Source organism: Bacillus sp. FSL W8-1143, assembly GCF_037965155.1.
Taxonomy (GTDB): domain Bacteria; phylum Bacillota; class Bacilli; order Bacillales; family Bacillaceae; genus Bacillus; species Bacillus pumilus.
This window is the reverse complement of sequence record NZ_CP150182.1, coordinates 346,029-403,699: the sequence shown is the minus strand read 5'-3', so window position 1 is coordinate 403,699 and position 57,671 is coordinate 346,029. Positions and strand designations below refer to the sequence as shown.

The following is a 57,671-nucleotide window of genomic DNA, read 5'->3' as shown; positions in this document are numbered from 1 at the left end:
TTCCGCTTGTTTCTCAAGTGAGGTCAATACGTCTTGCTGCTCCGCACTTAAAGCTTCTCGTGCCTTTCTTCCAAGCAGCACAAGATGCGCGTGATAGGATGTTAGAAGATGTTCACTTAGCATCCGTCCTATTCCGCCAAGCCCGCCCGTCATCACGTAAAGCCCGGATGATTCAAATGGCGGTTTTTTCCTCTTTTGTTCCCTTTCCAGATGAAGCGGCGCTATAAGAGGAATATAACGAACACCTCCGCGATAAGCAGCGACATGCTGACTTGTGCCATGGATGAGCTCTGTCATGATCGCCGATACATGAGAATGACCAACCGATTCTGTGAGAGAAAAATCAAGACATCGCACCTTGATAAACGGCCATTCATGCTGAACAGCTGTCATCAATCCCGCTGTTGTTGCTTTTTCCACATGATGTACTTTGTCTTCTGGCAAATTCATCGCATGAGCGGAGACAAAGGTCATCTCTACAGGTTCCTCATAGGCGGCGATCGCTTTTGTTACATACAATGCACTCATGCTGCCAGCTTTCTGTGCTTCCTTCGCTATTTCCGCCTGTAATGTGTCTTTCTTGTTTGTGTAGTTCCAAAGGTGAATGATTTGTTTCACCGAAACGCCATACGAACGGAGCGTCTCAAAGAGTTGTTCGTAGTCTGACGGCCGATTCGGGTGGATGATGAAGTGAGTGGGTGTGAGTTGTGTGAATGCTTGACCCGGTTCAACCGTGATATAGGTTTGTTCATGGTTTGAGAGGAATTTCAATTGATCTGCCAGCCCTAACTCATCTGCAAAGATCACCATGTCCCCTTCTGTTTGCTTTTCCGTTTCATGAAGCGGAGCGGGTGTCCACTTCTTTTGATAACTCCAATCAGGCAAGGTATGTTCATTTTCAAGTCTGATGTCCAGTTCCTTAATGATTTCGTCGAATTCTCCTTCCTGCCACCTTGTCTTGAGCTGTGCCCTTTCTATTTTTCCAGAGCTTGTTTTCGGAAAGGCATGCTTCTGGACAGGAATAATCCTTGATGCATAAAGACCCATTTTTGTCGCAATATGGGTTTTAATGTGCTGGCTAGCCCTCATGATATAAGCAGGCTCATACAGCTTCGGTGTAAAAAAGAGAACCAGTTCATCGGATGCAGATGCCTCCATTCGCACGGAGCAAGCAGCCACAAAGCTTGTTTCTACGCCGGGTACTTCCTCTGCCATGGCTTCAATTTCATAGTTGTGATAATTTTTCCCGTTGATGATGATCATGTCTTTTTCTCTGCCAGTTAATGTCAGCCTTCCTTCATGCAGAAAACCTAAATCACCCGTGTGGAACCAGCCCTCTGTTTGAAAAACCTCTTCATTCGCTTCGTCATTCTTGTAATAGCCCTTCATTGTCGTCGGCCCTTTGATTTGCACGCTGCCAATATGATCTTCAGGAAGAAGCTCATGCTCATGGTTGACGATACGAATCGTAATACCCGGAATCGGTTTCCCGAGCTCTGTAAAGCTGACGGTTCCAGTTTCGCGTGCCTCTGCTGGTCTTAGCTGCTCTGTCAGCGATGTTTCCTCAAAGGTCAGAACCCCGCTGTTTTCATCTCCCCGCTCAATCGCAAAAGAGAAGACAACGGCTGATGAGATTTCTGACATGCCGAAAGCTGGTCTGATGACGTCTCCTTTTAAGCCGTGCGGTGCGAGCAGGTGTAAAAACCGGTGAATCGTCTTCGGCACAACCGCTTCTGCCCCATTGATCATACAAGTCATAGCAGAAAGATCCCACGATCCCGAAGAGATTTCTTTCTCATAATCATTGATCATCGCAAATGCGAAGTTAGGTGCCCATGTCTTCGTTGCACGATAGCGGTCCATCCAGTCAAGCCAGCGCAGCGGCTGAGCGATGAAGTCATCTGTTCTTGCTCGAATTTGCTCACAGCCTGTGTACACATTGACAAGATGGAACATGACAATGCCGCCAATATGATCTAATGGCATCCAGTCTAACGAGACATCCTCTTGTGTAAACCCATTGGCTGCAACTGTTCCTTTGACATTCGCCAGCACACTTCTATGAGAATGCTCTACGCATTTGGGCATCCCCGTACTTCCAGACGTTAAGATAAAAAAGACGGAATCATCGGGCGTGACTGGGTGTGCTTCTAGATCTCTTTCTAAAGTAAGCATTGGTTCAACGGCTGCCACACGTAATTGATCTGTATGCCACAGTAAAGCCAAGCCTTGCACCTCATCAATCAGCGAGTCATCCGTGAGAATGAGCGGATGCTCCAGCAGGTCCCAAGCGTGATGAAGCTTCTTCACTGAGGCATTCATTTCCCGATAGGTCGGGGCTGCCGACACAAGTGTTGGGACAAATCCGCCTAACACACATGCCCAAAAAGCCGTGACCATCGCATGATTCGATGAAAATTGAAAGAACACAGGATCTCCTGGCTCAAGCCCTAGTGCCCTTAAACCCGTCAACACCCGCTCGGCATCCTCCTTTAACTGCGCGTAGGATTGCGTGAGCTCGTTTTCACTATTGATGATATAAGTCAGCCCATTTGTTGTTTTGGCTGCCTCAGTTAGAGCGTCCTGCAAGGTTTGAGCTCCTGCACGAACATCTATATCCCCTCCATAGGAAATGGCTGGGGGCATGTCCGCTAAAGCAGGTGAAGCCATTTGCGTTTGTATCCATTCAGCTGCGGCCTCCTGCTCCATGTGTTGGTCTAGAAATAAATGAGAGAGGTGATATGGCCGTGGTCGAATGGTTTTTTCACGAGAAAAAACAGCGAAGCGTTCGATTTCGTTGGTTTGTAAAATGGTTTTCTGTACATCTTGTAAAATCGTATCCATTGATTCATGTACATTCGATTGATTAATGGTTGATGGTTTCATATGAGTTCCTTCCCTTTTTTGTCAGGCAGGGCTGCCAATGTGCACCCCTGCCTCATCTAAAGTTCACAAGACTGTTTCTCTATTTTTATGATGGACTATTTCTTTAATTAGCTGTGCATTTCGGGCGGCACATTCTTTGTTTTTGAACATGTCGGCGTGCTGACCATAGCCTTGATATTGTCGATAAGCGCCGGTCGTCGCAGTTTCCCAATGTTCCATCCATTCTGGTATCGCAATGTTTTCTTCGGATTGGATGAAATCAATGTTTGCTTGTATCTCTCCTTGGTTCACCCCCTTAACAAAAGTTTCATAGTAAGCCCTCGTTTTTTGAGCAAGCGCGTCTTGAATGAGCTCCGCTTGGGCAAGTTCACTTTGCTTCGACTGATGGACGATCGCTGCAATATCGTCATCAATGGATCGTCCTTCTAAATCACTTTCTCCTATTTTCTTATAGGAATCGATCATGATGACTTTTTCGACGGTCCGCCCTGCTTGTTCGAGCGATTGAACAAGCTCAAAGGCTAGGTAGCACCCGCCAGAGTAACCCATCAAAGTCAGCGGTCCTTCAGGCTGAAGGTGCTGGATATGCTGAACGTATTGCGTGATTCGGTGATCAGCTTCAATAAAGTCAAAGGCGATCAAACGAACACCATCGAGCGTTTTTGCGGCTTCCTGATAGATAAAGCCATAGCCTGGTAATGGGGGTAGAGCAAAGACTGTTGGCGTTTGAGATTCATTGAATACAAGATAGCCGGCTGCTTCCTGATCCTGCTGTTGAATATAACGGCTGATTGCTTCAATGGTAGGCGTCTCAAACAGCAAGTGAATAGGCACCTGAACATCGAATTCCTTCGACATCTTGGATAAAAGCGACATCGCTTTTAATGAATGCCCGCCAAGCTCAAAGAAATGGTCATCTGTGCTGATATCTTCTCGTTCAAGCACTTCCCGCCACATCACAAGTAGCTTTTGTTCTACCTCATTTACCGGAAGCTTCACATGACGGTTTCCTTGAGGCACCTCTGGCTTTGGCAGCTGACGTTTATCAACCTTTCCATTTGGCGTAAGTGGTATTTTCTCAAGTCTGATCAGGTCATGAGGCTGCATGTAAGCCGGAAGTTTTTCCTTCAGCCCTGATTTGATCACATCCAGTTTATCCTTCCACTCCTCCTCACACGTCATGTAGGCGAGCAGCCTTGTATGCTGCGTGTTATGCTGATCAGCTATAAGAGCCGCTTGTTTTACACCTGGATGCATGAGAAGGTGGGCTTCAATTTCTGTCAGCTCAATTCGGTGACCGCGAATTTTCACCTGATCATCCACTCTGCCTGCATACTCAATCAAACCGTCCGTTCGAAAATAAGCCAAGTCTCCTGTACGATACAGCCTTTCTCCCGCAGCAAATGGATGCGCGATAAAGGCTTGTTTTGTCAGATCAGGACGATTCAAATACCCCTTCGCAAGCCCTTTGCCGCTCAGACAAAGCTCTCCGACCATTCCAATCGGCTGAAGCTGCCTGTGCTGACTCAATATATAAGCACCCGTCTGGTTGAGCGGCTTTCCGATTGGAATCGAACGCGCTTCCATCGGCAGAGCCTCATCGACTGGATAATAAGTGGCGAATACTGTTGATTCGGTTGGGCCGTAGACATTGATGAGTCTGCCTTTCCCCATGACAGCAAAAGCTTTCCTCACATGCTGTACCGATGCCCGCTCTCCTCCGAATAGCACCTTGCGCACACTACGCATCCAGTCGGTTTCTTCATCAACAAGGAGATTAAATAATGCCGTTGGAACAAACATGACAGAAATGTTTTCCCTTTTAATCAATCCCGTCAGCTCGCCCATGTTTAAAATGGTCTCTTTTTTCGGCAAGACAAGCTTCGCTCCGTTTAAAAGTGCGCCATACACATCAAATGTAAAGCCATCAAATACGCTGTTGGATAATGACAGCAGTGTATCTGTTTCTGAAATGGTTAAGTAGTTTGTATTTTTGACCACCCGGGCAATATTGGAATGGGTCGTCATGATGCCTTTTGGCTGACCTGTTGTACCAGACGTATACATGATGTAAGCCGTATCGTGTAAGCCTGCTTCAAGCGGCAGATTCTCTGAGCTCATCAGTGAAATTTCTTGATCATCTGCAAACAGATACTTTCCATCAAACGCAAGTCCCTTCACTTGACCGATAAAGGATGAGTGAGTCAGTAGATGCGTTGCTCCGCTGTCTTTAAGCATGTATTGAATGCGGCTTTCTGGATAATCGGGATCAATTGGCACATAGATTGCACCTGCTTTTAAGACAGCAAGTAGACTGACAATCAGTTCAGGCGTGCGGCCCGCTAAAATGGCGATGACCGTTTGATGCGTGACCCCATTTTTTTGCAAATGTCTTGCCAATCGGTTAGCTTGTTCATTCAGCTCCGCATATGTCATCGTGTGCTCACCTGCTGATAATGCGACCGCATTCGGTTGTTTGCGGACATTATGCTCAAACCATTTCGACAAATATAGCTGGTCATGCTCAAGCTCGGGCGCATTCCATTCCTCAAGAATCAGCTGCTTTTCCTGTTTCGTGACAAGTGTAAGTGTATGAACCGATTGATCAGGATGCTTGATCGCCTCGCTCATCAATAAACTCAGCTGCTCCTTTAACCGTTGAACAAATTGAGGATCAAATGCTTTTTTGTTAAAGGCCAGCTTCAATTGCAATTGTTCTCCTGGTGATGCCAGCAAATTGAGATCATAGTTCGATTTTTCATACACATTCATGTTTTCCACAGTAAATCCTAACCGCGCCTCTTGCTCGTCCTTCTTTGCGGCTGGGACATTTTCAAACACGACAATATGATCAATGAGTGGCTGATGACCTGTCTTTGCCTGAATATCATAAATCGGAATATATTGATGCGGCTCGGCTGCAAGAGACTGCTGCTGCGTTTCTGACAGAAGAGAACGGAATGTCATGTCATCTGTCAGCTGAATTCTTCTTGGGATGACATTGATGAACAAGCCAACCATTCTGTCAACACCAGCCAAATCTGCCGGACGTCCCGACACAACCGTGCCAAACAGCACATCATTTGACCGCTGATATCTGCTCAGCAGAATTGACCAGACCGATTGCAGCACACTGCTTAACGTCGCATTTTGCTGGAACGCTAACTCTGATAAAGCAGCTGTTTCTCCCTTGCTCATCGACCATTCCAATTCGCCTAATTCATGTTCATTCGTTTGCTTTCTCTGTTCTTTAAAGGTAGATTGTCCATCAAACCCGGCTAATGATTGCTGCCAATATTGAAGTGATGCTTGTTTATCTTGTTTTTCAAGCCATTGAATATATTCTTTGTACGGTTTAACCGGTTCCAGTTTGTAAGGGATGTCATGTAAAAGGGCATGATAAATCGTAAATAACTCCTGCACCACAAGCCCAAAGCACCAGCCATCAAGAAGGATATGATGATAGCTCCATATCCAGCGATAGCTGGCAGGGCCCGTTTGGAAAACTGTTGCCCGCATGAGAGCATCCTTCGAAAGGTCAAATCCTCTCAGGCGATCCTGTTGTTTAAATGTCTCAAGACGTACAAGCTGTTCGTCTTCAGAAAGATTCTGCATGTCCACCACATCAAGCGTAAAAGGACGTTTCTTCAGCACAACTTGGACAGGGCGCTTCACTTTTTCGTGGAGAAATACGGTACGAAAAATATCGTACCGCTCCACGATGACATTCATGCTTTTCTCAAGTAAGTCATGACGCAGTGTGCCCTTTACGTTCATATCCATTTGCTCTACATAAAAGCCCTTTTCTTGGTGATGGAGGGTATGAAACAGCATGCCTTCTTGCATCGGTGACAGATAATACATGTCTTGAACTTGATCCCTTTTAAATGAACTCATCTATTTCATCCTCCCTTCCCGTTTTTATGACTGATCTCATGTTGTTAGGTCAATTTCTCCTCAAGCATGTCAAATATATCGTCCATTTCATCCATTTCAAGGTCACCAGCAGAGAAATCACTTGGCGTAAATTCTCGTTCGTGCTGTGCTAAACAATGAGTCATGATGGATTGGATTTTTTCTTTTAGCAATGCCATGAACTGCTGTATCGTCTGTTCTTCATATTCATCTGTACAATAGGAACACGACAACATGAATCGATTGTGTTGAACAAGACCACTGAGATTCAGCTTATAGACAGCTTCTGAATCAGAGCTTGCTTGTCGTCCCATATCATAGGCGGACGGTCTAAAGAGTTCTGTCGTCACTTCCTGATCAATCTGCCCCAGATAGTTCAAGCTGATTTCAGGCTGTACATGCTGTCCTGACGATTCAGTGGCTGTGAGGTATTTTAAAATCCCGTAGCCGATCCCTTTATTCGGGACACGCCGCAGCATCTCTTTCGTTCCTTTAATAGCCTCAGCTACGGTCTGATCCGGCTTTGCTTTCAGTACGACTGGGTACATACTCGTAAACCATCCAACCGTGCGGGAGACATCCAGCCCTGATAAAATATCCTCTCTTCCATGACCTTCAAGCTGCACATGTACATGGGATTCACCTGTCCACTCCTGAACGGCAAGACCGAGCGCACATAGAAGAATATCGTTCATTTCCGTTGTGTACGGTAGATGAATGTCTGTTAAAAGATGCTCGGTTTCAGACTCTGAAAGCTGCATCTGTACTGCTTTTGTTTGAGCAACTTTTCTTTTCGTTACTTCATGATCAACAGGTAAAGTGGTCATTGGGGTCCTGTCAATCTCATTCCAGTACTCACTTTGGCTTTTTAACGGCTTAGACTGTGCGTATCGTTCGATCGCCTCTGCCCATTCTTTAAAGGAGTGGGTTTTAGGCGGTAGGACGAGCGTTTGTCCTTGGGCAGCCTGTTGATAAAGAGACATAAAGTCCTCTAGTAAAATTCGGCATGAGACACCATCAATAACAAGATGGTGTGTCACGATAAGTAAGTGATCGCCATCTTTTGCACGGAAACAGATCACTTTCATGAGCGGACCTGTTTCGAGGTTCAGCTGACGCTGATACTCGTTGGCATAGGTGGAAATGGCTTTTTTCACGTCGTGCTCTTTAGAGACATCATGAGAAATAACCGCAATCGGTTCAGTGAGCTCCCGCTGATTGTATTGCAGGATGCCGCCATCCTCTTGCCTGTATACCATGCGCAGTGCATCATGATGTGAAAGTAATTTCTGCATCACTTGTTCTGTCATCAAAAGGTCAAATCCATTTGGCGCATGAAGCATCATCGAGAGATTCCAATGATGCTGGTCAGTGAATGTTCGTTCAAAGAACCAGCGTTGAATTGGAGTCAACATGACTTCCCCTTCAACCGATGATTGGTTGGCTGTCAGTTGATCAGCTTCTTCGATATATGGGCGCAGCTCGGCAATGGTTGGGTACTGGAATAATAGCTTCATATCAAGCTTCCAGCCCGCTTGTGTGAGCCTGCTTGCCATTTGAATGCCTTTAATCGAATCTCCGCCAAGGAAGAAGAAGTGATCGTGAATGCCGACTTGGCTGACGCCAAGCACGTCTTCCCAAATGCCGCATAGTAGTGTTTCCACTTCGTCTCTTGGCGCTTCGTATGCTGTTTGGTTCGCTTCCATATCAGGTGCTGGCAATGCTTTCAGATCGACCTTGCCATTTGCCGTCATCGGCAGTTGGTCAAGCTTAATGATCCATGAAGGCACCATATAGTCTGGCAACGTGCGTTTTAAGCTTTCTTTTAAGTCTTCTGTTTCATTCTCCGTGATGACATATGCGGCAAGGGCATCCTGTTCACTGGCATCTTTGACCGTTGTCACGACTGCTTCTTTGACTGAATTCAGTTCAAGAAGCTGAGCTTCAATTTCTGACAGCTCAATCCGGAAGCCGCGGATGTTGACCTGATGGTCTTTTCTGCCGAGATAGATTAGCTCGCCATCCTCTGTCCATTTCACTAAGTCGCCTGTCAGGTACATACGCTCACCTGGATAAAATGGATCTGGGACAAAGCTTTTCTCTGTTTCCTCCGGAAGATTCCAGTACCCTCTTGCCAGTCCTTTTCCTGCGATCACAAGCTCACCCGGTACGCCTGGCGGCGAGAGGTCATATAACGAACCCATAATGTAAAAACGGGTATTGGCAATCGCTGTTCCGATCGGAAGCGTGCCTTGATCTGGATCGATGATCCCGCTTGTCGCCACGACGGTGTTTTCTGTCGGACCGTAGTTATTCACGAGTTGATATGGAACTGGTTTTACCTGTTTCAGCTTGTCTCCTCCTGTTAGTAAGTAACGCAAGGAGTGATTGTCCATCGACATAAACTGCTCGCATAGCTGAGTTGGCAGGAATGCAATGGTGATATTTTCGTCATTGAAATACGCATTGAGCTTGATCATATCGAGACGAATCGCTTCATCAATGATGTGCAGCTCTGCGCCGGCGATCCATGTCGGGAACATTTCCCAAATGGAAGCGTCAAAGCCAAAGCCGGCATATTTGGCGGTTCGGTCCGCGTTTGTCACTTGGAAGGCATCATTGTGCCAGAACGCAAGATTGACAAGAGAATGGTGCTCAACCATGACACCCTTCGGCTGTCCTGTCGTTCCAGATGTGTAAATCATATAGGCGAGATCTGTTGGTTTGACATGAACCTGAATTTCTTGTGCTTCGCCTTCTACGGCATCTTCTATCAACAGGACATGACCTGCAAAGGAAGTTGGTGCAGTTAATCCTTTTTGCATGAGAAGCACCTCTGCCCCGCAGTCTTCCAGCATGTAGGCAATACGCTGATCCGGATAATCCGCATCAATTGGAACGAATGTCGCACCTGACTTCAGGACGCCAAGGACGGCTGCCGTCATGTCAAGGGACGGACGGGTGAGAATGCCGACGCGGTCTCCTCTTTTTATGCCGTTTGAGATGAGCCTTGAAGCGACTGTATTTGCCCGATTGTTCAGTTCCTCATACGTCCAGCTCGTTCCGCGGAAGGTCGCCGCTTTTTGATGAGGTGTCTGGTATGCCTTAGCCTCAATCAGTGCATGAACCGTTTGATCTGACGGTACATGTAGCACAGGGCCTGACCATTCATTGATCAGTTCTTGTTTTTCCTCTTCATTTAAGATCGAAAGCGATGAAATTGGTTCATTTAGCTTCGCCAGCATCTCGTCTATGATTTGTTCATAATATCGACTCCAACGCTGAATGGTCTTCTTTTTAAACAGCGCCGTTGCATATTCAAAGCGTAAGCCCACTTTGTTCTTTTCTTCGAATATACCGAGCGTTACATCAAATTTTGCATGAACTGTCTCTTGCTGTTTTTGCGAAAGCTTGAATCCATTTAGTTTCGGTAACGTCATATCACGGTCATCCGTTGTCAGCATGACACTAAACAATGGGTTGCGGCTAGTGTCTTTCGGAAGATCTAACTGTGCTACCAATTCCTCAAACGGAAATTCTTGATGTTCATAGGCTGATAGACTTCGATCTTTCATTTTTTCAAGCAATTGTGCTGTCGTTTCCTCGAGCTGCACTTCATGTCGAAGAGCCAGTGTATTCACAAACATGCCTGGAACCCGTTCGATTGAAGCATGTGTACGTCCTGCTGTGACAGCGCCTATAACGATATCTGTCTGCCCAGTTAATTTGGAAAGGAAAATAGCAAATGCCGTTTGCATGACCATGTTCATGCTTACACCTTTTTCAGCCATGAGTGCTTTAATGGTCTGCACCTTCTCAGGAGATAACCATCTATCGACTCGGTCTCCTTCAAATGACTGGACATGAGGGCGCGGAAAATCAAGTGGCAGTGCCAAATCTTCAGGTGGCTCTGCGTATTGCTCCAGCCAATATTGACGCTGTTTCTGGAGCAGCGCTTGCTGCTTTTCTTCCTGCTGCCACACCGCATAATCCTTGTAGTGCAGCTGAACTGGCGGTAACGTCTTTTTCTCATACAGCTCTGCCAATTCTTGAATGAGCAGACTGCGTGTGACACCATCTGCGATGATATGGTGCATATCCATCATGAACACATATTTTTCTTCAGAAAACTTCGCCACCTTTGCCCTCATTAATGGTGCTTGATGTAATGAGAATGGGGTGATGAATGCGTCTATGACAGGTTGCTCATGACCTTTCTCTACTTCAACAACCTCTAACGTAAACGGCACTCGGCGATACACTTTTTGAACGGGTACGCCGTCAATTTCTACAAAGGCTGTCCGCAATGATTCATGTCGTTCGATCAAGGCTTGCAGCGCTTCTTCTAGCTGCTTTACATCTAGACTGCCTTCCATCATCAATACGGCAGGCATATGGTAAGTCACTGCTTCTGGATGCAGCTGCTGCAACACATACATCCGCTTTTGAGCAGAAGAGACAGGATAGAAATCTTGCTTCTCCGCCGGCTGAATGGATGTCATGTCCGAGGAACCCACTTCTTCTAAATAAGCTGCCATAGCGCGTATCGTTGGCTTTTCAAAAAGGACTTTGAGCGGCACATGCTTGTTCAGCTTGGCTTGCATTTTTGAAATGAGCACCATGCCTTTGAGGGAATGACCTCCCAATTCAAAGAAGTGATCATGCACACCTATTTGTTCAACCGCAAGTACTTCTGACCAAATATCGCAAAGCGTCTGCTCAAGTGCCGTTTTTGGTGCTACATGCACCGCGCGATTCATATGCACCTCGTGCGGAAGCGGCAGAGACTTCGCATCTACCTTTCCGTTTTGCGCGAGCGGGATGTGGTCGACTTTGACAAAGTACGTTGGGATCATATAATCCGGCAGTGTCTCCGCAAGCTTTTCTCTAAACGTCAGTGTTCCAATCGGTTCAGGCGACGTGTAATAGAGTGCAAGCTCTGGTAAACGGGACATATGAAGTACTTTGACATACACCTCTTGAATGGATAATCGTGCACGTGCGGCATGCTCAATTTCCTGCTTCTCAATACGATAGCCGCGGATTTTCACCTGATCATCTATTCTTCCGAGAAATTCAATGTCTCCATTTGCATGCTGTCTGACCAAATCTCCTGTACGATACATCCGTTCTTCAGAAAAATACGGATTTTCTAGAAAACGCTCTGTCGTTAATTCAGGCTGATTCAAATACCCTCTCGATACGCCTTCCCCTGATATATAAAGCTCTCCAGGTGCGCCATAAGGGACGAGGCGCTGCTGACGATTGAGTACGAGCGCTCTTGTATGAGCAATTGGCTGCCCGATCACAGAGCGATCCTTGAGTGTGCCTTGCTCTTGCTTTGTGATCAGCTTGGTCACAGTTCCAATGGTTGTCTCTGTCGGGCCGTAGTGGTTCATCACAGCCACACATGGATGCTGCTCCATAAATGTCTCAACGTCCTCAGAGACAATCGATTCTCCTCCAAGTATGACAAGGCGTAAAGCGTTAAATGCATGATCCTTCGAATCTGCCATCATATGAAATAAGGATGGTGTCATTTTGATATAAGTCAGCTCTTGTTCATCAATTAAACGCATGAGTCGTACCGGGTCTGTATACACATCTTCACGAGGCACATACAGGGTTCCTCCTGCCTTTAAGACAGGGAAAATGCTTGTGTAACCAAGATCATATGCATAAGAAGAAAGAAGTGCCGTCCGATCGCATTCTTGCAATGTCACCTCATTTGTCAGCCAGTTAACGTAGTGTGATAGATTACGATGCGTGAGCTGAACACCCTTCGGTTTTCCTGTTGTCCCAGATGTGTAAATCACATACGAAAGTTGATTGGCTGATGCTTCCGGTAAATCTAACATGCGGCTTTGAAGTACTGCTTTTTCAACCTGCACGACCTGAATCGACTTGTGATGTTGATAGGACCCTGCAAGAGACTCATTTGTTACGATCACTTGTGCACCTGAATCTTCTAACGTGTAATTGATACGTTCCGCAGGGAAGGCCGGATCAATTGGCACAAATGCACCTCCTGCTTTCATCACACCAAGCATTGAAACGATGACATAGACAGAGCGATCAAGAATCAGCGCTACAGTCTTTTCTTTCTCGACGCCACGTATCTTCAGTTCACTGCCAAGCGCATTTGACATGTCTTCCAGCTCGCCGTAAGTGAGCTTCCGTTGATCATCCATCACCGCAATGGCATCTGGTGTTTCCTTTGCCTGACGTGAAAATTGGACGTGGAAAGGCTCATGATGATTTGTTTGCACTTCGTCTTTTTTCTCCAACCGCTCTATTTGCTCATGCTGTTCAAGAATAGGGAGCAAGCCGATCTGTTCCTCCGGGTGTTGGACCGCTTCATGAATAATCGCCAGAAGATGCGTTCCGAATCTGCGGACCGTCTCTTCTTTAAATAACGCCGCTGCATAGTCAAAGCTCAGCTTTAATGCTCCCTCTCGTTCAAATGCTTCTAGAGACAAATCAAATTTGACTGAGTGATGCTGTATGGCATAAGGCGAAATGTGCAGGTCGCCGAGCTTTAGCGCGGGAACCTCCATGTTCTGCATGTTAAATGACACGCTAAAGAGCGGGCTTCGGGTTGTATCACGATCTAACGGAAGAAGTGCAATTAACTCTTCAAGCGGATAGCTTTGATGAGCAAAAGCATCAACACTCGTTTCTTTTATTTCTTCAAGCAGCTGTAAAAATGTCTTTGTTTGCTCTGGTTTTCCGCGCATCGCAACGGTGTTGATAAACATCCCCGGCATGTCCTGTATATCAGGATGTGTCCGTCCTGCAACAGGGGAACCAACGATGATATCTTCCTGACCGCTATAGGTGGCAAGCAGCACCTGAAAAGCAGATAACAAGAACATGTACATGGTCGTATCTGTTTTCTGAAGCAGGTCATGAATCCGCTGAGTCGTCGCTTGATCACAGCCAAACATGAATCGTTCTCCTGAAAAATCACGTTCCGCTGGACGCGAGAAATCAGTTGGCAGCTCTAATACTGGCAAGTCTCCTTCGAATTGCTTCAGCCAATAGGCTTCATGCTCCTTCTGTTTCTCCGTCTCTTCTTCACTTAACTGCCAGACAGCGTAATCTTTATAATGAATGGCTCTTTCTGCAAGAGCTTCGCCATCATAGGCCTTCGCCAAATCTTGTATGAACGTCTTCATGGAGCTGCCATCTGTAATGAGATGATGTGCTTCCAAGACGAGAAGATGACGGTTTTCACTGACCTTCAACAACTGGGCTCGTAATAAAGGCGCAGCTGTTAAATCAAATGGTGATTGATGTTCAGAAAGAAATGCCTCCGCCTCTTCTTCCTTGATATCATGAACAGGAAGGTCAAATCCCGTCCATTCATTCACTCTTTGAACAATGTCTTCTCCATTCATATGAAAACTCGTTCTTAGGATTTCATGCGTTTGGATCAACTGATCGAACGCTGATTTGAGCCGCTGATATTCGAGTGTTCCTTCAAGCGTTAAGACGATTGGAATATGATAATTCGTACTCTCTGGTTCGAGTGTCTGCAAAATGTATAAACGGCGCTGAGCTGGTGATACCGGATACTCGTCCGCCTGCTCTGCTGGTAAAATCGGATGCCCCATTTCTTCTTGACCATCCTGATCGATATATGCCGCTAATGAACGAATCGTCGGCTTCTCAAAAATCACTTGAATCGGCATTTCCTTTTGAAGCACCTCTTGAATCTTCGCGGACATCATCATCGCTTTAAGAGAGTGCCCGCCAGCCATGAAGAAATGTTCATCTACTCCTACCGTTTTTCCAAGAAGCTCCTCCCAAATTTGAGCGAGTGCCTTTTCTGTCTCTGTCTCAGGCTGAATGATTTCCTTTTTCTCCTGATACGCTTCGTCCGGCTTTGGTAAAGCTTTTCGATCTACCTTGCCGTTCGATGTGAGCATAAAAGCATCCAGCTTCATCACATGGTGCGGCACCATATAAGCTGGGAGCTCTTGATTAAATAAATCTCGCACTTCTTCTTCTGTCATTGTCCCTGTGAAGTAAGCAGTGATTTCCTTTTCATCTGAGGAAAACGAATGGACAAGCACAACCGCATCATCTATGCCCGCTTTTTGTTGAAGCACTGATTCAATTTCACCAAGCTCAATACGGAAGCCTCGAATTTTCACCTGATCATCTGTCCGGCCGAGGAATTCGATTTGGCCATCCGCGCCATACCGAGCCAAATCACCTGTTCGATACAAACGGCCTGACGGCTTAAAAGGATCTGCCATGAATACTTGATTGGTCAAATCTGGACGATGGAGATATCCTCTTGCGACACCATCCCCGCCAACATACAGCTCTCCTGGCGCTCCAATTGGCTGCAATCGTTGATCACCATCTAAAATATAAGCCGACGAATGGTTAATCGGCTGGCCAATTGGAATTGGACCCGTTTCATCTCCTCTTACTTCGTAAATGGTCGAGATGGTTGTATTTTCTGTTGGACCATAGGCATTCAGCAAGACAAGTGCTGGATGATGCTGTTTCACAAGCTCCGCACTCTTCACATTGATCACGTCACCGCCTGTAATTAATGTGGTTAATCCTTTGAACATTTGTGGCCGCTGCTGAGCGAGCTGATTAAATAATCCAGTCGTTAAAAAGAGCGTCGTGATCTGATGTGTTTGGATAAATTGTTCAAATCGATGAATATCCAATAAAGTATCGCGGTCAACAGGATACAGCGTCGCCCCACCCAGCAGCGTGGTAAAGATTTCAAAGGTAATGGCGTCAAAGCTGACGGCCCCTGTATGAGCCATACGATCCGACTTATTCAAGCCTAATTTCTCCTGAGAGCAAGCCAATCTCACAATATGCTGATGCTCAATTTGAACCCCTTTTGGCTGTCCAGTTGATCCCGATGTATACATGATATACGCCAAGTGAGATGGAGACGTCCTGACTGATACATCCATGTGTGAGTGATGAGGCTGACTCGTCACATGTACAGCCTTGATCTGTTCATCAACTGGCGGCGGACTATCAGCATGAAGCAAAATGGATGCGCCACTGTCCTCAAGCATAAATCGGATTCTTTCTTCAGGCTGCGAAGGATCAATCGGCACATAAGCTGCCCCTGCGTGCAGAACTGCTAAAATGGCAATCACCGCATCAGCTGATCGGTTCATATACACTGCAACAGCATCTCCTGGCTGTACGCCTTTCTCAATAAGACTGCCAGCTAAACGACTGATTTCTTGTCCGAGCTCCTCGTACGTGAATGTTTGATCGCCTTCAACTAATGCCAGATGGTCAGGCTGCGCCTTCACACGTTCATTGAGCAGCTCAGGAATAGACAGATGCTTCGGATAATCTCGCTCCGTCTGATTCCACGCTTTGATCTGCTGCTTCTCCTCTTCCGTGATACACGTCACGTCCTGAAGGCGTACTTCAGGGTTTTGGATGATTTGCTTCATGAGATTGGTTAGATGTTTCGATATGTTTTCAATGATCTTTTCTTCAAAAGCTATGGCGTTGTATTTGATTTTCAATGTCCATGTTTCACCTGGATACACAAGGATATTTAGGTCAAAATTCGTTTGTTCAAATCCGTCCTTTACATCAATGGAAAAACCAAGACGTGCAGACATGGTGTCACCAGACAGCTCCTGATCTAAAGGATAGTTCTCAAACCCAACCAAATGATCAAAAAGCTGCCCTCCAGCAGCTGTCTTCTGCTGAATGTCATAAAGCGGCATAAAATCATAGTTTTCCGCTTCCAGTGCGTGCTGCTGAACCTTTTGAAACAGCTGTTTAAACGTCTGTTTCTGATCCAATGTCACTCGAACGGGTATCGTATTGATAAACAGCCCTGCCATGCGCTCAATTCCAGATACACTTGGAGGTCTGCCCGATACAACGGTGCCGAATGTGACGTCATCAGCTGCATGATAGGTGCCTAAAAGAACAGACCAGACAGCCTGAAACAGGTTCGGGGCTGTCACTTGGCATTGTCTTGCTACATTTTGAATGGCTTGTACCGTTTGAGCATCCCATGTAAACGTCCATTCCTGATGGTCGTATTGTCCGTTCGCTTCTTTTTGCTGCAGCAGCCCTTGATGCTGAACCGCTCCATCTAGACGCTCCTGCCAATAGCTTTCCGCTTCTTGTTTATTTTGCTTTCCAAGCCACTGGATATAATCTGCATAAGGCTTACCCTGTGAGCGATCCGGCGTTCGACCGTTCCGAAAAGATTCATAGTAATGAAACAGTTTTTTCATTAAAACACCCATGGACCAACCATCCATGATGATGTGATGGTTGCTCCAAATTAGATGCCAATTTGTTTCATTTAGTTGAAAAACAGCGACCTTCAATAACAGATCATTTGTTAAATGAAATCCTTGCTTTCTCACTTGTTTTTTATATTGATCCAATACCTTTTGCTGCTCTTGATGATTCAGATGTGATAGATCCTCTCGATACACATCGAGATGACGTTCAGCAAGTACAACCTGACGAGGCTTTTGTAATTGTTGATAAACAAAGGCTGTACGGAGAATGTCATATGTCCGTATGAGCTCATTGAGACTTTTTTCAAAAAGAGCGTGATCAAATTCTCCGCTTATTCCAAGCTCAAGCTGTGTGAAATAAGAGGAGGAATTAGGGTCTAGCATGGCATGATACAGCATGCCCTCCTGCATGGGTGTTAAAGGATATACCTTTTGAATCTTCTGCTTGCTCATATGTCCACCTCTTCGTTTGCTTAAAATATATCCATTAGCTTTTCAAGTTCATCCATCGTGAGATCTTCATCCCCTACATCACTAGGTGTCATCTGGGTTTCCTCCTGTGATACGCAATGTGAGATCAGCGCCTTCACATTCTTTTCAAGAAGGTCCTTGAATTGTTCCATCGTACGTTCTTCAAATTCAAGATGATGATAAGAAATCGTCACATGGAGCATGGCTTGTTCGACGAAACCAACAATATCAATTGCATGAGGTTTCTCTGATTCAGGACTCAGCGATTGTCCTGGATGCCACGTTGAGCGGCTTAACTCACCGCTGATCTGTTCATCAAACTGACCAAGATAGTTAAAGCTGATATGTGGCGCGAGCTCAAATGAGATATCGTCCTTCATCTTGTCAGGGGTTAAATATTTTAATATGCCATAGCCGACTCCCTTGTTCGGAATGTGCCTGAGTTCCTCTTTTAAATGCTTGATCTGATAAGAAAGATCGTCTGCATGCGACATATCCAGTAACACAGGATACATACTTGTAAACCAGCCAATCGTCCGTGATACATTGACCGCAGGGAGAATGTTCTCTCTTCCGTGTCCTTCAAGATGAATAAAGTGTCTGTCTTCACCAGTCCACTCTTTCATGGACAATCCGAGTGCTGTCAGCAAAATATCATTGATGTCTGTTTGATATGCTTCATGTACATCTGTCAGCAGACTGCGCGTTTCCTCCTCAGACAATGTAAAACGGATTGTCTGTGTATGAAGCATCCGCTGATCCTCCGTCACATGATCCTTTTGAAGCGGTGTAACAGAATGCGCAAGTACCTTTTTCCAATAAGCTCTTTCCGACAGCAACTCATCTGACATCGCGTATTCCGTCAGCTTCTGGGCATATTCTTGGAAAGAGTGTGTTTTTTCAGGAAGTGTCAGGATTTCCCCGCGCTTCGACTGTTCATAAAGAGCCATAAAATCTTCAAGGAAAATACGCCATGACACACCATCGATGACAAGATGATGTACAGCGAGCAGTAAATGATCCCCTTGATCCGTTCGGAAAATGGCTGGCTTTACTAAAGGTCCTTCCGCTAGCGATATACTCGCCTGCACTTCATTTGCCAGGTTTTCTACCTGCTGGATTTGCTGCGACAGTTCCCCTTGTACTTCTACCACATCAACAGCCACCAAATTTTCTTCGATTTTTCGATGACGCTGGATTACGCGTCCTTCTTCAAGCGGATACACCATTCGCAAGGCATCATGATGGATCATGAGCTGCTCCAACACTTGCTGAACGATGGTTTCATCCAAGCCATTTGGAGCTTGGAGCATAACTGATTGGTTCCAATGGTGCTGACTCGTAAAGTTTCGTTCGAAGAACCAGCGCTGAATCGGTGTGAAAATAACTTCTCCTTCGACAGGTGATTGGTCGGCTGTCAGTTGATCAGCTTCTTCGATATATGGGCGCAGCTCCGCAATCGTTGGATACTGGAATAATAGCTTCATATCAAGCTTCCAGCCCGCTTGTGTGAGCCTGCTTGCCATTTGAATGCCTTTAATCGAATCTCCGCCAAGGAAGAAGAAGTGATCGTGAATGCCGACTTGGCTGACGCCAAGCACGTCTTTCCAAATGCCGCATAGAAGTGTTTCCACTTCGTCTCTTGGGGCTTCGTATGCTGTTTGGTTCGCTTCCATATCAGGTGCTGGCAATGCTTTCAGATCGACTTTGCCATTTGCCGTCATCGGCAGTTGGTCTAGCTTGATGATCCATGAAGGCACCACATAGTCTGGCAACGTTCGTTTTAGACTTTCTTTTAGGTCGGTCGTTTCTTCATCTGTGATGACGTAAGCGGCAAGGGCATCCTGTTCACTGGCATCTTTGACCGTTGTCACAACTGCTTCTTTGACTTCTGCCAGCGCAAGGAGCTGCGCCTCAATTTCTGACAGCTCAATTCGGAAGCCGCGGATGTTGACCTGATGGTCTTTTCTGCCGAGATAGATTAGCTCGCCATCCTCTGTCCATTTCACTAAGTCGCCTGTCAGGTACATACGCTCACCTGGATAAAATGGATCTGGGACAAAGCTTTTCTCTGTTTCCTCCGGAAGATTCCAGTACCCTCTTGCCAGTCCTTTTCCTGCGATCACAAGCTCACCCGGTACGCCTGGCGGCGAGAGGTCATATAACGAACCCATAATGTAAAAACGGGTATTGGCAATCGCTGTTCCGATCGGAAGCGTGCCTTGATCTGGATCGATGATCCCGCTTGTCGCCACGACGGTGTTTTCTGTCGGACCGTAGTTATTCACGAGTTGATATGGAACTGGTTTTACCTGTTTCAGCTTGTCTCCTCCTGTTAGTAAGTAACGCAAGGAGTGATTGTCCATCGACATAAACTGCTCGCATAGCTGAGTTGGCAGGAATGCAATGGTGATATTTTCGTCATTGAAATACGCATTGAGCTTGATCATATCGAGACGAATCGCTTCATCAATGATGTGCAGCTCTGCGCCGGCAATCCATGTCGGGAACATTTCCCAAATAGAGGCATCAAAGCCAAAGCCGGCATATTTGGCGGTTCGATCCGCATTTGTCACTTGAAAGGCATCATTGTGCCAGAACGCAAGATTCACAAGAGAATGGTGCTCGACCATGACACCCTTCGGCTGTCCTGTCGTTCCCGATGTGTAAATCATATAGGCGAGATCTGTTGGTTTGACATGAACCTGAATTTCTTGTGCTTCGCCTTCTACGGCATCTTCTATCAACAGGACATGACCTGCAAAGGAAGTTGGTGCAGTTAATCCTTTTTGCATGAGAAGAACCTCTGCCCCGCAGTCTTCCAGCATGTAGGCAATACGCTGATCCGGATAATCCGCATCAATTGGAACGAATGTCGCACCTGTCTTGAGGACGCCAAGGACGGCTGCCGTCATATCAAGCGATGGGCGAGTCAGAATACCGACACGATCTCCTCGTTTTATGCCCCTTGAGATAAGTCTTGAAGCGACTCTATTCGCCCGATTGTTCAGCTCTTCATACGTCCAGCTCGTTCCGCAGAAGGTCGCCGCTTTTTGATGAGGTGCTTCAAATGCCTTAGCCTCGATCAGTTCATGAACCGTTTGATCTGACGGTACGTCTAGGACAGGACCTGACCATTCGTTGAGCATTTTTTGCTGCTGCTTCGATGATAATAGCTGCATTTGATCTAGCGATTGATCTGGCGCTGATACCATTTGTTCCAATAAATGAAGGAAAAACTCCTTCCACTTTTCAATCGACGACTGTTGAAAGATAGAAGAATTAAAATCGAACACAAGCTCAATGTGATCAGCCGATTCGTTTCCAGTTAAGGTCAAATCAAATTTGGCGATATTCTCTTCGAATGGCTCCGGAACAATATGAAGTCCATCCATCGTTAAATTACGGATATCCGCATTTTCCATCGAGAACACCACATCAAAGATTGGATGACGGCTAGTGTCTCGAACCGCTTGTACTCGGTCTACCAATTCTTCAAATGGATACAACTGATGCTCATTTGCCTCTAACACAAGCTGATGAACATTTGACGCAAATTCTGCGGCTGTCAGATGTCCTGCTGGCTTTGTTCTAAGTGCCAGCGTGTTCACAAACATACCAATGACAGATTGAATATCAGGATGAGTTCTGCCTACAATCGGCGAACCGATGATGATATCTTCTTGTCTCGAAAGCTTGCTTAAAAGGGTACTGTAGCAAGTGAGCAGCACTGTATACGTCGTACTGTTGAGTGCTCTGACCAGCTCATCCAATTTCGCTTTAAGCGGCCCATTGATTGTAAATGAGACACGATCTCCTGCGAATGTTTGCACTTTTGGTCTTGGCAAATCTTCTGGGAGTGCCAGTACAGGCAGTTCTCCTTCTAATTGCTCCAGCCAAAACGCCTCTTCAGCTCTTTTTTGTGCAGCAAACGTCTCGCTTTTTGACCAAACCGCATAATCCTTATATTGAACAGGTAATTCCTCTAGCTTGTCTCCTCGATACAAGGCTGAAAGCTCTTCAATTAAAATGCCCACAGATGCACCATCTGAAATGATATGATGCATATCAATCAGTAAATAATGGACATTTACGGAAGCAGAAACTAGACCTACTCTGAGTAGAGGCGCCTTTTCTATATCAAAAGGACGGATAAAATCAGTCATCAATTCCTGTATGTCTCTTCCGTTCCCTTCGATTGTCTCAATGTCTACGGAGATGTTTGGTTCAATCCGTTGAACAGGTTCATTCTCAACAAAATCAAAGCTCGTTCGGAATGCTTCATGACGATGGACAAGCTGTTCAATCGCTTTTTTAAATCGTTTTTCATCAAAAGCACCTTCTAGCTTTAAAGCAGCCGGCATATGATAGCTTTGCTCCGCATCGGTCATTTTCTCCAATACAAACAGTCTTTTCTGAGCAGATGTCACTGGATAATAGGCCGCTTCTTCTGCGATCTCCACTCGCTTGATCTCCGTTTGATCCGCTTGATCAACCGCCAAGGCAAACGCCTCTAATGTTGGTGATTCAAATAAAGACTTCAAAGTGAGCTCCACATGCATCTCTTCATACAGCTTGTTCAGCATTTTCATGCCGCGTAGCGAATGGCCGCCGCATTCAAAGAAATGATCGTTCCTGCCGATTCGCGGCACTTCAAGAACTTCCTCCCAAATGCGCGCTACGTGATGCTCTGTTTCGGTTTGAGGAGGGAAATACTCATTTATCCCCTGCTCACTTAGGTCAGGCACCGGCAACGCCCGCCTATCTACCTTGCCGTTATTCGTCAACGGAAACTCGTCTAATTGCATGAAGAATGACGGCATCATATACACAGGCAGTTCACGTCCTGCTTGCTCGCGCAAATCAGTTAATGAGACGGATCCTTCGGCTGTAAAATATGCACATAATGTGTCATTTGGGGCTGCAATGACGACGGCTTCCTTTAATTGCGGATGGCGCAGCAGCTGATGCTCAATTTCTCCAAGTTCAATACGCTGACCACGAATCTTCACTTGATGATCGATTCGTCCAATGAATTCAATCTCTCCATTTGACAGCCAGCGGGCAAGATCACCCGTTTTATACATGACCTCACCAGGGCGGAAAGGATTTTCCACGAATTTTTCACTTGTGAGTTTTGGCTGCCCATAATATCCTTTTACCAGTCCATCACCAGCGACACATAGCTCTCCTGCTACACCTGGCGGTTGCAGCTGTCCAAATTCATCTACAATATAAACAGCCGTTTGACTCACTGGCTTTCCGATTGGAATGGATAACGCCTGCTCCTCAATGTGATTCACTGGATAATACGTAGTGAAAATCGTACTTTCAGAAGGACCGTACATATGAACAAGCTTGCCTTCCCCTACCGTTTCAAGTGCAGTCATGACATGAGGTACGGAAGCACGTTCTCCGCCAAATAGAACTTTTCTGACGTTCTTTAGGCTGTCTTTTTTCATATCGATAAGTAAGTGAAAAAGAGCTGTCGTGATCATTAAAATACTGACTTTCTCCTTCTCAATCGCTCCAGAAAGCTCATTCATGTTTAAGATATGATCCTTTGGCAGAACAATCAGTTTCGCACCGTTTAATAAAGCACCAAACACATCGAACATAAAAGCATCAAATACATAGTTTGATAGGCTCATCACCGTGTCTTCATGATGAATGGCAAGATAATTTGATTGCTTCACTGTTCTCAAAATGTTTCGGTGTGTCACCATATTTCCTTTAGGTTTTCCAGTTGTACCAGATGTATAGGTCAAATTCGCCAAATCCTCTGGCAATACCCGAATGTCTATATTGCTGTCTGATTGCTGAACAATTCCACGATCTTCTGTTTCGATGATGGTTCCCTCGAAAGAAGCAAGCACCGAACGATGGCGCAGCACTTGATGTGTCAGTAAGAATTGCGCACCGCTGTCTGTTAAAAAGTGCTTCACGCGTTCATCAGGGAAATCAGGATCAATTGGTACATAGACGCCGCCCGCCTTAAGTACAGCTAGAACAGAGAGTACCATCTCATTAGACCGTTCAAAGAATAAGGCTGCTTTCATCCCTCTTTCAAACCCATGTTCACGTAAATAATGAGCCAGCTGATTCACACGGTCATTTAGTTCTTGGTAAGAAAGAATCACACCTTCACATTGGAGGGCAGACTTATGACCGTGCGCCTGCACCTGTGCTTCAAACTGCGTCACAATGGTTTCTTCTGACGGATAAGGCGTCGGTAACGGATTCCACAGATTCAGTTGAGCTTCTGCTTCTTGTTCAGAGAGTAATCGATAAGATCGAATCGCCTCCTCCGGCGCTTGAACCATCTGCTTCAGCAAATACATATAATGATGAAGCATCTGCTCGGCTGTACTTCGTTTAAATAGCGCCGTACTGTAATCGAGGACAAAGGATAACCCTTGATCTGACTCCATCGCTTGCAGCGTTAAATCGAACTTTGCAATATGGAAATTGGTTTCTTCGATTTCAACTTGCATTTCTCCTATATGCTGGGCTGATTCATGATCTGGCATGAGTGTAAAAACGGTATCGAATAATGGATGACGGCTAAAATCCCTTGGCACATTCAGTTTTTCAAGCAGTCGTTCAAATGGATATTGCTGATGCTCAAATGCATGCATCGTCTTTTCCTTCACTTGCTCGATCAACTGCGACATGGTTCCATTCGGATCAACCTCGGACCGCAAAGCAAGTGTCTGGACAAACATGCCAATCATGTCATCCAAGTCTGCATGCACACGCCCCGCCGCCGGTGTTCCAACCACGAATTCCTTTTGACCCGTGTACTTCGCAAGCAATGTATAGTAAGCAGAAAGCAGAACCGTATACAGTGTCGTATGGTGTTTTGCCGCTAGCTCCTGTAATTGCCGCTTTAACGTTTCATTGATTTCTTTGATCACACGATCCCCTGCAAACGACTGGACCGCTGGGCGCTGATAATCGGTCAGCAGCTGTAAAGCAGGAAGATCACCCGAAAATTCCTGCAGCCAGAATGCTTCTTCTTTTTGAAAATCTTGTTGTTCTTGCCAAACAGCATAGTCCTGATATTGAAGCTTCAATGGGTCTTTGACCGATCCCTCGTAAGCATCTGACAGCTCACGCAGCATCAAATCAATCGAAAGACCATCTGAAATCAGGTGATGCATATCGAAAAAGAGCAGGTGCTCCTGATCATCTAATGACTTCAGGCCAATGCGAAGAAGTGGTGCACACCCAAGGTCAAAGGGTCTGACAAATTGATGCATATTTTCTTCCATCGTACCGCCTGTTAGCTGCTCTATTTGAAAAGGCACGGATGGAGCTACCCGTTGACGCGGAACACCTTTCAACGTATGAAAAGACGTACGCAGCATATCATGACGTGTGATGAGTTTTTCAAAGGCTTCCGTCAGCTTCTCTTGATGCAGCGTTCCTTTTAACCTCACAACAGCTGGCATATGATATGCAGTGCTTTGCTCTAATTGACTCACCATATAAACGCGCTGCTGTGGAGGTGACAATGGGTAATGGTCTAAGGCAGGTGCTTTAGGTATCACCGTTTCAGAAGATGTTTCCGCTTGCTCAATGTAGTCAGCCAAAGCGGCAATGGTCTGCTGTTCAAATAAAACGGACAGCGGCACCTCCACCTGAAAATCTCGCTGCACATGTGTGAGTACAGTCATTGCTTTCAGTGAATGCCCCCCTCGTTCGAAGAAGGAATCATATATACCAATCTTCTCTTGACCAAGAATTTCTTCCCACAAACGTACAAGCTTCGTTTCGAGACCGTTTCTAGGCGCAGCATAAACAGCTTGAACGGCTTTATCACCTTTTAAGGCAGCAAGTGCACGACGATCCACTTTGCCGCTGACTGTGAGTGGAAATGCATCGAGCTCTTTGAAATAGAGCGGCATCATGTAAGCTGGTAGCTGATGTTTGATAGCGGCTTGAAGTATGTCAACTGACACATTTTCATGACGAGCTTGATAGTAAGCACTTAACGCCTTTTCCCCGTCCGCTTCTTCGACAACAAGTACGACAGCTTGATCCACTCCATCTACCTGCTCCATCACTGCTTCAATTTCGCCTGTTTCTATGCGGTAACCCCTTATTTTCACTTGATCATCCATTCTGCCAAGATAATCAATTGTGCCATCCGGAAGCCATCTGACTAGATCCCCTGTTCGATACATCCGCTCACCTGGAGAAAATGGATCTGCCGTAAATACTTTCTCCGTCAATTCAGGCTGATTCACATAGCCTCGTCCAACACCTATCCCTGCAACGCACAGTTCTCCAGCAGCCCCCTGTACCTGTAATTGATCATGGTCATTTAAAATGTAAAGACGGTGATGACCGAGCGGCTTTCCGATTGACACATAACGCTGCTGTTCAGAGGATTCGCGCAGCTCACTTAGTTCTAGGCGATGAACCGCCGCATCGACACACGTCTCAGTCGGACCATACACATTCCACAAAGTAAAATCAGGCTCACTCATCCGAACCGCTTCGATAAGAGAATATGCTGCTTTCGCAGGCAATGCTTCTCCCCCAACTAACATATGCCTCAAGGACAGCCCATCTAATTCCGTTGCAAGTAAAAGCTGCACATGCGCCGGTGTTCCGTCCGCTGCCTCAATTTGATGTTTTTTATAATAAGCCGCTAATTGAACACCATTTCTCGTTGATTCTCGCGGGATGATATGAAGCGTATGCCCAAATAATAGCGCAGCAAAAATTTGTTTCACCGATGCATCAAAATGGAATGGTGCAAGAAGCGCCATTTGAAGCTCACTCGCCTCTTCATAAATTTCATGATGCAAGGCATGAACCAAATGATGTAGCTGAAGATGCTCAATCATGACGCCCTTCGGCTTTCCAGTCGTCCCCGATGTATAAATCATATAAGCCAAATCCTCTGGTACCGACTGATCTACAAGCTGAGGCAACAGTTCATCATCTAATGCGATTTGCTGCTGCACGACCATTTTTTCCGAGAGGGCACGGTATGTTGAAACGAACGATTCCTCTGTTAACACAATGGAAGCACCAGAATCCTCCACAATATATTGAATACGCTCCTCAGGTAATGCCGGATCAATCGGTACATACGCCCCGCCAGCCTTTAATATGCCGAAGATCGACACCATAGCCTCTGCCTTCCGATCCATTAAGACAGCAACAGGCACATCACGCGAGACACCTTTCATTTGTAAAAAACGCGCCAGCTTTTCTGCCTTTTGAAACAGTTCTCCATAAGTAAATGCTCCATTTTCTGCTACAACAGCTGTTCGCTTTGCATACTTATTGGCTGTCTCATCAAACAGATGGTGAACCGGCTTTTCAGCTGGCTTTTCAAAAGGTTTTCTCTCAGATAATTGAAGCAGTTCCTTTTGTTCATCTGGTGGAAGTAAAGGGAGTTTCCCGATCAGCTGGTCAGGCTGGGAGACTGCCGCTTCTAGTATGATTAAGAATCGATCAAACATCTTACTGATTTCTTCTTCGGTGAATACATCTGTACGGTAGTCCAAATCAATGGTCAATGTATCAGTATCCCAGCGGTCCTTTACATGAATGGAAATATCATTCATTCCGCTCCCGCTAAAGATCGGTTCAGTAATGAAAGACAGATTCTCTTTTTTCTGCCACTGCATGACCTGGTATTCTAAAGAAATATCAAAAAGGCGTCCTGTAAACCCTTCTCTTTCTCGCAAATCATTCATAAGAAGATTGTAAGGGTACTTTTGGTGACGCAAGATCTTCATTTGATCCGCCATGACCTGTTTGACGAAATCAAGAAATGTTTGCGACCCCTGAACAGATGCACGCATCGGAATCGTGGAAACAAACATACCAATCATCTTTTTTTCTTTGGCGTTTGTTCGGTTGCCCATAAAGGTTCCAAGAACAACATCCCCCATGCCGCTAAAACGATGTAAATATACATAAACAGTGGACATAAACATCGAGAGCATACTGACTTTCTGCTCCTCACAAAACGCACGAAGTTTCTCCTTCAAAGAATCTGGAATATCCCCTGAAAATCGCTCCGCATGTAAACTCATCTCGTATCCCTTATGCGGTTTTAATGAAGCGAAATCTGGAATATTGGCAAATTGCTCATTCCAAAAAGCTTGGTCTTTTTGAAATCGTTTAGAAGTTTCATAGCTTTGCTCACTCATGATGTGGTCAACGAAGGAAATCTCCTCAACCGGTGAGATGTCTACCCCCTGCAGCATGTCCTGGTATAAGTCGATGATGCGATTTCCCATTAAGATAATGGAGATGCCATCCGCCACAATATGATGTGCTTTACAAAACAGCCAGCACTCTTGATCACTGATTTGAAAGACCGTAAATTCAATCAAGGGACTGTCAATCAACGGCATCGGCTCACGGATTTGCTCATTCGCCCAAGCCCTCACTTTTTCTTCACTCCAGCCCTTTTCCATGCGAATCGGCTGTTCTTCATAAGGCTTGATATATTGAACAGGCTCCTCCTGCTCATGTCGATACACCAGCCTCAACCGAAGGGAGTCAGTTTGGCGAATGTACGCTTGAAGCACGTCAACGACCAAAGATGGATCTAAACCTGATACCGATCTCAATCTGGCGAATCCACCCAAATTAGAAATACTTGTACCTGGATAAAATCTTTCCGTGTAGAATACTCGCTTTTGCGCATGTGTTAAGGGGTAATAAACTGTATTCATTTTCATCCTCCGCCTCTTCTATGTTTTTTCCACCAATGTGACACCCAGCACCCTCTATATCAAAAGAACCAAGTCTATTTCATTAAAATAGACAGAATACGGAAAGAAGCCCACCCCGAATAAAACGGAGGGACTCCCATTTTGATTCGGTAACCTGGCGACCTTAGTAAAAAAGCAACATTTACCTTAGGACATGGCTTTGCGTCTCTACGTTTCCATAGATTTGCCTTTTTCTTCTTTTCTTTTTAAATATTTTCTATATTACGTCCACTGTATATGAAATTATTGTTTTTTTCACCGAAAAATGGGTGTAAAGATTCATGCGTTATGCCGAATGAATCACATAATAATTTACGATATTTACCGAAAATAACTAATAATAGTTGCGTTCAACCGAAAAGAATCGACTAAATACCGCAAAAATTTCATGTTTTCCCTTAAATTTTGCAAATATGACCGAAAATGTAGGATAGAGGTCTCCTTCCACCCTCCACAATTTCTTAAATCTTAAGAACTATATTCCCTAAAAAATTGAAAATAATTACCGTAAAAACAACACAAAAAGAGCTGCCATTTCAAATGACAGCTCCCTTGTTTCTTCATTATATTTACATCACCTTAGACAGGCCAATTGTTTTTTCAATAATGAGCAACGCAATGATAGAAATGATAATAAATATGACAGATATCGCATTGACACTCGGATCAAAGGTTTGCTCAATGTAATTAAACGTCCTGACGGGAATCGTAATCGTTTGGGGAGAGGAAACGAACAAACTGATCGATATTTCCCCAAATGACGTCACGGCAGAAAATACCCCACCTGCAATAATTCCTGGCTTTATCAAAGGCAGCGTCACTCGAAAGAATGTGCGAATGGGTCCTGCGCCAAGATTCATTGAAGCTAGCTCAAGCCGCGGATCCAAATTCGAGACACTGACACCTACTGTTCGAACCACATAGGGAAAGCCAATGATGACATGACCTATGACAAGCGCCCACAAAGATCCCGTAAACCCCATAGCCGTAAACAAATAGAGCATGGCAATCCCTAACACTACTTGAGGAATCATAAGAGGTGACAAAATGAAGGCTTGAATCGCCTCTTTTCCCTTAAAGGAAAGCCTTGCTAAAGCATACGAAGCCATCGTGCCTAAAAGAACCGTGAGAGGCGTTACGATGAATAGCAAAATCACACTGATACGCAGAGACTCCATCCATTCTGGATTCGACACGACCTCTTGAAACCAACGAACAGAGAACGAAGTCGGCGGAAATTCAGGAAAGGCATTTGGACTAAAAGCAGATAGGACAATGACAAGAACAGGTATGGTCAAAAAGAGATAAACCAATGACCCAGCAGTCCAAATCAGGATGGAAAGCAAGCGATCACCTAATGATTTTTTACGCATGCATCCTCGCCTCCCAGCGCTTCAATAGATAGCTTAATAAACTGACCACCACAAGCACACAAACCAATAACGTAAAGGACATCGCTGCAGCAAGAGGCAAGTTATACACCTGCATGACCTGCTGATAAATAGACAGCGGTAGCAGCGGCTGCATTCTTCCGCCGACTAAGAGCGGAGTGATATAGCTCCCAGCCGCCAGCGAAAAGACAATAATAGCCCCAGTCACCATCCCTGGAATGGTCAATGGAAAGGTCACATGAAAGAAGGTTCGAATTCGTCCAGCTCCTAGACTCATAGAAGCCGATCGTAAATGACGGTCAATATCAGTTAAGCTCGTCGCAATAGGCAGCACTGCAAAAGGCAGCATGACCTGGACATAAGCAATAATCACCGCATTCATATTCCACAGCATAGAGAGCGGCTTCTCAATCACATGTAAATCTAATAACATGCCATTGATCAGACCATTTTGTGAAAGAAGGACAATCCATGCAAATGTCCGAATCACAACGCTTGTCAAAAGCGGCGAGACAAGTAAGATATAGAAAAATGCCCGCAGACGCGGATGAGGTGCCTTGACGAGCACGTATGCTGCAGGGTATGCCATCAATAAACAAATCACCGTTGTCTGCAAGGCTACCCACACTGTACTTCCAATCGCCTTCACATACGCATCTGTCGTGAACACATGAATATATTGAGAAAAGCTATACGTTTGTAATGTGTTCATCATTGAATTCACATCACGAAAACTGAGGACGAACATCATCACAAGCGGCGCTAGAAGAAATACAACAAGAAACAAACACGCTGGCAGCAGCATGAACCAATGAAATCGCTGATTCTTTTTCTTGATACGCATCACGTATGCACCTTCGAATCTAGGAAAACGATATCTTCAGGCTGCCAATTGATATGAATAGCTTCTCCAACTTTCGGCAGCTCTGGAAATGCTGCATCAGAAGCATGAACAATCATTTCACCGCTATCGAGCCCCACCACCAAACGTAATGAGTGACCAATATAACTGACATCAGTCAGCACACCTGATACATGGTTGGACTGAATGTCTTCCCGCTCAGAAGATATGTTGATTCTTTCCGGACGGAGCATGAGTAAATGCTTCTCCTTCTTCTCTTGGTGTGCCGCTGCCTTTAATTGAACTTCCTGCCCGTTTGACTGGATTAAATGAGGAACGATAAATGCAGCTTTCGCTTCATCATAGACCGCCTCAAATAGGTTCACTTGTCCGATAAATTCAGCAACAAATCGATTGTTCGGCTGGCGGTACACCTCTAAAGGCGTCCCAATCTGCTGGATTTTCCCCTCTCCTAAAATCCCAACCCGATCAGAAAGACTTAATGCTTCCTCTTGATCATGGGTCACGAGAATGGTGGTAATTCCGACATTCCTTTGAATATTTCGAAGCTCTGTCTGCATATTTTTTCTTAGTTTTGCATCTAGGTTGCTGAGCGGTTCATCAAGAAGAAGAACAGATGGCTGAATCGCAAGCGCCCTTGCAATCGCTACCCGCTGCTGCTGTCCACCACTTAATTGATGCGGCATACGTTTCGCAAACGCTTCTAATTGCACAAGAGACAAACTCTCCATTACCTTCTCTTTAATTTCTGCCTTCTTTTTCTTTTGAACCTTTAACCCATACGCCACATTATCAAATACGGTCAGATGCGGAAAGAGTGCATAGCTTTGAAAAACCATACCCGTTTTTCTTTGATAAGGCGGTAAATTCGTCACATTCTGATCACCAATATAGACGACACCTTTTGTTGGCTCTAAAAAACCGCCAATGATGTTTAATAACGTTGATTTCCCGCAGCCACTAGGACCAAGAAGGGAGAAAAACTCTCCCTCATTCACCGTAAGACTGACATCGTTAAGAGCAATCTGCTCGCCGAAATGCTGGCTAATATGTTCTAAATGGATTCCACTCATACGATCACCTATTTTCCTCCGCCTAATACTTCGTTCCATCGATTTGTCCAATTGCCCAGCTCCGAAGTTGCTGTTTCGTAATCTACCCAAGTCAGCTTGCTATAATAATTCTCTCCAACCTTGACCTTCCCCTTAATCTTGTCACCGTATTTCACATCAGAATTCGACATACCATAATAAGATACTGCCGAGAAAGCCTCTTGAGCTTCTTTTCCACTTAAATAGTTTAATAGTTTGTAAGCCGCTTCTTCATGCTGACTTCCCTTCGTTAAAGCCCAGCTCGCAACTGCTGCAACAGCGCCTTCTTTCGGGTATGAGAAACCAATATTCATTCCTTCTTCTTCAAGTGCAAATGCTCGTCCATCCCAATATGGAACTGCTGCGACGTCACCACGTTCTAACAAGGTTTGAATAGACCCTGGATTGTCTGGAAAAGCAGCTACATGCCCTTTTAATTGCGAAAGGCTTTTAAAGGCTTTATCAATATCCTTAGGATTTGATTCTGTCCCCCCTTGAGCATGGACAAGCGCAGAGAAAAATTGCAGCCCGGCTGAATAAGTCGGGGATGAAATCGCTACCTTCCCTTTTAGCTGACTGCTCCATAGGTCTGTCCAGCTGTTTGGTTCCTGCTTTACGAGGTCTTTTCGATAAGCAATTCCAAGCTGACCCATACTAAAGCCTGCTGCATATTGTTTTCCATCAACAGTGAGCTTCTTTTGAACAGAACGGTAAAGTTTTTTGACATTCGGTGCTTGATCTTCATCGATAGGCGCAAGAACGTTTGCTGCAATGCCTCTTTGAATCGTATCAGGCTGTAAAATAAGCAGGTCATACGGTGGATTTTTACCATTTGACGCTTTTAATTTTGTAAACCATTCAGAATCCGCACCAGAGACGGTTTGGACTTTAATTCCCGTATCTTTTTCAAACTTTTCGAGGATCGGTTTGATATTCTTTTCCCAATCGCCTCCGTATACGCCAACGATTACAGTCTGCTGCTGTTTACCTTGATCCTGTCCATTCCCACCACAAGCTGTCAGCAGTAGAATCATTGACAGAACACCTGCAAAAATAGTGATTAATCTTCTTTTCATGATTCATTTCCCCCTTTTTGTCCATCCATATGACGAAGTGCTTGAATAATATCTTTCTTTGTTAACGGCTCATTTCTATGACTGAAATATTGATGAACTGCATGTTTATAATGTGTACGTTCATTGGCTGGGTAGGAACGCAGCCGCACAGCAAGCTCGCTGCTAGCTTCATCCGTCCATACTCTCTCATAAGCTTCTCTGTGTTCTCCGACATCCCACATGATATGAGCAGGATGATTACCCTTTTCACGAAGCTGATTCGTTTGTTCCTCATCAATCTTCCATTCATTTTGGTCTACATACACTTTAACGCCATATTGCTGCAGCGCTCTTTCTTCACTTAATAAACCTGCTTCCACTTCATGAAGGACTTTTTCTTTCTCTCTTGCAAATGGATTTCCCCAACCGCCTCCACTTGGTGATATCAATTGCACAATTTCGCCTTTTTCAAGACGTAGAACATCTATTTTCGGCTGGTCTTGTTTTTCACCTTTTGCTGTGACTAGCTTGACCTCACCGATAGCTCCCGCGCGGCCGCCCATTAGCCCCCAAGGCTGAAACTTCATCCGTTCCATCCCTCGTGCGGTCACCATGGATTCAGGCTTGATCATTTCAAATTCCAAACCAATCGCATGTCCGCCTCTGTTTTCTCCTGCTCCGCCTGTGTTTGGCAAAAGCTCATATCGGTGAACATGAATATCAATATGCTGTTCTAAGCTCTCAATGGGTGTATTCTTCAAAAAACCAGACGAATGATCGATGCCATCTACTCCATCCGTTCCATTTTGAGCACCGCCGCCTCCGCCTAATGGTTCGACAACAGACATTTTCCTGCCACCTGTTTGATTATCAGGAACGGAGAGAACAACAATAGCTGATTGACCTGCACCTGCTGCCGGCACCGCTTCAGGTAACAGCTTACCAATGGCGCCTAGTACGACATTGTACAGCCTCATCGTAATTGAATGCCGAATACCAACAGAAGCCGGGTATTCTGGATGCACTAACGTCCCTTTAGGTGAAATCACTTCAATCGGATATGTGATTCCGCCATTAATCGGTATAAAGGGATCTTTACTAATAATGTAATTAATCAATCCTTGATATAGGAAGGAATGCTTCTGACCATTGGTGACAAGGTTAAAAGCTGTTTTCACTTGTGGGTCACACTCAGAAAAATCAAGTGTCAGCCGCTTTCCTTTCACCGTTAACTTGATTTTCAACCGGATCGGCACATCCGAGATCATATCATCATCTAAATAATCAGCGAATTCACTCGTTCCGTCCGGAATGGCTTCAATGACCTTTCCTGCACGAACCTCAGATTGTTTCAGGAGGTCCATCATTCCTTGTTTCACTTCATTTATTCCAAATTTCCCGATCATTTCTTTTAACCGAATTTCTGCTGTATTTACTGCAGCAATCATTGCATTGATATCCCCATCATTTAAATGACTGGCTCGGCTGTTGGCTCTTAAAAAAGTACGAACGACCTGATTCTCTTTTCCGCCTTCATAAATTTTCACTGGCGGTATTCTTAATCCTTCTTGATGAACATCTGTCGCTGTCGGTGAAATACTTGAGGGCACAAGTCCGCCCACATCACTTACATGAACAAAAGACCAAGCATAGCTGACAATTTCACCATCTACGAAAATCGGCTTAATGATATGGACATCTGGCAGGTGAGTTGCTAAACCATCTGTCGTATAAGGGTCATTTGTGATGATAATATCTCCTGGCTGCATCGGTCCGCTCTCTTCAATCGCTTTTTTAAGACTCAGCCCTAAAAAGATCGTGACACCCACTGTCTTCGGATAAACAAAGAAATCTCCAGAAGGCGTGGCTAACGCTGTCGCAAAGTCAGCTGATTCTTTGACGAAAGTCGTAAAAGACGTCCGCTCAATGACATGTCCCATGCCGGATGCAATTGCATTAAAATAACTACGCATCATCTCAAGCTTTGCTGGATCAGTTCTCATGTAAAGCCGCCTCCCTTGAAATCACCAAGTTCCCTGATTGATCAATGCTGCCTGCCCAATTTGGCAGAATCAATGTTGTCGTATCATCCTGCTCAATGATGGCAGGTCCATTAATGACAGAGCCTACTGACAAAGTATCTCTGTAATAAATAGCTGCTTCATATTCTTTTTCTTCCATAAAGATTCGCCTAAATTCATGTGGCTTCAAAGATTGTCCGCTGCTTTCATGAACAGTTGTGAAAGGCAGCGGCGGCGTCTCGCCTATGACTCGAACTCGTAAATGAGTAAACTCGATGTTCGCCTGATCATCTCTATGACCATATTGACGCTGATGTAGTTTGTGAAAGGCTTCAATGAGTTGATGGATATCTTGTTCTTGCTTCAGCCATTCAGCTGATAATGGTAATTCAATCTCAAAGGCTTGTCCTTGATAACGTGCATCTGCCAATAATAGTATGGATGTCTGTTTAATATGCTGAATGTTCTGCTGACTGAACCAATCAGTCGCTTTTCGAGAAAGCATCTCATAATCTTTTTTTAGTTGATCTATCGAGTAGTCTTGTAAACATATTTTCTTCGACAGTACCGCATCATGAATAAAGTCAGCGTTCAGGGCACCTAATGCACATAATGTTCCTGGACTTGGAGGAACGACCACGTTTTTCGCATGAATTTCTCGCGCAAGGAAATTCGCTACAACCGGTCCTGCTCCGCCAAACGCTAGTAAACTAAAATCTCTTGGGTCAAACCCTTGCTGCTCCATGACATTGCTTAATTCTGTGTACATATTGGCGACAGCTACTTGAATCAGCTGGTCAGCCGCTTCTTCTACCGTTTTGTTGAGCTGGTCAGCAATTGGCTGAAAGGCCTTTTCCGCCGCGGACAGCTGTAGTTGTAAATGTCCTCCGGCAAAACGCTCTTGATTGAGATAACCACATATGAGGAACGCGTCAGTTAAGGCGGCTTTCATTCCCTTTCCATACGAAGCTGGTCCCGGCTGTGAGCCAACTGATTCTGGTCCTGCTTTGAGAAGCCCGCCCTGATCAATCCATGCAACAGAACCCCCGCCTGCCCCTATTGAATACATCGCAACAGATGGAAGAATGATCGGAAAACCTGAAAGCTGATTTGACTGAGCCATTGTAGGCTGTCCATTTTGAATAATGGAGATATCTGCACTCGTCCCCCCCACATCAAACGTGATCAGATTGGATTCATTTGCAGCGGCTGCAATTCTTGCCGCACCAATGACACCAGCTGCCGGACCAGAAAAAAGTGTTTTAACAGGTGAAGTTGCTGCACTTTCTGCATCCATTAAACCACCATTTGATTGTGTAATGTATGGAGAAATTGGTACACCTTCTTCTTTCAAACGGCTTTTCAATGTTTGTAAATACTGTTTCACCTTTGGTTGGATATACAAATTGACAACAGACATCACAGTACGCTCGTATTCTCTCATTTGGGGCCATAATTCAGATGAAGTAAGGACTTCTAATTGCGGATAATGGTGTTTGATATAGGCTTTTGCCTGTAATTCATGAACTGGATTTTGATAACTATGTAAAAAAGAAATGACAATACCTGCTAGCCCTTTAGACATGACCTGCTGGACAGCCTGATCTAATTGCTGCAGATGGAGAGGTTTTTTGATAGTACCATCGTGTATCAACCTTTCAGAGATTGGATATACATGCTTTCGTGGTATCAATGGTTCTGGCAAACGAGAATTGAAGTCATAAGGAATGGGTAATCGTAAACGCTGTAGTGACAATATGTCTTGAAAGCCTTCCGTCACAAAAAGGGCCAAATCTGCTCCTTTTCTCTGCAATAATGTATTAAGACCGATTGTCATGCCATGTACGAGATATTGGATTTTAGCTAAATCAACACCTCTGTCTTTTAGAAGTTTTAGCCCATTGATAATTCCCTGAGCTGGGTCGTCAGTCACTGTGGGTGTTTTGAGTTCAGTTAGCGCCCCTGTTGCTTCATTCATCAGCGATAAGTCAGTAAATGTTCCGCCTATGTCTATGCCAAGCCGATAAGAGACATCCGCCATTTGTACTTCCCTCCTACAATGTAAATAGAACGATATTTTGATAAATTACGACATTTTTTGATATTTGACTCCATATTATTAAAGCATATCGGTCTAGTCAATTTTATTTTTTTAAAATTTCTGTGTGTTAAATTCTTGAAATTAGCCCAAAAAGCAGTGATAAAGCCATTTTTATAAAGCATAATCTTTTTATGAACTGAAAAATTAAAATTTTTATGAATTTTTACAAATGTGAAAAGCAAGAAAACGGATAAAAACCGTTTTTCGAACTTTAAAAGGCGTTTTTTCAAAACCAGGAGAAATTGGTAAGTAATTCTGCTATACTTCTGTTTACAAAATACGCAAACAAGAAAGAGAGCTAGCATCTATGAAACTTCTTAAAATCATTCTCTTGCTTTTACTGATCGTCGTTGGTGTAGCAACAGGCTATATTCAGCTGGTGCAAAGTAAACAAGAGACGACGAATTCATCTTATGACAAGACCATTCACTTCCCATCAGAACGTTACCCTGAAACCGCGAAGCACATAGAAGAGGCAATTGATGAAGGGCATTCATCCGTATGCACGATTGACCGTAAACATAGCGATGAACAAAGAGAACAATCACTTCATGGCATCCCAACAAAGCGCGGGTATGATCGGGACGAATGGCCGATGGCGATGTGTAAGGAAGGAGGAACAGGAGCTTCAGTCAAATATATTAGTCCTTCAGATAATAGAGGAGCCGGCTCATGGGTCGGTCATCAATTATCGGATGATCCTGACGGTACAAGAATACAATTTATCATCGATTAACGCCATTTCCCTTTTCTATCTAAAAAAATTTCCTCGTAACTGCATTCAGGTATTTCAAACATTTTTTTCATGCCGATAATCCTTAAGGAGGTTTATCCTACCTTATACCTAAAGGAGTCAAAAAGCATGAAGAAAAAGGGAAAACTGAGGCTTGGTGCCAAAATTTTGCTGATCTTTTTAAGTGTCATCATCATCTTTTCAGCAATTGTTGGTTATGTGGTGAATCGCGAAATGACAGAAAACATCAAGCACATGGCCACTGAAAAAGCAAAAGGTGATTTAAAGCTAGGCTATGCCTACCTAGATGAAAAAGTAGCAGGCTCGTGGCAGATAAAAGATGGAAAGCTTTACAAAGGAAATACCCAAATCAATGATCATGATACATTGGTCGACCATTTAGCAGAATACACTGATGATACCGTCACAATTTTCCAAGGAAATACCCGTGTCGCAACAAATGTCATGTTAAACGGAAAACGAGCTGTCGGTACACAAGTTTCACCAGAAGTGAAGGCCACTGTATTAGATAAAGGTGAAAACTATTACGGCACAGCAAATGTTGCAGGGAAAGACTACCAAACGGCTTATATGCCGATCAAAAATGATGCAGGCGAAACGATCGGTATTTTTTATACTGGCGCCAACCAAAGCATGATTTCACAAATGCTTCAGTCATTCTACATTCAATTTTTCATAGTTCTGTTGTTAAGCCTAATCGTTGCTGTGATCATTATTTCTATTTTCACAAAGCGGATTCAAACCCGTCTCAAGCGTATGGCTTCTGCCATTAAAAGTGCAGGTGAAGGAAATTTAACCATCAATGTGACAGATACAGCAGGCGACGAACTGTCTGATCTGGCTGATCATTTCAATAAAATGCGGGAAAAACTAAATCACACCATTCTTAATGTGATGAACACGTCTGAATTAGTGGCAACCTCATCTGAACAGCTGTCAGCTAGTGCAGAAGAAACAAGTGCAGCATCCGAAAAAATCACCCATAGTATTCAGGAAGTCGCTCAATCATCAGAAGAACAGTCAGCTCAAATGACAACAAGTGAGCACACGATGATTCAAGTATCTAACGAGTTGGCAAACATCACGGAAAATGCGGGGCAAATGGCTTCAAGAAGTCAATTTGCACAAGAAATCGCCCTAAAAGGTGTACAGAATATTGGGGAAGTAAACTCACAAATGACATCTATTGCAAAATCAATAGAGGAAAATGGGACAGCCATTCAAGCATTAGAAACACGTTCGGCTGAAATTGATCATATTTCCCATGTTATTACAGACATCGCTAACCAGACCAACCTGCTTGCTCTTAACGCAGCAATTGAAGCAGCACGAGCAGGCGAGCATGGGAAAGGATTTGCAGTTGTCGCAGACGAAGTAAGAAAGCTCGCTGAAGAATCTCAATCATCATCAAATATGATTTCCCATCTCATTTCTGAAATCCAAAAAGAGATGACTCATTCAACTAATGCGATTAAACGAGTAAAAGAGGAAGCGGCTCAAGGGACTGTACTTATTTCTCATACAGAAGAATCATTTATTGATATTCAGCAGTCAATGAGAGAAATGGCAGATGGTATCAAGCATTTATCTAGTGCATCACAAAAAATCGCAGCTTATACAAACGATGCGAAACGATCCTTTGCCACTATTACAGAAGGGGTTAAACTAACAAGTGAACATTCACAACAAGTAGCCGGTTTAACAGAAGAACAATTTGCCGCAATGGAAGAAGTAACTGCTTCATCAGAAGCTCTTGCCCATTTAGCAGGAGATTTAAAAGCAATGGTTTCACAATTTCACATCTAGATTCCTCATATAGAAGCGCAAGACGGCGACAATCGTCTTGCTGCCTAACATTCTCTTCAAGAATCACTCTTTCAACCATTCACATTCCAACGAAAATCTATGTATAAAGGAGTTTTTTAAATGAATAACTTAAACCAAGCCTATTCCCTATCTATCTCCTATCACCAAATCACCGTATACACCGGAAGCAAAACACCACCTGTGATTGACTGGTCAGATGATGACATTCTTCAAGGTTTCGCCATAGGAGATCACGGTGTATCCTTTGAAGGGGTCAACAACGGAAAAGCATCTGTTACCGTAACTTTAAATAGCAATATGCCCCCAGCTTCGGCTGATAGAACGGTCACAGTGCCTTTTACGCATGCAAGCGATCAAGTTTATATCACAAGCGTCATGGCTCAGGTGCTGTCTTTCCCTATTCCAAAGGGAGACTATCAGCTCACCTGCTATACTTCTCAGCAGGCTGATCAAGACCTTTATCATATGAATTTCCAAACGGTGTAGGTCACGACTGATCGTACAAATCAAGCCACTTTTCCGCAAAGTCTACCGATTCTCTCACCGGTAATAAATATGAACTGGCAAGCCCGATTTGACCGTGATGATGAGTGCCTCCTGATAGAAGAAAGTCACGGCCGATCTGCTCAAATAGTTCTTCTCTTGTGATAATATCTTGGTATTCTTTCCATACCCTCCATCCATTTTCTAAGATGGGAGCTCCTCTTGTCATGAGGTCTTGCTGAGGGATGCGATATTCAGCCAGATGGAAAGCTGTCAGACTTTCAAAAGACGTACCAATCAGCAGCACCTGAGCCTGAACATCATACATGCGGGCTAGAGGCGAATGTTCTCCTAATCCAAAAGAAAGTGCGTGGTGTTTCAGAAGCTCATGTTTCTTTTTCCCCCAGGCCGTGAATGAAAAATGAGGATGATTGCTTCTCGCCACGCCCGGGTATTTCCAAAACGTTTCCGCTACCTTTCCCATTGCTGTTGGCATCGAGTAAGCTGGATCAAATGCAGGCATCGTGTCTTTGATTGATTTCCACCATGAAAAAGGAACAGGCGGATCGATCCAATCAGCGGGCTCAGAAAGCTCTAACGTTTGTGCCGGCATGATTAGTGTCCCCTCTTCTGTTAAGGTTTCCATCAATGCTTGTATGAGGGCAACAGCGCCTCCGTTTACCCATCCAATAGATGATAAAGATGAGTGAACACATAAAATCATGCCTTTTTTCACACCAAGTTGAACCAAGTCTGCTTTGATTTTTTCCTTTGTCACCGGTTCAGCTTGATTTTCGATTAATTTTTTCATCGTTTCCTTATCCTCCTGCGTCTCTTTTCTTACTGCTGAATGAGACGCTTAACCGCAATAGACAGTTTATAATTTGCGTAATTTGTCAGCTCCGTTAAAAACAGATCCAGTTCATCATGACTGGAGAAATGACCTTCAGCCATATAACAGCCCTCACCACTTATTTTAAATAAATTCTTGATCTCTTCCTGTCGGTCGAGAAAGGACAGAAGCGGTTCGTGATGATGACTGCGGGTATAGAGCTGCATAAATGTTTGAATGGTCTTTTGCGTCCGCCAGTCAATCGAAATGGTATATGCTTCAATCACACCCTCTTCTTCAAGCTTTAACACACGATTTGCAACAGCTTGACCCGTTAAATGAACTTTTTCACCTAGCGCTTTCATAGTTAATCGGCTGTTTTTTGAGAGCTCTTTTAATATATCCAAATCGGTTTGGTCTAACATTGGCTCACCTCTTTCAAAAATCAAGTCCTTCTGATGAAAGACTTTCATTACCCTCTGTCACATGGAACTCTTTTAATATACTGTAAACTTAAGCAGAAAAAAAGGAGGCCTTTTCATGAAAATCACACTCATTCGGAATGCTACTTTCTACCTTGAATATGGTCAGGCAACTTTCTTCATTGATCCCTTTTTAGCAGCAAAAGGAACATATCCACCGTTTCCTCATACAGCCAATCAACATTTGAACAATCCGATTGTTGATCTGCCTGTAAACATTGACTTAGACAACATGCTACACCCAGATGCTGTCTTACTCACTCATTTGCACGTGGATCACTTTGATGACGAGGCGAAACAAAAATTAGACCAAGACCAACCCATTTATACGCAATCGGATAATGACAAAAAAGAAGTTGAAGAGGCTGGTTTCCAGCATGTCACATGCATTGAAGATGAAATAGACATTTATGGTGTTCATATTCAGCGGACAGGTGGACAGCATGGGACAGGAGAAATTGCAAAGCGGATGGGACAGGTCAGCGGTTTTATTTTCTCTCACCCTGATGAACCTACCCTTTACATTGCAGGTGATACCATTTGGTGTGATGAGCCGAAGGAGGTTATCAATACTTGCAAACCAGATGTCATTTTGGTCAATAGCGGAGCTGCTCAATTTTTAGAAGGCGATCCGATTACGATGACGAAGGAAGACATTTTAGACGTTCACCGTTCTCACCCAACTGCACAAATTGTCGCTACTCACCTTGAGGCAGTGAATCATTGCTTACTAACAAGAGCCTCTTTACAAGCTTACATTCAGGAGCATCAAGCAGCACAAGCCATTTTTGTCCCTAAAGATGGTGAAAGTCTCTCCTTTTGAATAGATTGATAAACAATAAAAAACCGGCACCTCGCTGCCGGTTTCATCCTTATGGTCGATGGTGCTGTGGTTTTTTCAGCAATGGCACAAATCCGTTGTTTTTCAAATGATTGTAATGCTCATCCATCCGTTTCGTAATATGTGTACCTTGTTCCTTTGTTAACACACCATATTGGACGTACTTCTCAATCACTTCTTTTCGTTTAGAAAGAATTTGCTGCTCAAGCGTTTCAATTTGTTTTTGTTGTTCTGTCGTTAGTTTTACTTGATGCGTTACTGGACGCTTTTCCATTTGGGGTGTTTCTCCATGAGCTGTTTCCATATAAAAACCAGACAACAGCATCATCGATAATATGATCAATCCACTTATTCTTTTCATCATTTTATTCCCTCCTTTATTCGCATTTATTTTGTGCACACTTTCCTTTTTTATACATATTCCATCACGCAAATTGCACATAATATTCTTACTTTTTCGCTTTTCTTCTGAAAACGTTGTCCTAACAGAAAAAGCGTGCTATGTTTTGTTTTGTATAAAAAATAGAGGAGGATTCTTAAATGAGTCGTTTTTATCATAGAAAATCGATCTGGGTAATGCTTGTTGTGTCTGCTTTCATACTTGTCTTGTCTGCTTGCAGTCAATCAGGCTCTTCTCAGTCTGGAGATTCAAAGTGGGATGAGATTCAAAAGAAAGGGAAAATCGTGGTTGCTACTTCAGGCACCCTTTATCCAACGTCATATCATGATACCGCTAATGGCAAGGATCAATTGACTGGTTATGAAGTGGAAGTGGTCAAAGAAGCATTTAAACGCCTTGATGTGAAAGTAGAATTTAAAGAAATGGGCTATGATGGCATGCTGAGCGCCATTAATTCTGGTCAAGTGGATGCCGCTGCAAATGACATTGACATCACAGATGACAGAAAAGATAAGTTCGCCTTTTCAACTCCTTATAAATATTCTTATGGCACGGCGATCGTAAGAAAAGATGATTTGTCTGGCATTAAAACGTTAAAAGATTTAAAAGGAAAGAAAGCAGCTGGTGCTGCCACAACGATTTACATGGATGTCGCTCGCAAGTACGGTGCGAAGGAAGTCATTTATGATAATGCGACAAACGAGCAATACTTAAAGGATGTCGCTAACGGTCGTACAGATGTCATTCTAAATGATTATTACTTGCAGACACTAGCTCTAGCTGCATTCCCGAAATTAAATATTACGATTCACCCTGACTTAAAATACATGCCAAACGAACAAGGTTTTGTGATGAAGAAAGACAACACAGAGCTTCAAAAAGAATTAAATCGTGTCTTAAAAGAAATGAAAAAAGACGGAACCATGAAAAAGATTTCCGAAAAATTCTTTAATCATGCAGACGTCTCAAAGAAAATAAATGCTGATGTCGAAGATGTCGACATTTCTAAATAAGGAGCCGCAAGCGTGGGAGATATTCATTTAGAATATATATTTAATCCTGCACTGGCAAAGGCGTCATTTCCATTTGTCATGAAAGGCATCTGGTTGACGCTGCTCATTTCCTTTGTGAGCATGTTTTTTGGCACCATTCTTGGCTTTTTTATTGCGCTTGCCAGAATGGCGAACACGTGGATGCTTTGGCTGCCTGCACGGCTGTATATCTCATTCATGCGTGGCGTGCCCATTCTGGTGATTTTGTTTATTCTTTATTTTGGATTTCCTTATATCGGCATTGAGTTTACAGCGGTCACTGCTGCCATTATTGGATTCAGCTTCAATAGCGCTGCCTATATTGCAGAAATCAATCGGGCGGCCCTCTCATCTGTTCCAAGTGGACAGGTGGAAGCTGCCAAATCACTAGGGCTCAGCTATTGGCAAACGATGCGCGGTGTCATTTTGCCTCAATCCGTCCGCATCGCACTGCCACCATTGACCAATGTCATGCTCGATTTAATCAAAGCCTCCTCACTGGCTGCGATGATTACTGTACCCGAGCTTTTCCAGCAAGCAAAGATCGTAGGTGGGCGCGAATTCGATTATATGACCATGTATATTTTGGTCGCCCTCATTTACTGGGGCATTTGCAGCGTAGTCTCATTGCTTCAGGACTTTTTAGAAAAACACTATGCAAAATATCTGTAACAAAAAAGAGCAGATCCAATCGACCTGCTCTTTTTTATATTCAGCTTTAATGTATTAGCCATAACCACGCATATAACCCCAATAAAGTAAGGATCAAGGTCGGGATGGTCAGGATGATTCCGGCTTTCATGTATGCACCCCAAGAGATATGGACGCCTTTTTTCTTAAGAACATGAAGCCACAGCAATGTCGCCAATGAGCCGATAGGGGTCATTTTCGGACCAAGGTTGGAGCCGATGACATTGGCATAAATCAGTCCGTCTCTCATGACGCCTGCTGTATCTGTATGACCGATTGCTATCGCATCAATCAATACGGTAGGCAGATTGTTCATGACAGAGGACAGCACTGCGGCAAGCACGCCCATAAACATCGTTCCCGCAAGCAAGCCATGCGATGCTCCTTGTTCGATCCATGCCGCCAATATTTCTGTGAGACCGACATTCTTCAGTCCATATACGACGACATACATGCCGATTGAGAAAAAGACAATGGACCACGGTGCTTCTTTTACGACACGTTTTGTCGCCACTTGCGGACTTCTTCTTGCCAGCCACAAGAAGACAAGAGCAATACCGCCCACAATGATGGAGACCGGAACCCCAATGAGTTCCCCTGCAAAATAACCGACAAGCAAACAGCCAAGCACATACCAAGACAAGCGGAACATGCGGATATCCCGGATCGCTGATGCCGGTTCCTTCGCCTGTGATACATCGTATGTTTTTGGGATAAGCTTTCGGTAAAACACATAAAGCACTAGCATGCTTGCTCCAAGCGACACAAGGTTTGGCACGAACATGTTTGCTGTATATTCTAGAAACCCAATATGAAAATAGTCGGCTGATACGATATTGACCAAGTTACTAATAACAAATGGCAAGGAAGTTGTATCTGCAATAAAGCCGCTCGCCATCACAAAAGGCAGGATCATCCGCTCATCCAGCTTTAACGCTCTCACTACAGACAAGACGATCGGGGTCAAAATCAGTGCCGCTCCATCATTCGCAAAAAAAGCAGCCACGACAGCGCCGAGCAATGTTAAATAAATAAACATGCGGACACCGTTCCCTTTTGCGGCTTTTGCCATATGCAGTGCAGCCCATTCGAAAAACCCAATTTCATCTAAAATTAACGAAATAATAATGATGCCAATAAACGCAAATGTTGCGTTCCATACTATCTGCGTCACTTCCCACACATCGCCCAGATGAACGACACCAAAGGCAAGTGCAAGAATGGCGCCTCCACATGCTGACCATCCAATGGTTAAACGTCCTGGCTGCCAAATGACAAGGACGAGGGTCAGGATGAAAATCAAAATGGCCAAGGTGACTGCTCCCAAAGGTGGCCCCCCTTTCATAAAATCCTTATCTATCATACAACGAAACACAGCCGTTGTATGCCATTTTCACATGAAAACCCGCAGGTGATCCCGGGCACCTGCGGATTCGATGACTATTGATCTTTTTTCATCAGCATTAATTCAATAAATAACTCACATCGCTGGCTGAAGTGACTTAAATCGATTGAGGTCATATCAAAGATTTGTTTCATTCGATAATTTAATGTATTTTGATGAATAAACAACTGCTCCGCGGCTGGCTTTAGCTTGCAGTTATTCAATAAGTAGACTTCAAGCGTTTTTAAAAATGAGGTTTGGCTGTCACGGTCTTTTTCTTTCAAACGTAATAAATCTGGATTGAAGTCATTTTTCTTTTTTTGATGACTGTAAATTGAGTCTAAGAACCGGAAAACCCCCAGATTCTCGTAATCATATGGAATCAGCTCTTGTCCTCCCACAATTTTCACAGCCTTCACGACCTCTATCGCTTCAAATCGACTTGTGCTCATTTTCATGACATCTCGATACTCTCTTCCCATTCCAATATACAATGGAGAAGGATGGGCATGCGCTTTCGATTGCAGGTGAGCGATGACGTCAGCCGCAGTCGCTTTCGGTGAGTGCCGGTCTGACAAGCTGCCCAATATCACGACAATGTCGGCTTGAACGGAGTATACGTGATTCACCTTGTCTTCTAGCTGCAAATACGTCCGAATGACGTCCTTTACATCTTCTGCCGTCTCACTTTTGTTATCGGCAGCGTGTACGACCATGACAGTAAATACCGCTGGCAGCGGGATGCTTAAATTCTCAGCCTCCCACTTCAGTTCTTCTTCTGTATAAAAATGATCATCCATGACCTTTTTGAAAAATTCTTCAATCTTGCCTTCCTTTTTCTCCAGCTGTTTCTTATTCTTATAAATCACTTTTCCCACTTGAAAGGAAGCTTCATGCAAAAATTGCAGCTCCTCCTGCGTGAGAGAATCCTCAATGTCCTGCACCCAAATAAAGCCTACAACCTCTTGTTTGTGCTTGGCGCTCACAGCCACCCGCCGATTAAACCCGAGCTCGTCATGACCGCTCACATAAAAAGGCTTTGACTCCTTGTGAAGCCGCTCGATGACCCCTGTTTTCTTTAACCAATCGACTACAGACCCCGGACATTCCTTTGAGAAAATCGTTTGCTGATTGACTGGGTCAAACTGCTGAATGCTGTAAGAATTATAAGCAAGGAGCTGACACTCTGTGCTTTCTAAAATGACTGGTTTTTTTAAATACCCGCTAATAAATGCAATTAACTTATCGACATCAAAAAATGTATGAAGCTTTTCTAATATCTCTTCCATCCCGATTGCTCCCTGATTAAGTAATACATTTATCATACTTCTTTCCGGACAGATTTGCATAGAAACAAGTCGTAGACATGCAAAAAAAGCATGAACCCGTGTGCACAGGTTCATGCTTTTCCAACTTAAAACATTTCACTAATCGTTTTTGCCTGCATGTGTAGAGCTAGGTAATCTGGACCGCCTGCTTTTGAATCGGTTCCTGACATTTTGAATCCGCCGAATGGGTGGTATCCCACGATGGCTCCTGTGCAGTTACGGTTAAAGTAGAGGTTTCCTACGTGGAACTCCTGCTTCGCACGGTTGATGTGATCACGATTATTGGTAATGACAGCACCTGTCAAACCATATTCCGTGTTGTTGGCTACTTCAAGTGCCTCATCAAAGCTAGATACTTTCGAGAAGGCCAAGACAGGTCCAAAGATTTCTTCTTGCATCAAGCGAGATGTTGGCTCAAGATCTGCAAAAATGGTTGGGTGAATGAAATATCCTTCTGAATCATCACTCGTTCCGCCAGTGACTAAGCGGCCTTCCTGTTTGCCAACCTCGATATAATCCGTGATCTTGTCAAAGGACGCTTGATCAATGACAGGTCCCATGTAGACATCCGCAGAAAGAGGATTCGCTGTTGTTTTCGTTTCTGTGATTTCCTTCACTCGCTCGATCACTTGGTCATACAGCTTCTCGTGGACGACTGCCCGAGATCCAGCTGAACATTTCTGACCTGAAAAACCGAAGGCTGATGTGAAAATGGCATTAGCCGCTAATTCGACGTCTGCATCCTCATCTACAACCACTGTATCCTTACCACCCATTTCAGCAATGACACGCTTTAAATGCTGCTGACCTGGCTGTACTTTTGCCGCACGTTCAAAGATACGTGTCCCTACTTCTCTTGAGCCAGTGAATGTAATCAGGCTTGTTTTCGGGTGATCGACTAAGTAATCTCCAACTTCAGCTCCACTTCCTGGTACAAAGTTCACCACACCCTTTGGAAGACCTGCTTGCTCAAGCTCTTCCACAAAACGTGCGGCAATGACAGGAGTTGCACTTGCAGGTTTTAAGACAACTGTGTTCCCTGTAACGATTGGTGCTACTGTTGTTCCTGCCATAATGGCAAACAAGAAGTTCCACGGCGGAATGACAAGCGTCACGCCAGTTGGTGTGTATACGTATTGATTGTGTTCCCCTTCGCGGCTGTTCACTGGTTTGCCTTTCGCCAGCTCCAGCATTTGACGAGCATAATATTCAAGGAAGTCGATCGCTTCTGCTGTATCTGCGTCCGCCTCGTTCCAAGGCTTACCTGCTTCTTTGACAAGAAGGGCTGAATACTCATGCTTTTTACGGCGAATGCTTGCCGCAGCACGGAATATGACGCTGGCTCTTTCTTCTGGAGACGTATAGCGCCAAGTTTCAAATGCTTTCGCCGCAGCCTGAACCGCTTGTTCTGCCTCTTCTTTCCCGGCCTTTGATACGGTTCCAACAACTTCATCCTTTTTCGCTGGATTGATCGAGACAATTTGGTCTTTCGTTTCGATTCTTTCGCCATTAATCACGAGCGGATAGGTTTGACCCAGTGATTCTGTTACCTTTGCTAATGCTTGTTCAAACGCTTTGCGGTTTTCTTCCTGGCTAAAATCCGTGAATGGTTCATGTTTGTAAGGTGTTGTCATCTTTGTCACGCTCCCGTTTCAAATTATTTTTTCGTCATTCCTTTTAAAGCAAAGGCAATGTTTGCCGGCCGTTCTGCAAGACGTCTCATGTAGTAGCCATACCACTCTCGTCCATACGGGGTATAGACCCTCATTTGATAGCCTTCCTTCACAAGTGCCTGCTGCGTTTCTGATCTCATGCCATACAGCATTTGAAATTCGAACTGACTTGTCGGTATATTGTGTTTTTTTACAATATTTTTCGTGAACTCGATCATTTGATCGTCATGTGTCGCAATGGCTGTATAGTTCCCTGTGAGTAATTGCTTTTCGATCAGTTTCTTGTAATTCTGATCAACGTCTTTTTTGTTCGGATACGCCACTTCGGCGGATTCCTTATAGGCACCCTTTACAAGTCGTAAAAATGGTTGCAGCTCATTGAGGTCATCAAGATCCTTTTCTGTTCTGTACAAATACGCCTGCAGGACCGTACTAACATACTCATATTGAGATTTCATCTCTTTAAAAATGTCCAGCGTTTTTTGACAGCGCTGTTCATCCTCCATATCGATTGTCACCATGATACGGTGTTTTTCTGCCGTATCTAAAATACGTTTCATATTGCGATACACAAGGTCATCGTCAATATCCAGGCCGAGTGATGTCATTTTGAGTGACACGTGGGAATTGAGCTTGGCCTCTGCAATCCGCTGAATGGTTTGAATACACTCATCCGTCCGCTCATTTGCAATCTCTGCCTTTGTGACAAACTCACCAAGGTGATCGACTGTTACAGCCATTCCTTGATCATTTAATCGTTTAATGACAGAGATAGCGCTCTCAAAATCTTTCCCACCGATGATTTTCTTAGATGCAACAGCACTTCCCCAATTACGAGCAATATGGTTCAAGAGACTGCTTTTTGACAAAAACAAGAAGAAATTTCTTGTGACCGACTCCATAAAGGGCACCTCCCACTCTTTGTAAGCTATGTCTTTATTGTAAGGCTCATAAGCTGTCCGCTACAATATTTGAAGATGACAAAAATTCTGACTTTTTTTGTGGTTTTATCACAATAAGAGATAAAAAAGAGCCTGCCGCTATCCGGCTGGCTCTTCCCTCCTACGCCCACACCTCATCAAGGGTAGACTGCAGCAGCTCATTTAATTCTTGCATCAGATTGTCTTTCGGTTGATTGTAGCTTTTCACCAATTCATCAAAACGCGCCAGCTCTTGATCAATAAATGGATGGACATGAGCGAGACGGTTCTCTACATCCATTTCTTCTCCGTCCATTTTACGTTTGAGCAGTTCGTGAATTTCTGCTAAAAGCGGGCCTTCCTCCACTAGCTCTTTCAGCAATTCATGAAAGTCCATTGGTGGAACTGTCCGGTAACGCTCAATCCACTGACAGGCAAGCAGCGGACGAAGCACATAGAAATACTTCTTGATTCGCACCTGCTCTCCTCGTAAATGCCGACTCTCATTCCGCTTCGCCATATTGAGGTAATGATACATCAAAGCCGCAGGGTAAAACGCTCGATCTTTTAATTCTCTTAGCTGCTTTGCCAAAGAGAAAGATTCAGCATAAATGATATCAGAAGACAGCCATTCCATAATGGACGGATTTGATTTATTGAATAAGCGAAGTGCCTTTCTAAGCTCCCAGCCGCTGATGTCAAGCATGTCATCAATCGGTCGTTCAATGACATCACGATGCTCTTCCATTGCCCAATACCATTCTTTCCGGGGAACATATAAAAAACGAACATCATAATCACTATCAGTCGAGGGAAATCCCCATGCCCTGCTGCCTGATTCGACGGCAAGGCAAATCTTTACATCATACGTTTCTTCGATGATTTTCAGCTCTTCCTTAATTCTCTCTCTCAAGCGTCCATCAACTCTTTCTATAGAATTCTGCATGACTTCTTCACGTTTTGGGAAAATACGAATAAGACATATATGAAAAAGGAGTTGGATCTAATGTCTATATCTCGCATTATGAAATGGATCACTGGGATTTTTGAAGCCTGCCTTGCCATCCCTGTGATCGGAGGTCTATTCGTTATCAGTAATGGCTATACACCGCTCATGGTCATGCTTATTCTGCATATTATCACACTCGTCTTATCGAAGCGAGACCAGGGACCAATGATTGGAAGCATCATCGGAATTGTCACATCCTGTCTTGCCTGGATTCCGATTCTCGGATTCATTCTTCATATCATCACTGCCCTTGCTCTCATTATCACCGCGTTAGTGCCTGATGAAAAAACGAGACAGAATACGAGCTATTAAAAAAGAGGCCCTCCTAGAGAGTGGCCTCTTTTCTTTTAATTCGTTAAATGCTTTTGTAAGAAGGCAAGCTTCTCTGTTTGAAAAGCCGGGATGTACTCATGTCCAAAATAGCGGTACACCTCTATATCTTTATCTGTTTCTAAATGGTTGTATACCGCAAACACAGTAGATGGCGGGGTGATTTGGTCGATCAGACCGATCGCCATCAATGTGGGCTGTTTCACCCATCCGGCTAAATTGATTAAATCAAAATAGCTTAACGTCTCAAATACCTTTTCTTCCGCTTCTGGATCGCTGTTTCTGCGAAAGTATGAATTGATTTCTAAATAAGGCTGCTCCAATGCCACATCCACTGCACGCTCGAAATTTGATAAGTACGGATAATCTGCCACGACGACCTTCGGAATGTCTGAAAGTGCTGCAGCTGCAACCGCTAGTGCACCACCCTGGCTCCCGCCCACCACGCCGATCCGGTGTTCATCCACTTCCGGAAAGGACTGAATCACGGCGAGCGCTCGAACCGCATCTAAATAAACACCCCGATAATAGTAGGTCTCTTTCGATAAAATGCCTTTTGTCATCCACCCCAGAGACTGCCCTGCTGGTGTCACTGTCTTATCTTCACTGCCGCCTTGACCGCGGACGAGCATGCCAAATGTCGCATAGCCATGCAGTGCCCAATTGACGATGTCATGAATGTCGCCGTCATAGCTTGCATTATAGCCATGAAAACGAACGAGTGCTGGATGCGGACCTGTTTGATCTGGTACCGCATACCAGCCTTCAATTTGAGATTGACCAAAGCTTTGAAACGTCAGGCGGTACACCTTAACGCCCTTTACTGGATAATCATAAGGTTCAAGTGCTGGCTCTGCCTCCACTTGGTTCAGTTCTTCAAGCGACGCCTTCCAAAAGTCTGAGAAATCAGGACGTGCTGTTTTCTTCGGTTTATACTTTTTTAGCTCATCTAACGGTAAATCAAACAATTGCATATCCTACTATCCCCCTTTGTTTTATTAGTTGTGTGTATCATATCACTGTTTTCTTGACGAAGAAAGACATTTCCACTACAAAAGACAAAACCTTCTGACATTTCTATTGGCAAAGAAGATTGAAACCTTTATGATAAAGAAACTGGCTTGAAAACTAGAGATTCTTAGACAAAACAAATCAACAAATCCATTCATGGATTTCACATTCGTAATCATCGAATAAAGGAGGAACCTGTATGAAAATCGCCCTTGTCCAGATGGACGTACAAATTGGAGAACCTGATGTGAACTTTCAAAAAGCAGAAGCATTTTTAGAAGAAGCGATCCGCGAGCAGCCTGATCTGATCATTTTACCCGAAATGTGGAATACTGGTTACGCTCTTGAAAAAGCCGATCAGCTGGCGGATGTAAACGGTGAACGAACAAAACAGCTTTTCTCTTCCTTTGCTCGTAAGCACCAAGTCGTTCTCATTGCAGGAAGTGTATTGAACAAGCGCACAGAAGATGAGAGGATCACCAACACGATGTATGGATTTAACCGCCAAGGTGAGCTTTTAGTCGATTATGACAAAATTCATTTGTTCCGCTTAATGGATGAGCACAACTATTTAACCGCTGGTGATCAGCTTGGTTTATTTGACTATGATGAGGATGTGAAGATCGGGGCGATGATCTGCTACGACCTTCGCTTTCCGCAGCTTTCCAGAACACTTGTCAACAAAGGGGCGAAGGTGCTTATCAATACGGCGCAATGGCCGTCAGCAAGAGTGGATCATTGGCGCAGCTTGCTCATCGCAAGAGCAATAGAAAATCAGTCATTTATGATTGCTGTTAACAGAACAGGCACAAGCAGAGACACTGAATTCCCTGGACACTCCATGGTGATTGATCCACTTGGCCGTATTCTGCTTGAAACAAGTCATGAGGAAGACATTTATTATGCGGAAATTGACCTTCAGCTAGTGGATGAAGTGAGACAGCAGATTCCTGTGATGACAGATCAGCGTCTGGATATTTATTAAAAAGCAGGGTGCTCCCCTGCTTTTTGCATTTAATTAAACGTTTGTTTAAGCTTTTTGATAAAGGTCCATTAGGGCTTGAGCTGCTTTCGTTAAATACCTTTCTTCCACATATGCAAACACAAGAGTGCGGTTTGGGCATGAATCAATTTTCAAATAAGTGACTTCGTTCCTGTCCTCTTGTGCCACCATTTTCGGCACAACTGTCACACCTAGTCCATTTTTGACCAATGCCTGCGCTGTTTGAATATGACTTGTTTCAAAGGTTATCTTCGGCTGAAAACCATGTTGAAGACATAGTTCCGTGACCACTTGCCGAAAGCCGTATCCCTCTTTCAGCATAATGAATGCTGCGTCTTCCAGAAGGCGAAACGGAACAGCCCCTTTCTGATTTGCTTGATTGATGATATCGTTCAATTCCGCCTGTAACCAAGGTTGAGCATATGGCGGTACTGCAAGAAGAAGCGGCTCTGTCAGCATGTGTTTCGTTTTCAATGATTCATGCTCAACCGGCATAGATAAAATAGCCAAATCCAGCTGACCAGCCAATAGAAGTTTTTCTAGCTCACGAGGTGATTCTTCTATTAGTTGAACGTGAACATGGGGATACGTTTGACAAAAGGTTTTTAATAAACCAGGCAAGACATATCCCCCTGTGACAGCTGGCGCTCCAATGTTCAGCTCTTTCCCCACCTCATAAGCTGCTTCTCCCATTTCACGCAGCAAATCATCTCTTTCCTTCAAAATGTTCTCAGCCCTTTTAATGAACCGACTCCCTTGAGGGGTGGGTGTGACTTGTCCATACTTTCGAATAAATAGGGGGGTGTCTAATTCCTCTTCCAGTTTCTTTATTTGTTGGCTTAAAGAAGGCTGTGCAATGTGAAGCTGGTCCGCTGCTTTTGTAAAACTTTTCTGCCGGTACACTTCCATGACATATTCCATCATTCGTATATCCACTTACATCACCTCATAGGTTTTAACTATTCATGTCATATCTTTTATGTCTTAGACAAATAACAAAAGGAATTTTACGATAAAGAGACAACAAAGGGGGAGAAGAAATGAATCCATATGCTAAAGCTGAAAACCAATTCTCACAAAATGCCGAGAACTATCGAGATTCACCTATATTTTCAGCCGGAGAAGAGCTGGAATGGATGAAAGCGACAGCAAATGCGAAGGGTCATGAGCATTTACTTGATATCGGCTGCGGAGCAGGGCATACCGTTTTTTCCTTTTCAGACATTATTTCTAAAGGGATCGGCATTGATGTCACGCAAAAAATGATCGAGGTTGCAGCAGCACTTGCAAAAGAACGCCAGCTGGAACATATTACTTTTGAACGGGCAGCCGCAGAAGCATTGCCATTCGCTGATGAATCATTTGATATCGTGACGTGCCGGTTTGCCGCTCACCACTTTCCAAACCTTCCCGCAGCCATGTCCGAAATCAGCCGGGTCTTAAAAAAAGGCGGCGCATTTCTGCTCGTCGACCATTATGCACCTGAGAATGCGGCACAGGATTCATTCATTAATCAATTAAACAGACTCAGAGATCCTTCTCATGTGCGAGAAAGCTCTTTATCAGAATGGGAAGAGCTTTTCGCTGCCAACAAACTGACTCAAAAAGAGGTTCGTTACTGGGATCTGCAAATTGATTATCAGGACTGGATCACACGTGGACGCACACCAGAAAATGTCCAACAGGAGATCGTTTCCCATCTTCAAGCCGCAGACCCTGATACAATGCAGCTATTTCAGCTTCAATTCGATGCACAGCAGCAGCCTATTTCCTTCTGCTTAAAAGCTGCACTCATTCAAGGAATCAAGAATTGAACTTATAGAAAAAGTCTACCTTCATCGGTAGACTTTTTTATTTCGAATATACATCTTCACTGTCTCACAGGTATTGCTTTTCATGTTCGTGACACGTCCCTCCTCACAACAAGGAGTGCTACATCGTGTTTCTATTATAAGATAAAAGAACGGAGATAGGTTAGGCATTTTAAAAATTGTACGTAGATCCTCTGAATAAAAAAAGAACCTACCCTCTTTGGAATAAGTTCTTCACTGCGTGCGTCAATCACGGTGCAATATCCTCTAATACTTTCTCACGCGTTTCGATCATTTTAAAAGCAAGAATTGCTCCCACTACAGTCACACTTGCGAAAAGAATAAAAATAGTTGAAACACCGCTCACCTCTAAAATAAAGCCTATCATAATAGGAGCAATCGCTGAGGCCAGCCTAAGCCAAGCAGTAGCAAATGCCGTTCCAATCACCCTCATACGTGTTGGATAAATTTCAGGTGTATATAAATAGAGAAGAACTGTAATTGTCCCCATCATTCCGTAAGCAGCGGACCCTAAATAGATCACACTTTCTGGAGAACTCGCTCCGCTGATCCATAAAGCCGTTAATAAAGCACCTGTTACGATAAATGCAATGGTTGCCCAGCGCTTTCGTCCTACTTTATCAATTAAAAATGCACAAGCGAATACACCTACGGTCTGTAAAATATTTGTCAGAGAGGCTGCCCTTAATGAATCTCCAACTGGCAAATTGTAAACCGTATTATAAAGACTTGGTAACCAGTTATTTAAACCATTCGATACAAAGTAGGCAGAAAACCATAGTCCCCATACGATCAATGTTCTTTTACGGTAAAAAGTTGAAAAAAGCTCTTTCCAATCGCCCTTTTCAGTACTATTATATACTTGTTTTACAGGCATTCGTTTGTCAGTACTAGCTTCAATTTCTTCAATAATTCTTTCGGCCTCATCTAATCTGCCTTTCGAAATAAGCCATCTTGGAGATTCACGTAACATAAAAAAGAATACAAAGACGATTAGACCTCCAATGCCTCCAATTAAAAACATCCACTTCCACCCAAAGCTAGGTACAACAAATGCGCCGATTTGAGCTGAGATCATTAACCCTAAAGGAAAAATCATCTCATAAAGCATAAAAAATCTGCCTCTCCCTTGAGCCCGGGATAGCTCATTGATATATGAGGCTGCTACCGGCACCTCTCCTCCTACCCCAATCCCTTGTATAAAACGAAAAATAAACAGTGCCATAAAATTACCTGAAAACACACATGCAATACTCATGACGGACATGAGGAGTATAGTCCACTTTGCACTAAAAACACGGCCACGCCTTTCTGCTAACCATCCAAAGAAAATGGCACCAATCGCTTGTCCTATATAACCAGACCCAATAAGAAGACCAATTTGAGCAGGTGATAAACTCCACATGCCGATGAGAACTGGGAGAACAAACGCTAAAGACAGAGCATCAAAAGCATCAAAAAAGGTGGCAGATCCCATAATGATACGAGGCTTTAAATGCCATCTAGAAAAAGGTACACTTTCCATTCTCGTCAATAGTTGTGAAGCTCTATCAACAACTTGCCCATCATGAGAATTTGAATTTCCGCTGACTTCTAACGTCATGATATCTCCTCCTTATTAGAGGAAATGATGCAAAAGTACATGCCGAAGAGCGCTAAAGAAATCGCTTACATTTTAAATCAAGAGACATTCTAGAGCGTTCATACGAGTTTTCAGCATCTATCATTTCTTTTTTGGCGTTCCCGTGGTGCCCCGATCTATATAGTACATAGGGAAGATATGTTCCATCGCCTCTAACTGTTCTCCTTCTAATACCTGTGTTAATAAAGAAACAGCTTTTCTCCCCATTCCAACTAAATCTACATGAACTGAAGATAAAGAAGGGGTTAGAAAACTTGCAATGGGCACATCATCGGCACCAACGACTGACAAGTCATGAGGTATGGACACATTTGCGTGATCTGCAGCTTTCATGACCCCCATCGCCAAAAAATCTGAAGAGCAAACAACTCCAGTCATGTGCTGGTTTCCTTGGAGAAATTGAGAAACCACTTCTACTACTTTTCCCCCATCAAATTCATCTAACTCAAACACAAGTTCTTTGTTCATTGTTAACCCTAAATTTTTAAGTGTGCGCTCATATCCCTTGTAGTACCTCACACTATGCATCGAACTCATTGGACCATTGACCAGCCCAATGGTTCGATGACCTTTCTCAAATAAGGCCGTTACGGATTGACACACACCTTCTTCATCATCTGGCCTGACACATGGGAAAGGAGAATCCTCTAAGTAACTTCCAACAACAATAATGGGAATAGCTAAACTTTTTAACCAATCCATACTCAATTCTTCATTTCTTGGAGAAAATAAAATGGCACCATCTACAGCCTGTGTTTCAAGTAATCGCTGCTGCTGTATAGATGTAAATGACATCAACATATTGAATTCAGTTTCATCTAATTCCTTCGCAATACCATCTAAAATCGTCGAAAAAAATGGATTATTCAAAATATATGAACCACGCGGAACCACGACAGCTATATTGCCAGTCTTTCTTTTAACGAGCCCTCTAGCTCCTAAATTAGGGCGATAGCCTAACTCATCAATCACTTGTTTGATTCTTTCAGCCGTTTGAGCACCTACTCCTGGTTTACCACTTAATACTCTGGAAACAGAGGCGATAGACACTCCAGCTTTCAATGCGACATCTTTAATACTTACTGACACATTTCATACCTCCGGGAGTCTGTTGTTTTATACACTATTATAACCTGACTCACCTTCATCATGAAATAATGGTCTGTTATCTACCGACGTTTTCCTTAAGCAAACCAACACTTTGAAGGCCCTGGCGAATTTCTTCTTTTTCCTCATCAGTTAAAGGTAATACCGGCTTCCTAGCAAGCGAGCTACTGATCAAACCTCGCTGATACATCGCTTCCTTCATGCGCAGATGAGAAGTAGATGAAGGTTCATCCATTTTATACACAGCATGCTTTAATTCAAAGATTCTATCGTAAACTTTATT

General features: G+C 44.1%; 32 protein-coding genes and 1 riboswitch (2 of these 33 cut by a window edge). Of the genes, 9 read left to right on the top strand and 23 right to left on the bottom strand.

From position 1 onward, the window contains the following. The 10 genes from NSQ36_RS02045 to NSQ36_RS02000 all read right to left on the bottom strand — a co-directional run. Window positions 1–2,886 carry the 5' end (the start) of an amino acid adenylation domain-containing protein gene (locus tag NSQ36_RS02045; protein ID WP_339206607.1) on the bottom strand. The gene continues 7,245 nt to the left of window position 1, outside the view, so only the first 2,886 of its 10,131 coding nucleotides appear in the window; its start codon is at window positions 2,884–2,886; its stop codon lies off the left edge, out of view. Window positions 2,887–2,949: 63 nt separating this feature from the next. Beyond that, window positions 2,950–6,783, bottom strand: a complete 3,834-nt coding sequence (locus tag NSQ36_RS02040; RefSeq protein ID WP_339206606.1) for an amino acid adenylation domain-containing protein — start codon at window positions 6,781–6,783, stop codon at window positions 2,950–2,952. A 44-nt stretch (window positions 6,784–6,827) separates the two neighbouring features. Beyond that, window positions 6,828–17,522 carry an amino acid adenylation domain-containing protein gene (locus NSQ36_RS02035; RefSeq protein ID WP_339206604.1) on the bottom strand — a complete coding sequence of 3,565 codons (10,695 nt, stop codon included), beginning with the start codon at window positions 17,520–17,522 and terminating at the stop codon, window positions 6,828–6,830. 20 nt (window positions 17,523–17,542) lie between these two features. Next, window positions 17,543–28,249: an amino acid adenylation domain-containing protein gene (locus tag NSQ36_RS02030; protein WP_339206602.1), complete on the bottom strand. Its 10,707-nt coding sequence runs from the start codon at window positions 28,247–28,249 to the stop codon at window positions 17,543–17,545. 145 nt (window positions 28,250–28,394) lie between these two features. Continuing rightward, window positions 28,395–28,487, bottom strand: a riboswitch (cyclic di-GMP riboswitch). A 370-nt stretch (window positions 28,488–28,857) separates the two neighbouring features. Then, window positions 28,858–29,661, bottom strand: coding sequence for an ABC transporter permease (locus NSQ36_RS02025; RefSeq protein WP_003214190.1), 804 nt, complete (start codon window positions 29,659–29,661; stop codon window positions 28,858–28,860). Further along, the gene (locus tag NSQ36_RS02020) at window positions 29,654–30,523 is read right to left on the bottom strand and encodes an ABC transporter permease (protein WP_251191147.1); all 870 of its coding nucleotides are present in this window, start codon (window positions 30,521–30,523) and stop codon (window positions 29,654–29,656) included. Before NSQ36_RS02020 ends, NSQ36_RS02025 begins: the two co-directional genes overlap by 8 nt. Further along, a complete protein-coding gene (locus NSQ36_RS02015; RefSeq protein ID WP_226804639.1) occupies window positions 30,523–31,614 on the bottom strand; it encodes an ABC transporter ATP-binding protein in 1,092 nt (363 codons plus the stop codon). The genes NSQ36_RS02020 and NSQ36_RS02015 overlap by 1 nt, the downstream gene beginning before the upstream one ends. 8 nt (window positions 31,615–31,622) lie before the next feature. Further along, window positions 31,623–32,708, bottom strand: a complete 1,086-nt coding sequence (locus tag NSQ36_RS02010) for an ABC transporter substrate-binding protein (protein WP_003214282.1) — start codon at window positions 32,706–32,708, stop codon at window positions 31,623–31,625. After that, a complete protein-coding gene (locus tag NSQ36_RS02005) occupies window positions 32,705–34,690 on the bottom strand; it encodes a hydantoinase B/oxoprolinase family protein (protein ID WP_251191148.1) in 1,986 nt (661 codons plus the stop codon). The genes NSQ36_RS02010 and NSQ36_RS02005 overlap by 4 nt, the downstream gene beginning before the upstream one ends. Further along, window positions 34,680–36,749 carry a hydantoinase/oxoprolinase family protein gene (locus NSQ36_RS02000; protein ID WP_251191149.1) on the bottom strand — a complete coding sequence of 690 codons (2,070 nt, stop codon included), beginning with the start codon at window positions 36,747–36,749 and terminating at the stop codon, window positions 34,680–34,682. The genes NSQ36_RS02005 and NSQ36_RS02000 overlap by 11 nt, the downstream gene beginning before the upstream one ends. Before the next feature lie 367 nt (window positions 36,750–37,116). Here NSQ36_RS02000 and NSQ36_RS01995 point away from each other — a divergent pair, with 367 nt between their 5' ends. From NSQ36_RS01995 to NSQ36_RS01985, 3 genes are all read left to right on the top strand, one after another. After that, a complete protein-coding gene (locus NSQ36_RS01995; protein WP_339206598.1) occupies window positions 37,117–37,545 on the top strand; it encodes a NucA/NucB deoxyribonuclease domain-containing protein in 429 nt (142 codons plus the stop codon). 126 nt (window positions 37,546–37,671) lie between these two features. After that, complete coding sequence (locus tag NSQ36_RS01990; RefSeq protein ID WP_212046226.1) at window positions 37,672–39,369, top strand: methyl-accepting chemotaxis protein; 1,698 nt, start codon at window positions 37,672–37,674, stop codon at window positions 39,367–39,369. A gap of 120 nt (window positions 39,370–39,489) precedes the next feature. Beyond that, a complete protein-coding gene (locus NSQ36_RS01985; RefSeq protein ID WP_003213827.1) occupies window positions 39,490–39,876 on the top strand; it encodes a competence protein ComJ in 387 nt (128 codons plus the stop codon). A gap of 1 nt (window position 39,877) precedes the next feature. Here NSQ36_RS01985 and NSQ36_RS01980 read toward each other — a convergent pair whose 3' ends face one another. Further along, complete coding sequence (locus NSQ36_RS01980) at window positions 39,878–40,684, bottom strand: AAC(3) family N-acetyltransferase (RefSeq protein ID WP_137055254.1); 807 nt, start codon at window positions 40,682–40,684, stop codon at window positions 39,878–39,880. A 29-nt stretch (window positions 40,685–40,713) separates the two neighbouring features. Next, window positions 40,714–41,130, bottom strand: a complete 417-nt coding sequence (locus NSQ36_RS01975) for a winged helix-turn-helix transcriptional regulator (protein ID WP_003214483.1) — start codon at window positions 41,128–41,130, stop codon at window positions 40,714–40,716. Window positions 41,131–41,245: 115 nt separating this feature from the next. Between NSQ36_RS01975 and NSQ36_RS01970 the strand changes: the two genes are divergently transcribed. Further along, window positions 41,246–42,010 carry an MBL fold metallo-hydrolase gene (locus NSQ36_RS01970; protein WP_251191150.1) on the top strand — a complete coding sequence of 255 codons (765 nt, stop codon included), beginning with the start codon at window positions 41,246–41,248 and terminating at the stop codon, window positions 42,008–42,010. Window positions 42,011–42,059: 49 nt separating this feature from the next. On the opposite strand, the gene NSQ36_RS01965 is transcribed toward NSQ36_RS01970, so the two are convergent. Beyond that, on the bottom strand, window positions 42,060–42,389 hold the full coding sequence (locus tag NSQ36_RS01965; RefSeq protein WP_050943461.1) for a YckD family protein: 330 nt from the start codon (window positions 42,387–42,389) through the stop codon (window positions 42,060–42,062). Window positions 42,390–42,568: 179 nt separating this feature from the next. On the opposite strand from NSQ36_RS01965, the gene NSQ36_RS01960 reads away from it, so the two are divergent. Together NSQ36_RS01960 and NSQ36_RS01955 are read left to right on the top strand one after the other, a co-directional pair. Next, on the top strand, window positions 42,569–43,441 hold the full coding sequence (locus NSQ36_RS01960; RefSeq protein WP_050943239.1) for a transporter substrate-binding domain-containing protein: 873 nt from the start codon (window positions 42,569–42,571) through the stop codon (window positions 43,439–43,441). A 12-nt stretch (window positions 43,442–43,453) separates the two neighbouring features. After that, complete coding sequence (locus NSQ36_RS01955) at window positions 43,454–44,131, top strand: amino acid ABC transporter permease (protein ID WP_003214368.1); 678 nt, start codon at window positions 43,454–43,456, stop codon at window positions 44,129–44,131. Window positions 44,132–44,177: 46 nt separating this feature from the next. On the opposite strand, the gene NSQ36_RS01950 is transcribed toward NSQ36_RS01955, so the two are convergent. From NSQ36_RS01950 to NSQ36_RS01930, 5 genes are all read right to left on the bottom strand, one after another. Next, window positions 44,178–45,476: an arsenic transporter gene (locus tag NSQ36_RS01950; RefSeq protein ID WP_065098769.1), complete on the bottom strand. Its 1,299-nt coding sequence runs from the start codon at window positions 45,474–45,476 to the stop codon at window positions 44,178–44,180. 113 nt (window positions 45,477–45,589) lie between these two features. Further along, window positions 45,590–46,822, bottom strand: a complete 1,233-nt coding sequence (locus NSQ36_RS01945) for a helix-turn-helix domain-containing protein (protein WP_003214110.1) — start codon at window positions 46,820–46,822, stop codon at window positions 45,590–45,592. Between the two features lie 125 nt (window positions 46,823–46,947). Next, complete coding sequence (gene pruA, locus NSQ36_RS01940; protein ID WP_058015278.1) at window positions 46,948–48,495, bottom strand: L-glutamate gamma-semialdehyde dehydrogenase; 1,548 nt, start codon at window positions 48,493–48,495, stop codon at window positions 46,948–46,950. A 23-nt stretch (window positions 48,496–48,518) separates the two neighbouring features. Next, window positions 48,519–49,436, bottom strand: coding sequence for a proline dehydrogenase (locus tag NSQ36_RS01935; protein WP_012008867.1), 918 nt, complete (start codon window positions 49,434–49,436; stop codon window positions 48,519–48,521). Between the two features lie 160 nt (window positions 49,437–49,596). Continuing rightward, window positions 49,597–50,400: a nucleotidyltransferase domain-containing protein gene (locus NSQ36_RS01930; protein ID WP_251191151.1), complete on the bottom strand. Its 804-nt coding sequence runs from the start codon at window positions 50,398–50,400 to the stop codon at window positions 49,597–49,599. 60 nt (window positions 50,401–50,460) lie between these two features. Between NSQ36_RS01930 and NSQ36_RS01925 the strand changes: the two genes are divergently transcribed. Further along, window positions 50,461–50,775, top strand: coding sequence for a hypothetical protein (locus tag NSQ36_RS01925; RefSeq protein WP_003213913.1), 315 nt, complete (start codon window positions 50,461–50,463; stop codon window positions 50,773–50,775). Window positions 50,776–50,810: 35 nt separating this feature from the next. Here NSQ36_RS01925 and NSQ36_RS01920 read toward each other — a convergent pair whose 3' ends face one another. Continuing rightward, window positions 50,811–51,767: an acetylxylan esterase gene (locus NSQ36_RS01920; protein WP_251191152.1), complete on the bottom strand. Its 957-nt coding sequence runs from the start codon at window positions 51,765–51,767 to the stop codon at window positions 50,811–50,813. 236 nt (window positions 51,768–52,003) lie between these two features. Between NSQ36_RS01920 and NSQ36_RS01915 the strand changes: the two genes are divergently transcribed. Next, window positions 52,004–52,789 (top strand): carbon-nitrogen family hydrolase, encoded by a 786-nt coding sequence (locus NSQ36_RS01915; RefSeq protein WP_003214317.1) that lies wholly within the window; start codon window positions 52,004–52,006, stop codon window positions 52,787–52,789. A 45-nt stretch (window positions 52,790–52,834) separates the two neighbouring features. Here NSQ36_RS01915 and NSQ36_RS01910 read toward each other — a convergent pair whose 3' ends face one another. Next, window positions 52,835–53,731, bottom strand: coding sequence for a LysR family transcriptional regulator (locus NSQ36_RS01910; RefSeq protein ID WP_251191233.1), 897 nt, complete (start codon window positions 53,729–53,731; stop codon window positions 52,835–52,837). Between the two features lie 116 nt (window positions 53,732–53,847). Between NSQ36_RS01910 and NSQ36_RS01905 the strand changes: the two genes are divergently transcribed. Continuing rightward, window positions 53,848–54,621, top strand: coding sequence for a class I SAM-dependent methyltransferase (locus NSQ36_RS01905; RefSeq protein WP_251191153.1), 774 nt, complete (start codon window positions 53,848–53,850; stop codon window positions 54,619–54,621). A 247-nt stretch (window positions 54,622–54,868) separates the two neighbouring features. On the opposite strand, the gene NSQ36_RS01900 is transcribed toward NSQ36_RS01905, so the two are convergent. From NSQ36_RS01900 to NSQ36_RS01890, 3 genes are all read right to left on the bottom strand, one after another. Further along, window positions 54,869–56,242, bottom strand: coding sequence for an MFS transporter (locus tag NSQ36_RS01900; protein WP_106035951.1), 1,374 nt, complete (start codon window positions 56,240–56,242; stop codon window positions 54,869–54,871). A 120-nt stretch (window positions 56,243–56,362) separates the two neighbouring features. Beyond that, window positions 56,363–57,370 carry a LacI family DNA-binding transcriptional regulator gene (locus NSQ36_RS01895; RefSeq protein WP_003213988.1) on the bottom strand — a complete coding sequence of 336 codons (1,008 nt, stop codon included), beginning with the start codon at window positions 57,368–57,370 and terminating at the stop codon, window positions 56,363–56,365. A 76-nt stretch (window positions 57,371–57,446) separates the two neighbouring features. Next, window positions 57,447–57,671 carry the 3' portion of a dihydrodipicolinate synthase family protein gene (locus NSQ36_RS01890; RefSeq protein WP_003213849.1) on the bottom strand. The gene runs 723 nt beyond the window's last position, so the window shows 225 of its 948 coding nt (coding positions 724–948); its start codon lies off the right edge, out of view; the stop codon is at window positions 57,447–57,449.

Coding starts and splice junctions, on each gene's coding strand:
- NSQ36_RS02040 (WP_339206606.1), bottom strand. CDS start 6,783: ATGAGTTCATTTAAAAGGGATCAAGTTCAAGACATGTATTATCTGTCA.
- NSQ36_RS02035 (WP_339206604.1), bottom strand. CDS start 17,522: ATGAGCAAGCAGAAGATTCAAAAGGTATATCCTTTAACACCCATGCAG.
- NSQ36_RS02030 (WP_339206602.1), bottom strand. CDS start 28,249: ATGAATACAGTTTATTACCCCTTAACACATGCGCAAAAGCGAGTATTC.
- NSQ36_RS02025 (WP_003214190.1), bottom strand. CDS start 29,661: ATGCGTAAAAAATCATTAGGTGATCGCTTGCTTTCCATCCTGATTTGG.
- NSQ36_RS02020 (WP_251191147.1), bottom strand. CDS start 30,523: ATGCGTATCAAGAAAAAGAATCAGCGATTTCATTGGTTCATGCTGCTG.
- NSQ36_RS02015 (WP_226804639.1), bottom strand. CDS start 31,614: ATGAGTGGAATCCATTTAGAACATATTAGCCAGCATTTCGGCGAGCAG.
- NSQ36_RS02010 (WP_003214282.1), bottom strand. CDS start 32,708: ATGAAAAGAAGATTAATCACTATTTTTGCAGGTGTTCTGTCAATGATT.
- NSQ36_RS02005 (WP_251191148.1), bottom strand. CDS start 34,690: ATGAGAACTGATCCAGCAAAGCTTGAGATGATGCGTAGTTATTTTAAT.
- NSQ36_RS02000 (WP_251191149.1), bottom strand. CDS start 36,749: ATGGCGGATGTCTCTTATCGGCTTGGCATAGACATAGGCGGAACATTT.
- NSQ36_RS01995 (WP_339206598.1), top strand. CDS start 37,117: ATGAAACTTCTTAAAATCATTCTCTTGCTTTTACTGATCGTCGTTGGT.
- NSQ36_RS01990 (WP_212046226.1), top strand. CDS start 37,672: ATGAAGAAAAAGGGAAAACTGAGGCTTGGTGCCAAAATTTTGCTGATC.
- NSQ36_RS01985 (WP_003213827.1), top strand. CDS start 39,490: ATGAATAACTTAAACCAAGCCTATTCCCTATCTATCTCCTATCACCAA.
- NSQ36_RS01980 (WP_137055254.1), bottom strand. CDS start 40,684: ATGAAAAAATTAATCGAAAATCAAGCTGAACCGGTGACAAAGGAAAAA.
- NSQ36_RS01975 (WP_003214483.1), bottom strand. CDS start 41,130: ATGTTAGACCAAACCGATTTGGATATATTAAAAGAGCTCTCAAAAAAC.
- NSQ36_RS01970 (WP_251191150.1), top strand. CDS start 41,246: ATGAAAATCACACTCATTCGGAATGCTACTTTCTACCTTGAATATGGT.
- NSQ36_RS01965 (WP_050943461.1), bottom strand. CDS start 42,389: ATGAAAAGAATAAGTGGATTGATCATATTATCGATGATGCTGTTGTCT.
- NSQ36_RS01960 (WP_050943239.1), top strand. CDS start 42,569: ATGAGTCGTTTTTATCATAGAAAATCGATCTGGGTAATGCTTGTTGTG.
- NSQ36_RS01945 (WP_003214110.1), bottom strand. CDS start 46,822: ATGGAAGAGATATTAGAAAAGCTTCATACATTTTTTGATGTCGATAAG.
- pruA (WP_058015278.1), bottom strand. CDS start 48,495: ATGACAACACCTTACAAACATGAACCATTCACGGATTTTAGCCAGGAA.
- NSQ36_RS01935 (WP_012008867.1), bottom strand. CDS start 49,436: ATGGAGTCGGTCACAAGAAATTTCTTCTTGTTTTTGTCAAAAAGCAGT.
- NSQ36_RS01930 (WP_251191151.1), bottom strand. CDS start 50,400: ATGCAGAATTCTATAGAAAGAGTTGATGGACGCTTGAGAGAGAGAATT.
- NSQ36_RS01925 (WP_003213913.1), top strand. CDS start 50,461: ATGTCTATATCTCGCATTATGAAATGGATCACTGGGATTTTTGAAGCC.
- NSQ36_RS01920 (WP_251191152.1), bottom strand. CDS start 51,767: ATGCAATTGTTTGATTTACCGTTAGATGAGCTAAAAAAGTATAAACCG.
- NSQ36_RS01915 (WP_003214317.1), top strand. CDS start 52,004: ATGAAAATCGCCCTTGTCCAGATGGACGTACAAATTGGAGAACCTGAT.
- NSQ36_RS01910 (WP_251191233.1), bottom strand. CDS start 53,731: ATGATGGAATATGTCATGGAAGTGTACCGGCAGAAAAGTTTTACAAAA.
- NSQ36_RS01905 (WP_251191153.1), top strand. CDS start 53,848: ATGAATCCATATGCTAAAGCTGAAAACCAATTCTCACAAAATGCCGAG.
- NSQ36_RS01900 (WP_106035951.1), bottom strand. CDS start 56,242: ATGACGTTAGAAGTCAGCGGAAATTCAAATTCTCATGATGGGCAAGTT.